This is a genomic window from Acinetobacter sp. ANC_7654, assembly GCF_056779855.1.
On record NZ_JBWYIR010000015.1, the window covers coordinates 1 to 55,215 of the forward strand.

The 55,215-nt window shown below is 39.8% G+C and carries 51 protein-coding genes and 4 tRNA genes; 25 read left to right on the plus strand and 30 right to left on the minus strand.

Annotated elements, in window-relative coordinates:
- Positions 1-412 precede the first annotated feature (412 nt).
- From yfiR to yfiB, 3 genes are read left to right on the plus strand one after another with little or no spacing between them, the layout of a single operon-like run.
- A complete protein-coding gene (gene yfiR, locus AC1M86_RS14000; RefSeq protein ID WP_481587979.1) occupies positions 413-916 on the plus strand; it encodes a regulatory sequestration protein YfiR in 504 nt (167 codons plus the stop codon).
- A gap of 5 nt (positions 917-921) precedes the next feature.
- Positions 922-2,139, plus strand: coding sequence for a diguanylate cyclase DgcN/YfiN (dgcN, locus tag AC1M86_RS14005; RefSeq protein ID WP_481608207.1), 1,218 nt, complete (start codon positions 922-924; stop codon positions 2,137-2,139).
- Positions 2,140-2,163: 24 nt separating this feature from the next.
- A complete protein-coding gene (gene yfiB / locus AC1M86_RS14010; protein WP_481608208.1) occupies positions 2,164-2,643 on the plus strand; it encodes an outer membrane lipoprotein YfiB in 480 nt (159 codons plus the stop codon).
- A 111-nt stretch (positions 2,644-2,754) separates the two neighbouring features.
- On the opposite strand, the gene AC1M86_RS14015 is transcribed toward yfiB, so the two are convergent.
- The 8 genes from AC1M86_RS14015 to secA all read right to left on the minus strand — a co-directional run bounded on the left by AC1M86_RS14015 (position 2,755) and on the right by secA (position 9,090).
- Positions 2,755-2,831: transfer RNA gene (locus AC1M86_RS14015), tRNA-Pro, on the minus strand.
- 17 nt (positions 2,832-2,848) lie between these two features.
- A tRNA-His gene (locus tag AC1M86_RS14020) sits at positions 2,849-2,924 on the minus strand.
- Between the two features lie 37 nt (positions 2,925-2,961).
- Positions 2,962-3,038: transfer RNA gene (locus AC1M86_RS14025), tRNA-Arg, on the minus strand.
- A gap of 47 nt (positions 3,039-3,085) precedes the next feature.
- A tRNA-Pro gene (locus AC1M86_RS14030) sits at positions 3,086-3,162 on the minus strand.
- 156 nt (positions 3,163-3,318) lie between these two features.
- The gene (gene nadA / locus AC1M86_RS14035) at positions 3,319-4,386 is read right to left on the minus strand and encodes a quinolinate synthase NadA (protein WP_481608226.1); all 1,068 of its coding nucleotides are present in this window, start codon (positions 4,384-4,386) and stop codon (positions 3,319-3,321) included.
- 114 nt (positions 4,387-4,500) lie between these two features.
- On the minus strand, positions 4,501-5,721 hold the full coding sequence (argJ, locus tag AC1M86_RS14040; protein WP_481608209.1) for a bifunctional glutamate N-acetyltransferase/amino-acid acetyltransferase ArgJ: 1,221 nt from the start codon (positions 5,719-5,721) through the stop codon (positions 4,501-4,503).
- A 169-nt stretch (positions 5,722-5,890) separates the two neighbouring features.
- Positions 5,891-6,241 carry a hypothetical protein gene (locus tag AC1M86_RS14045; protein ID WP_035267951.1) on the minus strand — a complete coding sequence of 117 codons (351 nt, stop codon included), beginning with the start codon at positions 6,239-6,241 and terminating at the stop codon, positions 5,891-5,893.
- A 134-nt stretch (positions 6,242-6,375) separates the two neighbouring features.
- A complete protein-coding gene (gene secA / locus AC1M86_RS14050) occupies positions 6,376-9,090 on the minus strand; it encodes a preprotein translocase subunit SecA (protein ID WP_092768537.1) in 2,715 nt (904 codons plus the stop codon).
- A 330-nt stretch (positions 9,091-9,420) separates the two neighbouring features.
- Here secA and AC1M86_RS14055 point away from each other — a divergent pair, with 330 nt between their 5' ends.
- Complete coding sequence (locus AC1M86_RS14055; RefSeq protein ID WP_092768535.1) at positions 9,421-10,062, plus strand: peroxiredoxin; 642 nt, start codon at positions 9,421-9,423, stop codon at positions 10,060-10,062.
- Positions 10,063-10,205: 143 nt separating this feature from the next.
- Here the strand turns inward: AC1M86_RS14055 and AC1M86_RS14060 are convergent, their stop codons facing one another.
- From AC1M86_RS14060 to trpA, 4 genes are read right to left on the minus strand one after another with little or no spacing between them, the layout of a single operon-like run.
- On the minus strand, positions 10,206-11,168 hold the full coding sequence (locus tag AC1M86_RS14060; RefSeq protein WP_481587984.1) for an SPOR domain-containing protein: 963 nt from the start codon (positions 11,166-11,168) through the stop codon (positions 10,206-10,208).
- On the minus strand, positions 11,155-12,444 hold the full coding sequence (gene folC, locus AC1M86_RS14065) for a bifunctional tetrahydrofolate synthase/dihydrofolate synthase (RefSeq protein ID WP_481608210.1): 1,290 nt from the start codon (positions 12,442-12,444) through the stop codon (positions 11,155-11,157). Before folC ends, AC1M86_RS14060 begins: the two co-directional genes overlap by 14 nt.
- Positions 12,441-13,337, minus strand: coding sequence for an acetyl-CoA carboxylase, carboxyltransferase subunit beta (gene accD / locus AC1M86_RS14070; protein WP_035267924.1), 897 nt, complete (start codon positions 13,335-13,337; stop codon positions 12,441-12,443). Before accD ends, folC begins: the two co-directional genes overlap by 4 nt.
- Entirely contained in the window at positions 13,334-14,137 is an 804-nt protein-coding gene (gene trpA, locus AC1M86_RS14075) for a tryptophan synthase subunit alpha (RefSeq protein ID WP_035267926.1), read from the minus strand. The genes accD and trpA overlap by 4 nt, the downstream gene beginning before the upstream one ends.
- Before the next feature lie 351 nt (positions 14,138-14,488).
- Here trpA and AC1M86_RS14080 point away from each other — a divergent pair, with 351 nt between their 5' ends.
- Positions 14,489-15,826, plus strand: a complete 1,338-nt coding sequence (locus AC1M86_RS14080; protein WP_035267927.1) for a Na+/H+ antiporter NhaC family protein — start codon at positions 14,489-14,491, stop codon at positions 15,824-15,826.
- A gap of 62 nt (positions 15,827-15,888) precedes the next feature.
- Here AC1M86_RS14080 and AC1M86_RS14085 read toward each other — a convergent pair whose 3' ends face one another.
- The gene (locus tag AC1M86_RS14085; protein WP_035267928.1) at positions 15,889-16,944 is read right to left on the minus strand and encodes an AraC family transcriptional regulator; all 1,056 of its coding nucleotides are present in this window, start codon (positions 16,942-16,944) and stop codon (positions 15,889-15,891) included.
- A 141-nt stretch (positions 16,945-17,085) separates the two neighbouring features.
- Here AC1M86_RS14085 and AC1M86_RS14090 point away from each other — a divergent pair, with 141 nt between their 5' ends.
- Both AC1M86_RS14090 and AC1M86_RS14095 read left to right on the plus strand, forming a co-directional pair.
- Positions 17,086-17,961: a metal-dependent hydrolase gene (locus AC1M86_RS14090; RefSeq protein ID WP_481608211.1), complete on the plus strand. Its 876-nt coding sequence runs from the start codon at positions 17,086-17,088 to the stop codon at positions 17,959-17,961.
- 157 nt (positions 17,962-18,118) lie between these two features.
- Positions 18,119-18,988, plus strand: a complete 870-nt coding sequence (locus AC1M86_RS14095; RefSeq protein ID WP_481608212.1) for a metal-dependent hydrolase — start codon at positions 18,119-18,121, stop codon at positions 18,986-18,988.
- A gap of 54 nt (positions 18,989-19,042) precedes the next feature.
- Here AC1M86_RS14095 and AC1M86_RS14100 read toward each other — a convergent pair whose 3' ends face one another.
- Positions 19,043-20,038, minus strand: a complete 996-nt coding sequence (locus tag AC1M86_RS14100; RefSeq protein ID WP_092768527.1) for a DUF2804 domain-containing protein — start codon at positions 20,036-20,038, stop codon at positions 19,043-19,045.
- Between the two features lie 131 nt (positions 20,039-20,169).
- On the minus strand, positions 20,170-21,288 hold the full coding sequence (locus AC1M86_RS14105) for a CaiB/BaiF CoA transferase family protein (protein WP_481608213.1): 1,119 nt from the start codon (positions 21,286-21,288) through the stop codon (positions 20,170-20,172).
- A 210-nt stretch (positions 21,289-21,498) separates the two neighbouring features.
- On the opposite strand from AC1M86_RS14105, the gene AC1M86_RS14110 reads away from it, so the two are divergent.
- The 5 genes from AC1M86_RS14110 (at position 21,499) to AC1M86_RS14130 (ending at position 27,051) form a co-directional block, all read left to right on the plus strand.
- Positions 21,499-22,509, plus strand: a complete 1,011-nt coding sequence (locus tag AC1M86_RS14110) for an AraC family transcriptional regulator (RefSeq protein ID WP_092768523.1) — start codon at positions 21,499-21,501, stop codon at positions 22,507-22,509.
- 125 nt (positions 22,510-22,634) lie between these two features.
- Positions 22,635-23,060: a hypothetical protein gene (locus tag AC1M86_RS14115; RefSeq protein ID WP_481608214.1), complete on the plus strand. Its 426-nt coding sequence runs from the start codon at positions 22,635-22,637 to the stop codon at positions 23,058-23,060.
- Between the two features lie 198 nt (positions 23,061-23,258).
- Positions 23,259-24,464 carry an acetyl-CoA C-acetyltransferase gene (locus tag AC1M86_RS14120; protein ID WP_481608215.1) on the plus strand — a complete coding sequence of 402 codons (1,206 nt, stop codon included), beginning with the start codon at positions 23,259-23,261 and terminating at the stop codon, positions 24,462-24,464.
- An 11-nt stretch (positions 24,465-24,475) separates the two neighbouring features.
- Positions 24,476-26,608, plus strand: coding sequence for a 3-hydroxyacyl-CoA dehydrogenase NAD-binding domain-containing protein (locus AC1M86_RS14125; protein WP_481608216.1), 2,133 nt, complete (start codon positions 24,476-24,478; stop codon positions 26,606-26,608).
- Between the two features lie 113 nt (positions 26,609-26,721).
- Positions 26,722-27,051: a hypothetical protein gene (locus AC1M86_RS14130; protein WP_481608217.1), complete on the plus strand. Its 330-nt coding sequence runs from the start codon at positions 26,722-26,724 to the stop codon at positions 27,049-27,051.
- Between the two features lie 38 nt (positions 27,052-27,089).
- On the opposite strand, the gene AC1M86_RS14135 is transcribed toward AC1M86_RS14130, so the two are convergent.
- Together AC1M86_RS14135 and AC1M86_RS14140 are read right to left on the minus strand one after the other, a co-directional pair.
- On the minus strand, positions 27,090-27,518 hold the full coding sequence (locus tag AC1M86_RS14135) for a GNAT family N-acetyltransferase (RefSeq protein WP_092768513.1): 429 nt from the start codon (positions 27,516-27,518) through the stop codon (positions 27,090-27,092).
- Positions 27,519-27,539: 21 nt separating this feature from the next.
- A complete protein-coding gene (locus tag AC1M86_RS14140) occupies positions 27,540-28,751 on the minus strand; it encodes a class I SAM-dependent methyltransferase (protein ID WP_481589547.1) in 1,212 nt (403 codons plus the stop codon).
- Positions 28,752-28,854: 103 nt separating this feature from the next.
- On the opposite strand from AC1M86_RS14140, the gene trhA reads away from it, so the two are divergent.
- On the plus strand, positions 28,855-29,493 hold the full coding sequence (gene trhA, locus AC1M86_RS14145; protein WP_481608218.1) for a PAQR family membrane homeostasis protein TrhA: 639 nt from the start codon (positions 28,855-28,857) through the stop codon (positions 29,491-29,493).
- A gap of 141 nt (positions 29,494-29,634) precedes the next feature.
- Positions 29,635-30,945, plus strand: coding sequence for an MFS transporter (locus AC1M86_RS14150; protein ID WP_035267948.1), 1,311 nt, complete (start codon positions 29,635-29,637; stop codon positions 30,943-30,945).
- Between the two features lie 43 nt (positions 30,946-30,988).
- Here AC1M86_RS14150 and AC1M86_RS14155 read toward each other — a convergent pair whose 3' ends face one another.
- Positions 30,989-31,999 (minus strand): metallophosphoesterase, encoded by a 1,011-nt coding sequence (locus AC1M86_RS14155; RefSeq protein WP_035270000.1) that lies wholly within the window; start codon positions 31,997-31,999, stop codon positions 30,989-30,991.
- A 171-nt stretch (positions 32,000-32,170) separates the two neighbouring features.
- Between AC1M86_RS14155 and AC1M86_RS14160 the strand changes: the two genes are divergently transcribed.
- Positions 32,171-33,733, plus strand: a complete 1,563-nt coding sequence (locus AC1M86_RS14160) for a phospholipase D family protein (RefSeq protein WP_481588015.1) — start codon at positions 32,171-32,173, stop codon at positions 33,731-33,733.
- A gap of 40 nt (positions 33,734-33,773) precedes the next feature.
- On the opposite strand, the gene AC1M86_RS14165 is transcribed toward AC1M86_RS14160, so the two are convergent.
- The gene (locus AC1M86_RS14165) at positions 33,774-34,568 is read right to left on the minus strand and encodes a lysophospholipid acyltransferase family protein (RefSeq protein ID WP_481587999.1); all 795 of its coding nucleotides are present in this window, start codon (positions 34,566-34,568) and stop codon (positions 33,774-33,776) included.
- A gap of 378 nt (positions 34,569-34,946) precedes the next feature.
- On the opposite strand from AC1M86_RS14165, the gene hflX reads away from it, so the two are divergent.
- The 3 genes from hflX to AC1M86_RS14180 are packed head-to-tail and all read left to right on the plus strand — an operon-like array spanning position 34,947 to position 37,379.
- Positions 34,947-36,278 carry a ribosome rescue GTPase HflX gene (gene hflX, locus AC1M86_RS14170; protein ID WP_481608219.1) on the plus strand — a complete coding sequence of 444 codons (1,332 nt, stop codon included), beginning with the start codon at positions 34,947-34,949 and terminating at the stop codon, positions 36,276-36,278.
- 42 nt (positions 36,279-36,320) lie between these two features.
- On the plus strand, positions 36,321-36,692 hold the full coding sequence (locus AC1M86_RS14175) for a hypothetical protein (protein WP_481608227.1): 372 nt from the start codon (positions 36,321-36,323) through the stop codon (positions 36,690-36,692).
- Between the two features lie 9 nt (positions 36,693-36,701).
- Positions 36,702-37,379 carry an LrgB family protein gene (locus AC1M86_RS14180; RefSeq protein ID WP_035270007.1) on the plus strand — a complete coding sequence of 226 codons (678 nt, stop codon included), beginning with the start codon at positions 36,702-36,704 and terminating at the stop codon, positions 37,377-37,379.
- A 75-nt stretch (positions 37,380-37,454) separates the two neighbouring features.
- On the opposite strand, the gene AC1M86_RS14185 is transcribed toward AC1M86_RS14180, so the two are convergent.
- The 4 genes from AC1M86_RS14185 to AC1M86_RS14200 form a co-directional block, all read right to left on the minus strand.
- On the minus strand, positions 37,455-38,306 hold the full coding sequence (locus AC1M86_RS14185) for a symmetrical bis(5'-nucleosyl)-tetraphosphatase (RefSeq protein WP_481592325.1): 852 nt from the start codon (positions 38,304-38,306) through the stop codon (positions 37,455-37,457).
- On the minus strand, positions 38,307-39,119 hold the full coding sequence (gene rsmA, locus AC1M86_RS14190; protein ID WP_035270009.1) for a 16S rRNA (adenine(1518)-N(6)/adenine(1519)-N(6))-dimethyltransferase RsmA: 813 nt from the start codon (positions 39,117-39,119) through the stop codon (positions 38,307-38,309).
- 30 nt (positions 39,120-39,149) lie between these two features.
- Positions 39,150-40,130, minus strand: coding sequence for a 4-hydroxythreonine-4-phosphate dehydrogenase PdxA (gene pdxA / locus AC1M86_RS14195; RefSeq protein WP_481608220.1), 981 nt, complete (start codon positions 40,128-40,130; stop codon positions 39,150-39,152).
- A gap of 106 nt (positions 40,131-40,236) precedes the next feature.
- Positions 40,237-40,509, minus strand: coding sequence for a hypothetical protein (locus AC1M86_RS14200; protein ID WP_481598026.1), 273 nt, complete (start codon positions 40,507-40,509; stop codon positions 40,237-40,239).
- A gap of 360 nt (positions 40,510-40,869) precedes the next feature.
- On the opposite strand from AC1M86_RS14200, the gene rplM reads away from it, so the two are divergent.
- From rplM to AC1M86_RS14230, 6 genes are all read left to right on the plus strand, one after another.
- Complete coding sequence (gene rplM, locus AC1M86_RS14205) at positions 40,870-41,298, plus strand: 50S ribosomal protein L13 (protein WP_035270016.1); 429 nt, start codon at positions 40,870-40,872, stop codon at positions 41,296-41,298.
- 12 nt (positions 41,299-41,310) lie between these two features.
- Positions 41,311-41,697 carry a 30S ribosomal protein S9 gene (rpsI, locus tag AC1M86_RS14210; RefSeq protein WP_035270019.1) on the plus strand — a complete coding sequence of 129 codons (387 nt, stop codon included), beginning with the start codon at positions 41,311-41,313 and terminating at the stop codon, positions 41,695-41,697.
- Positions 41,698-41,973: 276 nt separating this feature from the next.
- Positions 41,974-42,345: a hypothetical protein gene (locus tag AC1M86_RS14215; protein WP_092768494.1), complete on the plus strand. Its 372-nt coding sequence runs from the start codon at positions 41,974-41,976 to the stop codon at positions 42,343-42,345.
- Between the two features lie 222 nt (positions 42,346-42,567).
- Positions 42,568-43,221 (plus strand): glutathione S-transferase N-terminal domain-containing protein, encoded by a 654-nt coding sequence (locus AC1M86_RS14220; RefSeq protein ID WP_035269487.1) that lies wholly within the window; start codon positions 42,568-42,570, stop codon positions 43,219-43,221.
- Between the two features lie 21 nt (positions 43,222-43,242).
- Positions 43,243-43,677: a ClpXP protease specificity-enhancing factor gene (locus tag AC1M86_RS14225; protein WP_035269488.1), complete on the plus strand. Its 435-nt coding sequence runs from the start codon at positions 43,243-43,245 to the stop codon at positions 43,675-43,677.
- 21 nt (positions 43,678-43,698) lie between these two features.
- Positions 43,699-44,349 (plus strand): hypothetical protein, encoded by a 651-nt coding sequence (locus AC1M86_RS14230; RefSeq protein ID WP_481596612.1) that lies wholly within the window; start codon positions 43,699-43,701, stop codon positions 44,347-44,349.
- A 45-nt stretch (positions 44,350-44,394) separates the two neighbouring features.
- Here the strand turns inward: AC1M86_RS14230 and AC1M86_RS14235 are convergent, their stop codons facing one another.
- From AC1M86_RS14235 to AC1M86_RS14260, 6 genes are all read right to left on the minus strand, one after another.
- Positions 44,395-46,344, minus strand: coding sequence for an acetyl/propionyl/methylcrotonyl-CoA carboxylase subunit alpha (locus AC1M86_RS14235; RefSeq protein WP_481608221.1), 1,950 nt, complete (start codon positions 46,342-46,344; stop codon positions 44,395-44,397).
- 83 nt (positions 46,345-46,427) lie between these two features.
- Positions 46,428-47,258 carry an enoyl-CoA hydratase/isomerase family protein gene (locus AC1M86_RS14240; RefSeq protein ID WP_481588008.1) on the minus strand — a complete coding sequence of 277 codons (831 nt, stop codon included), beginning with the start codon at positions 47,256-47,258 and terminating at the stop codon, positions 46,428-46,430.
- A 14-nt stretch (positions 47,259-47,272) separates the two neighbouring features.
- A complete protein-coding gene (locus AC1M86_RS14245) occupies positions 47,273-48,430 on the minus strand; it encodes an acyl-CoA dehydrogenase family protein (protein WP_481592318.1) in 1,158 nt (385 codons plus the stop codon).
- A gap of 139 nt (positions 48,431-48,569) precedes the next feature.
- Complete coding sequence (locus AC1M86_RS14250; RefSeq protein ID WP_481608222.1) at positions 48,570-50,183, minus strand: acyl-CoA carboxylase subunit beta; 1,614 nt, start codon at positions 50,181-50,183, stop codon at positions 48,570-48,572.
- A 24-nt stretch (positions 50,184-50,207) separates the two neighbouring features.
- A complete protein-coding gene (locus AC1M86_RS14255; protein WP_481608223.1) occupies positions 50,208-51,089 on the minus strand; it encodes an SDR family oxidoreductase in 882 nt (293 codons plus the stop codon).
- Positions 51,090-51,161: 72 nt separating this feature from the next.
- Positions 51,162-52,961: an acyclic terpene utilization AtuA family protein gene (locus tag AC1M86_RS14260; RefSeq protein ID WP_481608224.1), complete on the minus strand. Its 1,800-nt coding sequence runs from the start codon at positions 52,959-52,961 to the stop codon at positions 51,162-51,164.
- 160 nt (positions 52,962-53,121) lie between these two features.
- Here AC1M86_RS14260 and AC1M86_RS14265 point away from each other — a divergent pair, with 160 nt between their 5' ends.
- Complete coding sequence (locus tag AC1M86_RS14265; protein WP_035269534.1) at positions 53,122-53,724, plus strand: TetR/AcrR family transcriptional regulator; 603 nt, start codon at positions 53,122-53,124, stop codon at positions 53,722-53,724.
- A gap of 52 nt (positions 53,725-53,776) precedes the next feature.
- Here the strand turns inward: AC1M86_RS14265 and AC1M86_RS14270 are convergent, their stop codons facing one another.
- Positions 53,777-54,940 (minus strand): acyl-CoA dehydrogenase family protein, encoded by a 1,164-nt coding sequence (locus tag AC1M86_RS14270; RefSeq protein WP_481608225.1) that lies wholly within the window; start codon positions 54,938-54,940, stop codon positions 53,777-53,779.
- Positions 54,941-55,215 lie beyond the last annotated feature (275 nt).

The window sequence follows — 55,215 nt, forward strand, 5'->3', positions numbered from 1 at the left end:
TCCACACAAGTTGTTCTTCATAATCTCTTAATGATCTTCTTAATGCTTCGTCAGCATCAAGCTAGGTCGGCTATATTACCCTTTCTTTTCAAAAAGTCAACTAGCAATGTTAATTTATTTTCTAACTCATTCTCAAAACCTAGATCCAACCTATTCAGCTAAATCCTTGTTTTTCAACAAGTTTTAATCAACATCACCGCCGATGGATGTGCATTCTACAGCATTCCTCCCCCAATGCAACTACTTTTTTTAATATTTTAGTATTTTTTAAAATTATGAGTATTGAGTGGGTATTTAATAATCAAATTCACATCATTCAGTATGATATTGATAAAAAATCGAACACTTTAACTTTATTAAAATTAGATTAGAATAGTCTCTATTATTTAACTGACTAGAACTATGTTACTAAATGGCTATATTTAAAATCAAAAAAGCCGTATTGATCTCCCTACTGCTTTTGATGTGCAGCTTTAGCCATGCCAATTCCAACCAGAACATTTATCAAATGACCCTATCTATTTTGAGCTATGCCAAAATTTCATCTCCACAACCAGATTTATGTCTAATTGATAACACTGTGGCATTAGCAGAGTTTAATCAAATAATTCTAAAGCAAAATTCAAAGATCAAAGCACAAAATATTCATGATTACGAATTAAACAAGACCAATTGTGATGTTATATTTTTCTCTAAATCTTCTCCAACAGTCGAACAAAAGCTCATCGGAGAATCCCTAAACAAATCAATTCTCTCATTTTCAACAAATAATGAAGATTGCGAGGTTGGAAGTGTTTTCTGTCTCTATAGCAATAAAGCAGGTATTACAAAATTTAAAGTCAATTTAGACAGTCTTGCAAAAACTAAAATCCACGTTGATCCTCGTGTATTACTTCTTGCACAGAACATGGAGTAATTCAGATGATTGATAAATTTTTTGGATTAACTTCACTCCAATCACTATTTAGAAGATCACAATTTTTAATTTTTGCGATTACTTTTTTGATCTGCACTTTAATTTTTACAACGATTTCAATTTTTACGGTGAAATCATACGCCAATCAAAACTTAACCTTAGTGAGTCGCACAATTGCGGAACGCATTCAACCTGCTCTTGTTTTCCAAGATAAATACACTTTAGACAATATTTTACACGAGTACACACAACAACATTCAATTCGCCTTATCCAAGTATTGGATAGCAGTAAAGTTAAAATAACTGAAAGCAGTAAACTGATAGATCGCCATTCAGAACTTCAAACTTGGTTTGATGGATTATTTTTTTCTAAGCCGATTCAAATTGAAGTTACTCACAATGGACAATTGGTCGGTGAGCTTCATCTATTCGGCAGTTCTCAAGATATCATTTTATTCATTATCAAGATTTGCTTAGCCTTGATTTTAGGTATGCTTTTTATGATTTTCGCCTTATGGTGGTCGGTTAATGCAACCTATCGTCATATTATGAATTCTATATCACCAATTATTCATACAGCACAATTAGTGAGTCAACAAAAAGCATACAATCTCCGCTTTCCAAAAAATGATATTCAAGAATTTCATCATCTAAACTCAGTATTTAATCAACTGTTAGAAGAAATTCAATCATGGCACAATCAGTTACAGTCTGAAAATACGCAGCTTAATTATCAAGTACAACATGATGAATTAACACAATTACCAAACCGACATTACTTTTATAAAGTTTTGTGTAACCTTTTCGATCAGCCTGATAAACTTGAAAATACTGTTCTGATATTTATAGATAACAATAAATTTAAGTCTATTAACGATCAATATGGTCATTTAGTGGGTGATGAAGTGTTGAAAGAAATGGCAAAACGATTAAAACAAAACACTCGTCAAAATGATTTTGTCGCAAGATTAAGCGGTGATGAATTTGCAATTATCCTAAGTCCTGTCAGTCAGGTGGATCACTTAATTTCGATCGCCGAAAATCTTATAAAATGTTCTGATGAGCCCTTAAAATATAACGGACAATCAATTCATTTTAGTTTTAGTCTTGGTATTGCTTTGGCTAAAGATGCTCATACCCCAGAGGACTTAATTTCTCAAGCAGACCAAGCGATGTACAAAGCGAAGAATCTAAAACATCATTGGCACATATTTCAACAATAGAATTTTTACTGAGGATTAATACCTATGCTCAACCGTAGTTTCAAACTTTTTATCATGAGCATTCTTTGTATAGGATTAAGTGCATGCTTGGGTATGGGATCTTTAAGCTATCAACAAGTAAAAATGTTAAAACAACAAGGTTTCGTTCTCACAGAGGAAGGTTGGAGTTTAGGACTACCCGAACGACTTCTTTTCGATTTCGATCAGGCTGAAATCTCTCAAAAAAATCGTGAACAGATTCAACATCTCGCAGCACAACTACAAAAATACAATTTAAAGAAAGTCCGTATCGTCGGTCATACCGATCTTATTGGCAATCCAGATTATAATTTTAAACTTTCTGAAAGCCGTGCTCGAAGCGTAAGCACTATTTTTATTGAAGAGGGTTTTAACCCCGATCATATCCAAACCATTGGTCGCGGTTCAACCCAACCTATTAATACTGCAAATACTGACGCTGCCCATGCAGAAAATAGACGCGTTGCTGTTATTATCGTGCCTTAAACATTCAACAAAAAAAGATCCTGATAGGATCTTTTTTTTAACAGCAAAAATCAGACATAAAAAAACCGCTTAACGCGGTATCTTTTATCTGACCATTTATATTGAAATAAATGGTCGGAGCAGTAGGATTCGAACCTACGACCCCCTGGTCCCAAACCAGGTGCACTACCAGGCTGTGCTATACTCCGATTACATCGGTTTGTGTTGGGGTGAATGACGGGATTCGAACCCGCGACAACCGGAATCACAATCCGGGGCTCTACCAACTGAGCTACATCCACCATCACAAAATTTGGTTCTATAAAATCAAGCGACCAATGGCGCGCCTGACAGGATTCGAACCTGTGACCATCCGCTTAGAAGGCGGATGCTCTATCCAACTGAGCTACAGGCGCATTACCCATGATTGCGAGATCATTGGAAAACCTTTGCCTTGAAGAATTGGTCGGAGCAGTAGGATTCGAACCTACGACCCCCTGGTCCCAAACCAGGTGCACTACCAGGCTGTGCTATACTCCGATTCATCTCAGCTTTTGTACCGTTCAACTTATCGTTTGATGTATCGTTCGGTACGGTGTGCATTCTAGGCGTGACGCTGGATAACGTCAACACCTATCTTCAAAAAAAATCAAAAAAACACTTCAAATGTATATTTATCAAGCATTTTGACTAATATTAACGCTTTAATGACGCACTAAAGTTTAACATTCGATCTAATGGTAATTTAGCGCGCTCTACTAAAGCGGGATCAACATGCACTTCCTGATCACCATGTCGTAAAACATGCAAAATGCCATCCAATTCATTCATTGCCATCCATGGACAGTGTGCACAAGAACGACAAGTCGCTCCCTCACCTGCCGTAGGAGCCTCAATCAAAGTTTTATTCGGCACCATTTGCTGCATCTTATAAAAAATACCGCGATCGGTCGCAACAATCATTGTTTCATGCGGTAGTTCTTTTGCAGCCTTAATCAATTGCGAAGTACTTCCTACTGCATCAGCAACATCAATAACTGATTCTGGTGATTCAGGATGGACTAAAACTGCAGCATCAGGATAGATTGCTTTCATCTGAGCGATGCCACGTGCTCTAAATTCTTCATGTACGATACAAGAACCATCCCAGAGCAACATATCCGCTCCAGTTTTCTTTTGAATGTAACGTCCTAAATGCTGATCAGGTGCCCAAATAATTTTTTCACCTAAACTATCTAAATGCTCAATAATTTCGACAGCACAACTTGATGTCACCACCCAATCTGCACGTGCTTTTACCGCAGCTGAGGTATTTGCATAAACCACAACAGTATGATCAGGATGAGCATCACAGAATTTGCTAAACTCATCTACAGGACAACCTAGATCGAGTGAACAAGTTGCCTCTAAAGTAGGCATTAAAATGGTTTTGTTAGGTGATAAAATTTTAGAAGTTTCACCCATAAACTTCACACCAGCCACAACGAGTGTTGTCGCATCATGGTCACGCCCAAAACGTGCCATTTCAAGTGAATCTGAAACACAACCACCAGTCAGCTCCGCAAGCTCCTGTACGACTGGATCACAATAATAATGAGCAACCAATACCGCATTACGCTTTTCCAATTCAGCTTGGATTTCAGCAAATTTTTGCTGCTTTAACTCTGGTGTTAAATCTTGATTGTTAGATTCACCAATCAGGTCTAAATGAGCTTGAACAATTGCTTTCGCATCATTTGCAATTATATTGGTTGCATCATTCATTATTTGCATCTCTATCCATAGCGCTTATCAATATAAGCAATTACACACCGATTGGATTTGACCAATCATTAAAATTTGATAAATAAAAAGCCTCAACAGGGAGGCTTAATTTATTTAAGAACGATAATCTGCGTTGATCTTGACATAATCATATGACAAATCACAGGTGTAAACCGTATCTTTGGCAGAACCACGGCCCAAATCAACGCGAATAGTAATTTCTGATTGATTCATCACTTTAGCACCAGCCTCTTCTGTGTAATCTGCCGCTGCACCACCATCTTTACAGATCTGGACATCATCTAACCATACTTGGATTTTGTCGACATTTAAATCTTGGACCCCAGCATAACCAATTGCAGCCAAGATACGCCCCCAGTTAGGGTCAGAAGCAAAGAACGCTGTTTTTACCAAAGGTGAATGTGCAATGCTGTAAGCGATATCACAACACTCTTGCGTATTTGCACCACCTTCAACTGAAACAGTTATAAATTTGGTTGCACCTTCACCATCTCGAACGATTAACTGAGCCAAGCGCTTCATGACACGTGTAAGTACATCTAAAACAACAGAGTAACGAGCATCTTCTTCAGATGTAATTTTAACCCCACCTGCTTGACCAGTTGCTGCAAAAATACAAGAGTCATTAGTAGATGTATCACCATCAATCGTGATGCGATTAAATGATTGTTCAACAGTGGTTTTTAATAGTTTTTGAACCAATTCACGAGCAATAGGCGCGTCTGTCGCTACGAAAGACAACATTGTTGCCATATTAGGACGGATCATTCCTGCACCTTTTGAAATCCCCGTCATTGTATAAACAACCCCGTCAATTTCAAATTGTTCAGAAGCACCCTTAGGTAAAGTATCCGTCGTCATAATACCTGATGCTGCCTGAGGCCATACATCATCTTCAAGACTCTCAAATGCTGGTTTTAACCCAGCAATCAAACGCTCCATGGGTAATTGTTCACCAATTACGCCTGTTGAGAATGGCAAAACTTCGTTCTCATTTACACCAGCAATTTTGGCAAATTCAGCACAAGTGTCCTTTGCATTTTTCAAACCTGTAGGACCAGTACCTGCATTCGCATTGCCTGTATTAATTACAAGGTAACGTGGATTTGTTTGAGACAAATGCAGTTTTGAAATATGTACTGGCGCTGCGCAAAAAGCATTTTGGGTAAATACACCTGCAACTTGAGTGCCTTGTGCAAATTCAAATACAACCAAGTCACGTCGATTTGGGTAACGTACATACGCTTCTGCTGAGCCAATTCTTACACCCTTTACCACATGCATTTGTGGCATTGATACGTCACCCACCGCCATTTTTGATTGTCCGAATTAAAAAAAATGATGGCTAAGCTTATTAGAAATTAGAAAAAAAATCGAGTGAATAAGGCATTAGGGTTGATTGAAATGAATGATTTGAAATAAATCTCGATCCCTAAAAACAATAAAGCCAGTCTAAGACTGGCTTATGTACGAAATTCTAAAATTAATTAGATACAGTTTGTTCTAATAAAGCTTGTTTTGCTTTTTCTTGACTTGAACTTGAAAGAGCTGGATTTGATGCAACAATACGATTTGCTGTAGCTGGAGTTGCTGGTGCTATTGCAGCTGTTTGAAGAATGATTGGTCGACCAGCTGTATTACCAAGTGTGTAACGAATACCAGTGCGTGGACTTATCACCGTTGTGGAGTCATTTTTAACTTCAGTTTGTGCTTGAGTAACACCCGCAGCTGCTTGAACTTTCGCTAGAGGTACAGTTTTCGTATCAGCATTGGCAAATGCAAAAGCTGGTAAAGCAAAAACTGCAAATAGAGCCGGTTTTAGTATTTTTTTCATTGTCGCTTCCATATATTCAATCATGCAAAATTAAATAGCATTAACTGAGAAAATTGGCAATGCTTATTCACATGAACTGACCAAGCACTATAATAAAATAAAAAAAGCAGAACCTAAGTTCTGCTTCATGAAATTTAGATTTTACCGTGACACTGCTTGTATTTTAAACCAGAACCACATGGACAAGGTGCATTACGGCTTTGAGGTGGCGTAATCTCAACTTCATTCTGATCCAATTCTTGAGTATTAACTGTTTGCTCACCTGTTAAACCATCAACTTCAGCATGAGAAAGTGAAAGTTGCATCGCTTCAGCTTGAGCTTGCTGCTGTGCTTCCATTTCTGCCAGCTCTTCAGGCGTTGGTAAACGTACTAATGAAAGATCTGTCACAACATCAGACTTAATGACAGCTAACATATTTACAAACAGATTGAATGCTTCTTTCTTATATTCCTGCTCAGGATTCTTTTGCGCATAACCGCGTAAATGAATACCTTGACGTAAATAATCCATCGCTGCTAAATGATCTTTCCAGTGGCGATCTAAAGAACTTAACATAAAGTTTCGTTCTAACACTGCTGCAGATTCAGCACCCATTTGTTCACGACGCGCACGATAGCGTTGTAAAACCTCATCAGTGATACGACGTGCTAATGCTTCTTCATCTAATCGACGATCTTGGTCCAACCATTGTTGTACAGGAAGATCAATATTAAAGTCTGAGCGTAATGCAGATTCAAGACCTGGGACATCCCACTGATCATGAATAGATTCAGGTGGGATATACGTTTCAATCACCCCTTTCATCACTTCTTCATGCATTGACTCGATGTATTCTTGCAATGTACTTTCTGCCAGAATTTCATCACGCTGTGAGTATATAATTTTACGTTGTTCGTTATTTACATCATCATACTTCAACAGGTTCTTACGAATATCGAAGTTACGTGCTTCAACCTTACGTTGGGCGTTTTCAATCGAACGAGACACCATTTTATGTTCAATAGCTTCATTTTCTTGCAGACCCATTGCACGCATCATTGCGACGACACGATCACCTGCAAAGATACGCATCAAATCATCTTCTAACGATAAGAAGAAACGCGAAACACCTGGATCACCTTGACGACCTGAACGACCACGTAATTGGTTATCAATACGACGAGATTCATGACGTTCAGAACCAATAATGTGTAAACCACCAGAATTCAGCACCAGTTGGTTATTTTGTTCCCATTCTGCTTTTAAACGTGCTTCATCTTCAGGAGTTGGATTTTCAATTTTCGCCAGTTTCGCTTTCCAGTTACCACCGAGCAAGATATCCGTACCACGCCCTGCCATGTTGGTCGCAATAGTCACGGCACGTGGAGAGCCAGCTTGTGCAATAATATCCGCTTCACGCTCATGCTGTTTGGCATTCAGCACTTCGTGTGCGATACCCGCTTCTTTCAGTTTATCCGATAAGATTTCAGAAGCTTCAATTGTTGCCGTACCAATCAAAATCGGTGCAACACCAGCTTCATGAATTTTCTTAATTTCTTCAATAATCGCATTGTATTTACCATTACGATTCAAATAAATTAAGTCATTCAGATCTTTACGAATCATTGGACGATGGGTTGGAATCAACACCACATCTAAGCCATAAATTTCTTTCATTTCAGCAGCTTCAGTATCTGCTGTACCTGTCATACCTGAAAGTTTACGGTATAAACGGAAATAGTTTTGGAATGTGGTCGTTGCAAGCGTTTGGTTTTCAGGTTGAATCTCTAAACCTTCTTTTGCTTCTACCGCTTGATGCAAACCTTCAGACCAACGACGACCAGGCATCGTACGACCTGTATTTTCATCGACAATAATCACTTCACCGTCATGGACGATATAATGCACGTTACGATGATACAAGTAATGTGCACGAATAGAAGCTGTGACATGATGAACAAGATTTAAGTTGGCTGCAGAATATAGACTTTCACCCTCTGCCAATAAACCCATCGCAATAAGTTCACTTTCAATGGCTTCAAAACCAGCTTCTGTAATTTCGACTGAACGTTGTTTTTCATCGATCCAGAAGTGTCCACCATCTGCAACTTTTTCTTCTTTTTGAGCATGTAACTTTGGCGGAATCGCATTCATTGCCGCGTAAAGTTGTGAGGAATCTTCGCTTTGACCCGAAATAATAAGTGGAGTACGTGCTTCGTCAATTAAGATTGAGTCAACCTCATCGATAATCGCATAGGCAAGACCACGTTGTTTTTTCTCGGCTAACGAGAACACCATATTGTCACGAAGATAGTCGAAACCAAATTCGTTGTTTGTACCGTAGGTAATGTCTGCTCGATAAGCTTCTGCTTTTTCGACAGGATTCTGCATGGAGTAAATCACCCCAACAGATAATCCCAAAAATTCATAAAGTGGACGGTTCAACTCAGCATCACGTTGCGCCAGATAATCATTGACAGTAATAACGTGAACACCTTGTTCACTAATTGCATTTAAATATACAGCCAAAGTACCCATTAGGGTTTTACCTTCACCTGTACGCATTTCTGCAATTTTACCTTCATGTAGGGTAATACCACCAATCAACTGTACGTCATAATGACGCATACCCATAATACGCTTACCAGCTTCACGACATACTGCGAAAGCTTCTGGTAACAAGCGATCAAGACTTTCGCCGTTTTTATAACGTTGTTTGAATTCTTCTGTTTTTGCAGATAAGTCTGCATCACTTAACACAGATATCGTCGGCTCGAGCGCATTGATCTTCTCGACAATTTTACGCATACGCTTCAATTCGCGCTCGTTTTTAGTACCGAAGATTCCTCCGATCAGACTTGCCAACATATAGACTCTCTAAAACTTACTTATCAAAATGATTTTTCTCAAACGTTATTATGGTGCTAGAAATTTGAAGTACAAGGGTTTTAAACAAATGCAATCAAAAAATTTCTGGATTATTTTCCATGACGCATGAGCAACGGCGAGTTAATGTAGCAAATTTGATCAGAAATATATATCGTTCAAATTCAAATTTATGAACGTTTATTCGCCTCCAGAGAGTGAAACAAATCTGTTTTTTTCATAACCAAATAAAAAAACACTATTTTTAATTATAAATAGTTTCCGCCATATTAATTTCAGCACATTAAGGTTTTGATAAGAATAGAGGTATATATGGCATTACGTTTAGGTGACACCACTCCAGACTTTGAACAGCAATCAAGTGAAGGAGTAATTAATTTTTATGATTTTCTAGGAGATCATTGGGGAGTTTTATTTTCACACCCTGCCGACTACACTCCCGTATGTACGACGGAATTAGGTTTTACAGCAAAACTAAAAGACGAGTTTGAAAAACGTAATGTTAAAGCGATTGCTCTCTCTGTAGATGATGTTGAATCACATCATGGTTGGATTAAAGATATCAATGAAACTCAATCTACCACGGTAAATTTCCCAATCATTGCTGATCAGGATCGTAAAGTTTCGACTTTATATGATTTCATCCATCCCAATGCCAGCGAGACCCTAACCGTCCGATCTCTTGTGATCATTGATCCAAATAAAAAAGTACGCTTGATTATTACGTATCCAGCGTCAACTGGTCGCAATTTCCATGAAATTTTACGTGTTATAGATTCATTACAGTTAACAGATAACTATAAAGTGGCAACCCCTGCAAACTGGCAGCATGGTGAAGATGTTGTGATTGTTCCCTCTATTAAAGACGAAAATGAAATTCAACAACGCTTCCCTAAAGGGTACAAGGCAGTGACACCTTATCTACGTTTAACACCTCAACCTGATCTTGATTAATTTTGACGAGCCATCAAGTTTCAGCGTTCAGCCTATCCTCAGATAGGCTTTTTTTTGATTATGGCTTATATTCTTTAACATATTAATTTAAAAAAGGATTCAAATTATAGTTTGAATCCTTTTTTCTAAAACAAAGCAAGAAACTATTGACGCTTATCCAGTGGTACCCAATCAATCACCCATGCTGATTTCATATTTAAACTTGCATCACTGTTAATTTTCTTACGTAACGCATCTGCCGAATCACGATCTTTAGATGGACCAACCATAATTCGAATACCTTTCGACGTTGGACTCTTCGTTACCTTATATCCTTTGGCACGAAGCTTAGCCGCAAGCGCATCTGCATTCGCCTCATTCGCAGCCAATGCCACTTGAACCATCCATTGACGATCTCCATTTTCCAGCAGATCACGAGCTTTTTCTGCCTCAGCTTTTTTCTTCGCTTCTTCAGCAGCTTTGCGTTTTTTCTCTTCTGCAGCTTTTTTATCAGCTTCAGCTTTCTTCTTCGCCTCTTCTGCTTTACGTTTTTCCTCAGCAGCTTTTTGCTCTGCTGCTTTCTTTTCAGCTGCACGTTTTTCTGCTTCGGCTTTACGCTTTTGTTCTTCTGAGGATTTCGCCTGTTGTTCTTTTTGCTCAGCTAAACGCTTCTGTTCAGCTATGCGTTTTTCTTCAGCCAAACGCTTTTGCTTTTCAGCTTCATCCTCAACCAATTCAGGAGGAATATTGTCTGAACTTTGCTGAGCAGCGTTTCGACGAGCATTCATTGCAGCATATTCTTCAGCAGCGCGACGTGCGGCTTCAGCTTCGGCCTCTTGTTGCATTCTTAAATATTCAGCAGCACGAGCCTCTTGCTCTGCCACAGCTTTCTCACGAGCACGTCGTTGCTCTTCAAGTAAACGCTTTTCAGTTTCCACATCAACTGTGAGAGGTTGAAGTTGTACTGCTTCAGGTTCATTCTTTTTTTGTTGAACAGCTTCAACCGGTTGTTCAACATTATTTTGGTGGATCTCTTCTTTGCCTTTTAGAAGTAATGCTGCCAATAAAACACCACCACCCAATAAAACAACACCACCCATCCAGCGTTGTTTGTTATTCATTGACATTCTCTAAATACTCCCAGACCGCTTCTAAGGTATGAAACGAACCACACACCAAAATCAGCTGATTATTTTTTGTTTCTTCAAGTGCTGATTTAAATGCGACCTGTACATTTGAATACTGTTGTACTGTCTCACCTTGAAGCGCTGACTCTAATTGTTGTAATGGTGCTGCACGAGGCACATCCATCGGCGCAATTTTCCACATAAATACCGTGTTTTTCAATAAATTAACGACTGATTCTATATCTTTATCCGCTAACATCGAAAACACAGCGATAACTTCTGTGTACTGTTTATTGTATTCTAAATAATTTCGCAATTGCTTTAACAAAAATTCTACACCATGCGGATTATGTCCCGCATCGAAAATCACTGTTTTTCCTGCGATTTCCCTTATTTCAAATCGACCTGGTAAATGTGCTTGAATAATGCCCTGCTCTAGTGCAGTTTGAGAAATTTTCAATCCACTGACCAATAATGCAGCCACGGCAGTAGAAACATTATCTAGGGCCAACTGACCACATGGTAATTTTAAGGTCAGTGCTGAACTTGAAAATGTCCAAGTTTTACCATCACCATTTGCTTGATAAAAATAATCCTGATTTAGACATGACAGCGTCGCATTACATGCGATGACTTTATCCTGAATTGATGTTGGAAGTATTTGTTGCCCACCAAAAATGACTGGAATATCTGGACGAATAATACCCGCTTTCTCAAAAGCAATTTTTTCAATGGTGTCACCCAGCCAATCTGTGTGATCCAATCCAATATTGGTAATGACCGCAACATTTGGATTAACGACATTCACAACATCCAAACGTCCCCCAAGTCCAACTTCCAATACCCAAACATCACATTTCTGTTGTTTGAAGATGACAAAAGCTGTAAGGGTTGTTGCTTCAAAAAAAGATAAACTTAAATCACATTCACGTCGTGCTTGATCAACTTGAACAAATGCTTCGATCAGAAGCTCATCTGAAACTTCCTGACCTGCGAGTTTTACACGCTCATTGAAACGATAGATATGCGGAGATTGATACAAACCGACTTGATATCCTTGAGCATTCAGAATAGAAGCTAAGGTTGTGGTTGTTGAACCCTTACCATTCGTACCAGCGACAGTAATGACTTTCGCTTGCGGGTGTGTAACGCCCAATTTTTCAGCCACAGGAATGACGCGTTCAAGCCCTAAATCAATTCCTGTAACGTGAACATGGCTCCAATAATCGAGCCATGTTTGTAAATTATCTGTACTGAGTGGAGCAGTGAGGTTCAAGGCAAATTCATCAATTTCGCTACGATACGATAAACTGTATCACGTAATGCGTGACGATGAACAATTTGATCGACTACACCATGATCAAGCAAGAATTCAGCACGTTGAAACGGCTCTTCTAACTTTTCGCGTACAGTCTGTTCAATGACACGTTTACCAGCGAAACCAATCATTGCTTTAGGCTCAGCGATATGCACATCACCCAACATGGCTAAAGATGCGGTCACACCACCATATACTGGATGAGTTAATACAACAATGTACGGAATACGAGCATCTTTCATTTTTTGAATCGCAGCTGATGTACGTGCCATTTGCATTAAAGATAACATTCCTTCTTGCATACGAGCACCACCAGAGGCAGCAAAACAAATCATTGGCTGTTTGGTTTCAATCGCACGCTCTGCTGCTTGTACAAATCGATCACCAACTACAGTACCCATCGAACCGCCCATGAAATCAAATTCAAATGCACAAGCGATTAAAGATAAACCTTTGATTTGTCCTTCCATCACCACGAGTGCTTCAGTTTCGCCAGTTTTCTCTTGTGCTTCTTTCATACGCACAGGATAAGCTTTGCTATCCACAAACTTGAGTGGGTCTTTTGCAACAAACTCTTGACCTAATTCTTTTGCGGTTTGATCAAAGAACCAATTTAAGCGGTCACGTGCTTTCATTTTTAAATGCTCATCACATTGAGGACAAACATAAGCATTGAAAGACATCGCCGTACGAGTCACCAGAGCATGACATTCTGGACATTCAATCGTAGGCTCAGTAAACGTCGCTTTTAACGATTGCTGTTGATCAGGGATTTGAATACCTGGTACTGAACGATCTGTCCAAGGTGTTGCAGGTGCTAAAGTTTTCCCTGATTTAACTTCTTGATTCATACTAACTCATCGAGCGCTGCTCGAAGCTCCTTGACTTTATTGACCGCCTGTTCAACTGCTTGATCAGGAGTTGTCTGTGCAAATGGTTTAACAAAAGCACTACCAACAATGACCGCATCCGCTGCGCTTCCGATTGCTTTTGCAGAGGCTGCATCACTAATACCAAAACCTACACCAACAGGTACATCCGTCATCGACTTAATTTTTTCGATGCGTTGAGCAGCTTCATTCACATCTAAAGTCGCTGCACCTGTTACACCCTTCAAAGACACGTAATAAATAAAACCACTCGCTTGATTAGCGACATGTTGAATACGTTGATCTGTAGATGTTGGCGCCAACAAGAAGATCTGATCCATATCAAACTTTTTCAAGACAACATCGAGCGCTTGTGCTTCTTCAGGTGGTAAGTCCACCAACAGAATACCGTCCACACCACAGTCATGAGCAGTTGATACAAATTTTTCATATCCAATGACTTCTACAGGATTCAAATAACCCATCAACACCACTGGTGTATCTGTGTCCTTTTCACGGAATTGCTTGACCATTTCCAATGCATCCAATGTATTTGTACCGGCTGCCAATGCACGCTCAGCCGCAAGTGCAATCACTGGACCATCGGCCATTGGATCTGAAAATGGTAAGCCAAGTTCAATTACATCCACACCTGCTTCCACCATTTGATGTAACAAAGGAACCGTTACGTGTGGATGAGGGTCACCTGCCATGACATAAGAAACTAGAGCCTTACGCTGTTGAGATTTAAGCTGTGCAAATCGTGTGGCTAAACGTGACATAGGGATGTACTTTCCTTGAATTGTATAGAATTGAGGAGTTGGTTTTGTAAAATACAAGACGGCCCATTGTAACGCTATTTTTTACTCATTGAACAGAGTGTGATGAAAAGCACCAAACACTCTTTTCAGTTAAGTATTCCAAGTGCATATTTATCAATGTTTTGATTTTTTTAACAATGATCAAAAAGCTCGATTTTTTCTGTTTTTTCTAAATCATGAATATTTATATGAACTTATGTTTATTGATTAAAAATGTTTAAAAACAAATAGCTTAGCACTTACATTTTAACTTTTCTGAATTAGCCAAAGCTGTTCTATACTATACATGCTTACTCTTTTATTTCTTATGTTATGACCACAATCTCCCCAGGCAAAGCTTCTCCGCGAGCGCTTGCCCTTCTACCGCTTATTGTGTTTTTAGCCATTTTTTTGGGCAGCGGTATTTATCACACTCTGATTGGCACTGAGTTTGCCTTCTACCAAATTAAAGCACCCATTGCTGCTATCCCTGCCCTCATTCTTGCGGTATTACTTTATCGTGGCAAATTAAACACAGGTATAGATGAGTTTCTCCGTGGGGCAAGCCATCCTAATCTTATTTTAATGTTTATGGTCTTTATGCTGGCAGGTGCTTTTGCCAGTATTAGTAGCGCCATTGGTAGTGTGGATGCAACAGTACAATTAGGTTTATCTCTCATTCCTTCGGATTTTGTCCTGCCAATGCTCTTTGTTATTTCAGCATTTATTGCTACCGCGATGGGAACCTCGATGGGTACTATCGCTGCTTGTGCGCCGATCGCATTTGGCTTCACTCAAGTCACCGATATAAATCCTGTTGTTGCGATTGGTGCTGTGGTTGGAGGAGCCATGTTTGGTGATAACTTGTCTATGATTTCAGATACCACTATCGCTGCAACTCGTAGCCAACGTGTAGAACTAAAGGATAAATTTAAAGTCAATGTATGGATTGCAGTACCAGCAGCGCTTTTCACGATTTTGATTTATTTTGTGATGAGTCGTGATACGCAACAAATTTCTTTCAATGACTATAATTTTTGGCTGATTTTGCCTTATTTAGCCGTATTTGCTTTGGCTTTTAGCCGATTACATGTGTTGGCTGTACTTATGCTGGGCATTGTTATGTCTGGACTCGTCGGTCTGATTCAAGCCCCTGACTTTAACCTACTTAAATTAAATAATGCGATTTACGATGGCTTTTTGGGCATGTTTGAAGTCGCATTGCTTTCAATGTTACTCGGTGGTATTTCTGCCCTTATGCGAAAAGAAGGTGGCTTAGAGTGGCTAATACAACGCATTTATCAACTTACGCGTTTATTCAAAGTGGGGACGCAAAGAGCTGGTGAAATCGGAATTTGCCTTCTGGTGATCTTGTCTAATTTCTTTGTGGCGAATAATACGGTTGCCATTATTCTATCTGGCGATATGGCACGTGAAATTGCTAAAGAATATGGTGTTGACCCAAAACGCTCGGCTGCTTTGTTGGATATTTTTTCTTGTGTTGTTCAAGGCTTAATTCCGTTTGGCGCACAATTATTATTGGCGTGTTCAATTGCAAAATTATCGCCAATGGAAATGATCCAAAACGTTTATTACTGCTGGATCTTAGCGGTGATTGCTATACTCTCCATTGCTTTTAGATATCCCAAAATACAGATGAATCAATTTTAGACTGGCATAAAAATGAAGTCTTTAAAGGTAAGCTACATGCTTACCTTTTTTATTTCCATAATCTAACTTAGATTATGGTGTTGAGTTGGTCGTTGTTTAAGTTGTTTTTTAAACTGCAACAGCGTTATTCCATTATACATTTTAAATGCTCTAGCAAGCGCAGACTGATCTGAGTAACCGAGTTGCACTGCGATATCAGTTAACTCTAGCCCCTGATTTAATAGGCGCTCACATTGTGACATCCGCTCTTGCTCAAGTATGCGTTTAAATGATGTTCCGCGATCTTTTAATTGTCGTTGCAAAGTCCTCACCGACAAACATAATTCTGTCGCAATATCTTCAATCTTTGGCGCTTCGTGACGAATACGCAAATACTCAGCAATAATTAAGTGGAGTTGCCGATCAAGACTCGATTGCACGGGTTTTGATGCAATCGCCTCTTCCGCTTGTTGAACCAACAATTGCATAAGTGAAGGATCTGCTTGTTGGGGTTTTAGCTGCAACCCCTGCGTGCGAATTTGAAACTGATATTCAACATGGCTGAACTCTACCTGACAACCATAGAACTTTTGATATTCATACAATGGTGCGATAGCTTCATGCGCCATGATCACTTTATACAGTGGAAAGGTATCATGCACTAATATTTGCTTTGCCAATGAAACCATCATGGCATTCGTCAGCTCATTGATAAAATTATAGTCATCACAAATAAACGGCCAGCTTAAAATCAGTATTTCACCGTTCTGGTGAATCTGCATGGGTGTAATCTCTTCACCATCAATCACCAAGCGGCTAAATCTTAAAATATAGTTCAGTGCTTCCGCCACCGTCTCACTTCGTGTCGCCATATATCCAAGCACACCAAAATGCTCAGGTTTCACATATTGAGCCATTTCAAAAATATAATTGGCGCGATTCAAATAAACCTGCGTGAGAGAGTTAAGTTTTAAGAAAAAAGAATAAGATGATTGCATGGCAATCGGTGCTACCAAAATCTTATTCAGCGTATCAACATCCTGATTTAATGCAGTCTTTATCTCTTTATCGAGCTGTTTCACTTGAATAAATGTTTGCCATAAATGGAAATATCCATTGGGTATTTGAATATCTTTCACGATGCACTATTCCTTTAGGCAAAATTGACTTTATTCATTTTCATTTGTCGTAAAATGTATAAAAAATGGCAAGTACTGTCAAAACAATCAGACCAATGCCATACATACTTAAACGATCTAAAGCGGATGAATGAAAATAAGATGAACGCATTGGTAAAATATCAAGTTGATCCTGTCGTACGCACGAATCTCAATTTCAAGCTCTCAGAAATTCCTCGTTTTTGGTTTGGTGGAGATCCATTCAAAACCCGTATGTTTGATGCATTGAGTCTAACTTTCCCAGACGGAGAGCGCTACTTCATTGAATCAGTTCGATTATTTAGAGATAAAATCAAAGACCCTGAATTACAAAAACGCGTCGCAGATTTTATTCGACAAGAAGCACAGCATGGAATTGCGCATGACAAGATGAATCAGGTCATGAAAGATCAAGGTATGCCTGTCGATCAATTTATTAAGGTTCTTAACAAAATTTTTAAATTCGAACTGACACGTCGTTCACCTCAATATAATATTGCCATGACTGCTGCAGCCGAACACTTAACTGCATTAATGGCTGATACTTTTTATAGTCAAAAAGCAACCCTTGAAGATGCTCACCCCTATGTGCGCGCGCTTTTAGCATGGCATGCTATCGAAGAGATGGAGCATCGTGATGTGGCTTTTGATGTCATGAAACAAGTCGGTGATGTTCCAGACCTTACTCGACAATTTGCTTTGGCATTTACAACTTTCATGATGCTTGGATTTACAACTTATCGTGCCAATATCATGTTGAAGTATGACGGATTTAGTCGTTTAGACCGTTTCAAAATGACCGTCAAAGGACTTCCATGGTTTATCGGTCGAAATGGCATGTTAACGAGAATGAAAGGTCCATACTTAGATTGGTTTAAAAAAGACTTTCATCCAAGCCAACATCCTGTGATTGCCCAATATGATGTCTGGGTAAAAACATTAGCCGAGACCAATGATCCAATTCAAGCTGGTGAAGCATTCTGGCAAGCAGCTCGATAATATTCCTATCGCCGGCTAAATCATTTTTATTCGGATGATTTAGCCGACATTACTTACAGTTTTAATCTCCTTCTCTCTTCTTTTGTCCTGTAGAGATAATGACCTCAATGTGATTTTTTTACATACTTGTTCTTTCTGCATAAGTGATAAAAATAAAATGAATGCAATTACCACATACCATCCAGTGATTCGTAAGCACCTTGATTTCCGACTTAACGAAGTACCACGATTTTGGTTTAACAACGATCCTTTTAAAACACGTGTATTTGATGCTTTGAGTTTGACATTTCCAGATGGAGAACGATATTTCATACAGTGTGTCCGACTATTTCAACCGCATATTCAAGATCCTGTCTTAGCCAAACGTGTGAAAGACTTTATTCAACAAGAAGCGCAACACGGTATTGCCCATGACAAAATGAATAAAATTTTAATTGAGCAAGGTATGCCAATTGAAAAATATATTCATCAAGTCAATCAACGTTTCAAACATGCGTTAAAAAGGTATCCTGATCGTTTTAATATTGCGATTACCGCTTCATGCGAACACTTAACCGCTTTAATGGCAACGACCTTTTTCAGTCATAAAAGTACGATGGCCCATGCACATCCTTTTGTCCGTGGTTTATTTGCATGGCATAGTATTGAAGAAATGGAACATCGCGATGTAGCGTATGATGTCATGACCGAGGTAGCGCAGACTTCAAACCTTACACGTTATACCGCCTTGGTTTTAGTTACGCTTATGATGTTTGGATTTACCATGCAAAGAACACATGGACTTCTCAAACAAGATGGCTTTACTCGAATTGAAAGGTTAAAAATGTTTGCTCAAGGCTTGAAATGGTTGCTTGGGAAAGATGGCATTTTAACGGCAAAAAAACGAGAATATTTAGACTGGTTTAAACCTGATTTCCACCCAAACCAACACCCTATTATTCATCAATACCAAGTTTGGGTTGATACGCTCGCTGAAACTCAAGATCCAATTCAAGCAGGTGAAGCTTTTTGGCAAGCTGCGATATAAAAAAGAATGTAAAAAAAGTCCGATCAATCGGACTTTTTTGTTGTTATGACGCCATTACCATTTAGCGTAATGTTGCTCTAATAGTCCATACTCTTGATTAAGCTCAATATGCTGACCATCATCTGAAATAATAAAACCCGTAATTTTAGATTGCCACTGACTGAACTGGCTGCCTACCATTCTAAGGTTAAGATTTTCATAACGGCGCCAGCCTGTTTCAATGGTCAATTGTAATTTGTCATCCATAGATCGTATGGTCCACATCTGATCATTTTGCATTTCAAAAAGAACATCCGTCAACGCATAAAGGCGCCCATTAATCCACAAACAGTTTTCATTGCCAAAGCTTTCATTCACGCCAGAGGCAAGATTCAAACCCACACGGTTTCCTTGCGCATCCCAAAAATTAGAAGATAGCCAAAACCAAGCCGTTTCAGGTCTTAGAAAACCGCAAGTATCATCAAGCGAAGCAAAAGTTCGTGAGTTAAATTCAATTTTTTCTTTTTGTTTATTAATGAAATACCCTTCAACGGCCAATGTAGTTAGTTTCTGAGTATAGGTCCAACCATTAATACCAGTAGGACTGCACATCGACAAAGGATCTGTTCCAGCACAAAAGATTCGTGCAGACAGTTTTTCTTCACCATGTTTGATCACTTTGATATAACGAACACCATTGGCATGTTGGATATCTAGTTGGATTTTTCCATGTTGAAAATGGCTATGATTAAATAGTGGCTGTTCATCTAGAACCGTACTGTGTGCCAATACATTAATCGCATTCCACTCGACGACTTGTCCGGTGTTATGGTCATAGATATAGATGAAACCATGTCCCGCCCAAGCGATATCGACGATAGCCATCCCAATGCTGTATTGCTCATGTTGGATACTACAAAACTTAAATTTCTTATATTTAAGTTTTTTTCTCCACCCTTTGAGCACTTTGCCATATGGCGTTTTATAAATATATTTTGAAACAGAAATTGCGCTTGGCAATTCTGTAAAACGCCCATAGCGCGGTTGACCATTTACTTGAATTAAATCCATTGGGACTCAGCCTAATTTCATTCCATGACAATTATAGACTTTAGTCTAAAGTATTTCATTTACTGTGTGACAGCATAGACTAAAGAACCGATACAGATCGCCTCTTTTTTCTCATATATTCAATACCTTGACTACCAGTTCCCTTCACCCAGTGTTTGGCCGATATAATGATACTGTGCCTTGGATCTTGAAAATTTAATTGGGCAAGCCAACTGTTTTTCTACCTCATTTGCATCTTTCCTTAGAGGTACATCTACTGTCCAAGCACGTTGTTGAGCCAAATCTGACGTCAGAGCTTCGTCTAGATTTAACACAGGTTCTACACATACGTCTAATTCAGAAAATGTTTTACGCCATACATCAAAACTTTTTTCCTTGATTTTATCAGCGATGGCAGTCTTGACTGCTTTTCGATCTTCAAGATCAAATGAAGTTCCTTTTTCCAATAAGATAGGCAGTTCTAATACAGTTGCCAAACCTGTCATAAATTGAGGTTCTAAACTTCCAATTGAGATATAGCGCCCGTCTTGCGTTTGATAATAGTCATAAAATGTTCCCCCGTTCAGATGTTCATTTTCAGGGTACTGATTCTGCCCACCTGCAAGTACAGCTGCCGCGGCCATATTGTTTAAGGTCACCGCACAATCCGTCATGGAGATATCAATATATTGACCTAAACCGCTTCGTTGCCTTTCAATCACGGCTGTTAAAATGCCGATCACTGCGTGTAAAGAACCGCCTGCGACATCAGCAATTTGAATCCCCATCGGTGGTGGTCCACTTTCCTGCCGACCTGAATGCCCAGCAATCCCTGAGAGCGATATATAATTAATGTCATGTCCCGCTTTATCTTTATAAGGACCTGTTTGCCCATATCCTGTTATTGAACAATAAATCAAACGAGGGTTTATTTCAGATAAAGTTTGATAGTCGAGTCCTAAGCGTCGCATCACTTCAGGACGGAACTGCTCAATGACGATATCGTATTCTGAAATTTTTGATTTAATGAGTTCAATACTCTGACTATCTTTTAAATCTAGGGCAATCGACTGCTTGTTGCGATTCAAATAACTGTGCGCTGTGGCTTGACCATTTGCATAAGGTGGCAACAATCTGACAAGGTCTGGTCGATTTGGTGACTCAATATGGACCACCTCTGCCCCTAGATCTGCTAAGTACAAAGTCGCAAAAGGTCCGGGTAATAATGTGGAAAAATCTAAAACTTTCAATCCCTTTAATGCAGCTGTCATTGTTATTTTCACCAAGAATATGTTGATTTTTCACCCATAATAGAAATATAAAACAAGATTAACAATGTCATGTTCAGCCATTTACCTTGATCATTTCGGCAATTTATGATGTAAAAGAGCAATTACTCTAGTGATAATTGCCAATTAAATTATTTTTTGTGTCATTTAGGTCAAGTAGCAGTGAACATCAAAGAGACTGAAGGATTTAACATGAGTCGCGATACGATAAGTATCCATTTTGTGAATGCAGCCCTGACTGGGGTAAAACGTCTAGGGATGGATGTTGACACTTTACTTTCACATGTCGGCATTGAAGCTGAACTACTCCGCCAACCTAAAGCACGTATTTCTCCTGAGCAGTACACACGCTTTGTTAAAATGCTGTGGATGGTTACCCAAGATGAACACGTTGGTTTTGATATCCAGCCACGTCGCTTAGGGACCTTTGCGATCATGTGTCAATTGATCATACATGCCAAAACTTTAGGTGATGCGCTTGAGTTATCATCACAGTTCTACAAGTTATTTGGTGATGAGTGGTCTGTGACTTTAGAGCGCGATAAGCATGAAGCACGCTTAGTTCCACTCATTCCAAAAACAATGGATCCTGACCATTTCATTACTGAAAGTATGCTCATGATCTGGCATGGTTTGGCATCGTGGCTCATTGAGCGTCGTATCCCGTTAGAGCGTGTACATTTTTCATATCCACGCCCACAACATGCAGATGAATATGATGCGTTATTTTTTGCACCAGTAATCCAATTTGATTCAGCTCGTACTGAAATCACATTTGCTGCAGACTACTTAGATCTTCCAATTCGCCAAGATGAAAACACCTTGGAAGAGTTTCTAAAAGGTGCTCCAGCGAAACTGTTGGTGAAATTCAAAAATACCAATTCGCTCACATCACGTATTCGTGAAGTATTGAAGAGCCAAATTGGTGAAGAAATGCCAACATTAAATGATGTTGCAGCCATGCTTTATTTATCACCACAGACGCTTCGCCGTCGCTTAGCTGCTGAAGGTAAGAGCTATCAAGGTGTAAAAGATGCCTTACGTCGAGACGCTGCAATTCACTTACTGTTAAACCCATCTTTAACTTTAGAAGATGTGGCACAACAAGTCGGCTTTAGTGAAACCAGTACCTTCCACCGAGCATTTAAAAAGTGGACAGGGGTAACACCAGGACTGTATCGTCAATTACATGGTTATCATTAATTTATTCAAACATAAAAAAGTCTGACATTGTTCAGGCTTTTTTTTACATATGGATTTAAGTGCTTATTTAACAAAAATATTCAAGTTGAAATTAAAATATTCGTAATATTTAAAGGAATAATAAGATGACACTTACTGCAATCTTAATCTCAATTTTGATTGGAATAGCAATTTATTTTTACAGTGTAAAATCGCACAGCTCTCGACCTCAAGCTGATATACGGTACACTTATAATATTGTCGGAGAAAATGCATATCAAAAAAATTTACTTAAAATAGCTGGTCAAAAAAAATCTGTATCTAAATTTCATGAATGTACTGCTCATGTTCTATCAGAACCATTTAACCAATACGATCCAAATGCGATCAAAGTTGAAATCAACGGATTAACAGTTGGCTATTTAAGTAAATTAGAAGCTGAAAAACTGAAAGGGCAGATTATCAATAAAAAAGTGCCCGCTGTAATTAACGGTGGTTGGTATGTTGATGAAGATGATGAAGGTTCTTATGTTGTAAAGCTTGCCATATCAAACGCCAAAGATTTGATATAGCAAAATTATAATCAAAGTATTCACAATACAAATTTGTTTTTTAATTCGTCAAAAACTTTCATTTCACAATCTAAAACATTTAATTTTTCAGTGACCAAAAATATCAAACGACTCATCCGTTCTCGTCATTGCACAATCACATAGATCATCTACACTCAAAACACCATAACAATTTCAACCTATAAAAAAGGAACTATTATGAGCGAGGCTTACATCATTGATGCCATTCGCACACCACGCGGAAAAGGAAAAAAAGATGGTTCTTTACATGAAGTAAAACCAATCACATTACTCACAACGCTGTTAAATGAACTTCAAACTCGCCATCAACTCGATACTTCTAAAGTCGATGACATCGTACTGGGTTGTGTAACTCCAATTGGTGATCAAGGCGGTGATATCGCTAAAACTGCTGCAATTGCAGCAGGCTGGAATGATGATGTAGCAGGCGTTCAAATCAACCGTTTTTGTGCTTCAGGACTAGAAGCTGTCAATCTTGCTGCACAGAAAGTTCGTTCAGGCTGGGAAGATGTTGTCGTTGCAGGTGGTGTAGAGTCAATGTCGCGTATTCCAATGGGCTCCGATGGTGGACCATGGGCACTCGATCCAGAAACAAACCTGAAATCTACCTTTGTTCCACAAGGAATTGGTGCTGATTTAATCGCAACTTTAGATGGCTACTCTCGTGCTGATGTAGATGCTTTTGCTGCAGATTCACAAAAGAAAGCAGCAGCGGCTCAAGCGAATGGTTACTTCAATAAATCAATTGTACCAGTAAAAGATAAAGCTGGCGTTGTCGTTTTAGATAAAGACGAGTTCATCAAACCAACGACTACCGTTGAAGGCTTAGCCAAATTAAATCCAAGCTTTGAAATGATGGGTGGTATGGGATTTGATGCACTCGCATTACAAAAATATCCAGAAGCTCAGAAGATTAATCACGTTCACCATGCAGGAAACTCTTCAGGCATTGTAGACGGCGCTGCTGTTGTTCTACTTGCATCTGAAAAAGCGGTTCAAGAACAAGGCTTAAAACCACGTGCCAAAGTATTAGCAACTGCGCTTGTCGGAACTGATCCAACAATCATGTTAACTGGTCCAGCACCTGCGGCACGCAAAGCTTTGGAAAAAGCTGGCTTAACCATTGATGATATCGATTTATTTGAAGTGAACGAGGCGTTTGCGGCTGTAGTAATGCGCTTTATTAATGAACTCAATGTCGATCCTGCAAAAGTCAATGTAAATGGTGGTGCAATTGCAATGGGTCATCCACTCGGTGCGACAGGTGCCATGATTTTAGGTACGTTGCTCGATGAACTTGAGCGTCAAGGTAAAAAACGTGGCTTGGCTACACTGTGTGTAGGTGGTGGTATGGGTATCGCAACGATCATTGAATTGGTATAAGGAGAAGAATAATGAGTGCAATTCAATTTGAAAAAAATGCTGATGGCATTGTTATTCTCACCTTAGACTCACCTAATCAGTCTGCCAATACCATGAATGCAGATTTCCGAGTTGCTTTGGAAGAGACGGTAACAAAACTGAAAGCCGAATCTGGCATTACAGGTATCATTTTTAAATCTGCAAAGAAAACCTTTTTTGCAGGCGGTGATTTGGATGAGTTGATTCAAGCTCAACCAGAACACGCCACTGAATTCTTTGGCATGATCCAAAAAATGAAAGCGGAATTCCGCTATATTGAAACCTTGGGTGTACCTGTTGTCGCTGCATTAAATGGAACAGCTCTCGGTGGCGGTTGGGAAATCGCATTAGGCTGTCATGCTCGTATTGCATTAAATGATCCTAAAGCGAAATTTGGTCTACCTGAAGTTACCTTAGGATTGTTACCAGGTGGCGGTGGTATCGTGCGTATGGTACGACTGCTCGGCTTGCAGAATGCTTTTCCTTTCTTGATGGAAGGTAAACAATTTGGTGTAGAAAAAGCAAAATCTCTAGGCTTAATTCAAGATACGGCTGATTCTGAACAAGAGCTCATGGATAAAGCGATTGCTTGGGTTAAAGCAAATCCAAAATCTCAACAACCATTCGATGTTAAAGGATACAAAATTCCAGGTGGTACGCCATCATCACCTCAAGTGGCTCAAGTCCTTGCGATTGCACCAGCGATGCTGCGTGATAAAACAAAAGGTTGCTATCCAGCCCCTGAAGCCATTATGGCTGCTGCCGTTGAAGGTGCTCAGGTAGATGTTGATACTGCATTAACCATTGAATCTCGCTATTTTACGTATTTGGCAACTGGTCAAGTTGCGAAAAACATGATTGGTACTTTCTGGCATGGACTGAATGCAATCAAATCAGGTGAAAGCCGCCCTAAAGAGCCTGCAAAATGGCAAGCGACGAAAGTAGGTGTTTTAGGCGCTGGAATGATGGGCGCTGGCATTGCCTACTCGACAGCGATTAAGGGGATTCAAGTCGTCCTTAAAGATGTATCGATTGAAAATGCAGAAAAAGGTAAGGCATATAGTCAAAAACTGTTAGATAAACGTGTTTCACAAGGTCGAATGACTGCTGAAAAGCGCGAACAAATTTTATCTCTCATTACCCCTACAGCAAATGCATCCGATCTACAAGGCTGTGATTTAATCATTGAAGCTGTATTCGAAAATCAAGAACTCAAAGCCAAAGTAACTCAAGAAGCTGAGCAATATTTGGTTGACGGCGGTGTGATGGCTTCTAATACATCCACCTTACCGATCACAGGTCTTGCAACAGCAAGCAAAGATGCGAAAAACTTTATTGGACTGCATTTCTTTAGCCCTGTTGATAAAATGCAGTTGGTTGAAATTATTAAAGGTAAAGAGACTTCAGCTGAGACACTAGCTAAAGCCTATGATTATGTTCAACAAATTGGAAAAACACCTATCGTTGTGAATGATAGTCGTGGTTTCTTCACCAGCCGCGTATTTGGTACTTTTGTCAACGAAGGTTTGCGTTTACTGGCTGAGGGAGTACATCCAGCCAAAATTGAAATGGCTGCTTTAAAAGCAGGTATGCCAGTCGGTCCATTAGCAATCCAAGATGAAGTCGCATTAACCTTGTCTGAGCATGTGACCAACGAAACGCGTAAAGCGCTTCAGGCTGAAGGCAAAGATTTACCACACTCCCCTGCTGAAGATGTTTTAAAGCAAATGATCCATGAGTTTGGGCGTAAAGGGAAAGCTGCTGGTGCTGGTTTTTATGAATATCCTGAAAGTGGTAAAAAATACCTTTGGGATGGTTTAAACCATTGGACGAAAGAAACAGATATTTCTGAACAAGAAATGATTGATCGCTTCCTATTTGTTCAATCCTTGGATACGCTGCGCTGTTTGGAAGAAGGCGTTTTAGAGTCTGTCATTGATGGAAATATCGGTTCTATTTTTGGCATAGGATTCGCCCCTTGGACTGGCGGCGCTTTACAGTTCCTCAATCAATATGGACTCGCACAAGCGCTTGAGCGCGCGAATCAGCTTGAAGCGAAGTATGGTGAGCGTTTTAAAGCACCTCAACTCCTCAAGGACAAAGTTCAGTCTGGTCAATCAATCTGATTGATATAAATTAAAAACCTCTCTTCGAAGAGGTTTTTTTCGGTCTTGTCGATAAATATGTGTTATAAAGTAACATATTCTCAGATTCATTTTACCCAACTTGGTATAGCATTATGACTGATCACTCTTCACCAGAAAAATCTCCTTGGGGTTGGAAAGCGCTAATTATCGCGATCATTTTAAGTATTATATTTATGGTGATTTTCTATGTAGCCATTGAAAATGAACCTGACTATATGCCAAGTAAACAACGAACAGAAACCAGTGAACATCATGCATTCAAAGCATCACCTGTGATGTCTGAAGAAGCAGCAGCAAAAATAGAAGCCAACAAAGCTGCTCAAGCTAGTGCAACTGAACACAATATGACTGAAGATGAACACGCAGCAATGGGCGAACACAGTCATACACATGATGGTGAATCAGGTTCACATAGTCATTGATATTTGTGATGAAAAAACGGAGCATTGGCTCCGTTTTTTTATTCAAGCTGCATCGTCATATAAACATGAGGAATACCACAATCTAAGTATTCCTTACCTTGGGGCTCAAACCCTAAACGTTGATAAAATGGTAATGCATGAACTTGAGCAGAAAGATTCAAGGTTGGTCGCTTTTCCCTTTGAGCAAACTCAATTATAAATTTCATGAGCTCAAACCCAACACCTTTTCCTCGATAAGCCTTTATGACTGCTACCCTTCCAATACTATGGTTTTGAAGTAGTCGAGCCGTGGCGATTGCCTCACCTTCATGGAAAACAACGAAATGAATCGATGTCTCATCTTCCATATCCCATTCGTCTTCAGGTGAAATTTGTTGTTCCAGAATAAATACTTGCTCTCGTATCTGCATCGCGTAGCACTTTAATTGCGACCATGAACCTACTTGAACATCGAAGACATTACTCATGTGTTAATTCCCAAAGGGGTGTTAGCACTTTTCACCAATATTTTGTTGCTCCCACTCTCCTTTTAGAAGCAACTCTAATGAGTGCTTTTGAATACCATACATATTTTTTAATGCAATTATTTGATCTAACACTTGCTGATCTGGTGCGTTCAAATCTTTGCGCTTGGTGGCTAAAATCATTTTATTTTTGCTGGTATGTTCCAAAGCCACAAATTCAAAAACTTTAGTCTCGTAACCATAGGCTTTTAACAATAGCGCTCGAATTGTATCTGTCAGCATTTCAGCTTGTTGCCCCTCATGAATACCAAACTGCAACATTGGTTTTAATACAGAGGGACTTTGCATTTGAGGTCTCAACTCTTTGTGGCAGCACGGCGCGCACATAATCATTTGCGCATTCAATCGAATACCGGTATGAATCGCAAAATCAGTTGCTACATCACAGGCATGCAACGCAATCATGACATCGAGTTTTTCAGGCGAGTAAGTTCGTACATCTCCTTGGAAAAAATCTAAATGCTTAAAATCTGATTTACGGGCAACATCTTGACAGAATTGAACCATTTTCTCGTTCAGTTCCACACCTGTAACATAAGGATTATAATCATTTTTTTGTAAGTAGTCATACAGTGCAAAGGTGAGATAACCTTTACCTGAGCCAAAATCGACAACGTTGAGCTGCTGATCAACTTGAATTTGGTTTAATGCGCCTGAGCAAATCTCAACAAATTTATTAATCTGTTTCCACTTACGCGCCATGCTTGGAATAATTTGTTCTTTTTGATCCGTAATACCCAACGGTTGAAGAAAATAACTTTCTTGCTCAACAAAACGGTGTTTTTGACGGTCGTGTGATTTTTCAATGATCTTGGAGACTGAAGCCTTTTTACTTTGAGTTAAGATCGCTTTTTTCTTATTTTTCTTGAGCTGTAACTCGCTGTCCAATGTAAAAAGATTGGCTTGTTTGCATTCACTGACCAATTTACTCACCAACGGATCAGCTTCATCAATTGGAAAATTTTTGGTCACATCTTGAGTTTTAAAGCGATACAGAACATTCAGCATCCATTCATCTTGTAATCGAATCATGCGTAAAGTCATCTTCTCTAAAGCTTCTATCTCGCCCTGATATTGACTCAGAATCATACGATCAAAACGCTGAGAAGCTAATGCTTGATGAAATGCTTCAAGAAATTGTTGCTCTTGCGGGGTGGAAGATGCCGAAACGGTCATAAACAGTGCCAAAAAAAGAAATGCTATTAAATTTTAATGCGTCTTACGCGAAAAGCAAAATTCAATTACGATACAGATGTATAATTAAATGTGTAAGTGAACAATGAAAGCATCTCCTGCTTCGTATGATCCATTAGAAGAAAAAATTAATTTCATCAGTCATGCCATTGGTGCTGTCTTGGCCGTCATCGGTGCCATTTTATTGATTATAAAAGGTGCTGCTTATCCTTTGGCACAATGTATCGGGCTATGGGTCTATGGACTTAGTTTAGTTCTACTCTTTACGGCGTCTAGTCTTTATCATTTTGCGGAAACACCTGAGCGTCGGGGTTGGTTTAAAAAATTGGACCACACGGCTATTTATTATCTCATCGCAGGAACATACACGCCTTTTCTATCTATAGCTTTACCAACGCAAAAAGCTCACTATTTATTAATTGCGCTTTGGGTAATTGCGGCGATTGGCACTTTATTCAAATTGGTGTTTATTCACCATTTTCAAAAAATATCGCTTTTTGCCTATCTCGCAATGGGATGGTTAGCATTACTTGTGATTGATGATATGCGCACATATTTATCTGATCAAAGTTTAACCTTCCTTATTGTTGGTGGCCTTGCGTACACCATAGGCGCATTGTTTTATGCTTTAAAAAAGGTAAGATACACTCACGCTATCTGGCATATTTTTGTATTGATAGGTGCAGGATCACATTTCCTGTCTATTTATCTTTACGTGCTATAACCACTTTAACTACATCGTCTAGCAACCCTAACACCGTAGAGCAAGCTGGTATTTCGTATTTTTTTAAGAAATTACGCCTTTTTTAAAAAGATTACGCTATTAAATCTAAGTTTTTTATTTTTAGTAAGTGTAAGGTCTCTCATGGCGTCTAATACAGCATCACAACAAGCTCAACCCGCAAACTCTAAAACTCGGGTATTAACTGCAAGTCTCGTTGGTACAACCATCGAGTTCTTCGATTTTTATATTTACGCAACAGCTGCAGTCATTATTTTCCCCTACTTGTTCTTTCCAACAAGCACAGATCCTATGACAGCAACGATTCAATCATTAGCAACTTTTGCAATCGCATTCATCGCACGTCCTATCGGCGCCGCACTATTCGGTCATTTGGGAGATCGAATCGGTCGTAAAGCAACCTTAGTGGCAGCCTTGCTAACCATGGGACTTTCTACCGTTGCGATTGGTTTACTTCCAACCTATGCGCAAATTGGCATTGTGGCACCCTTACTTTTAGCTTTGTGCCGATTAGGTCAGGGCTTAGGTTTAGGTGGCGAATGGTCAGGTGCAGTTCTACTCGCAACTGAAAATGCGCCAGAAGGCAAACGTGCTTGGTACGGTATGTTCCCTCAACTTGGTGCACCAATCGGCTTCATCCTTGCCACAGGCTCTTTCCTTACGCTTGGGGCATTCATGAGTGAAGAAGCATTCATGTCATGGGGATGGCGTATTCCATTTATTTCAAGTGCCTTATTGGTGATTGTAGGCTTGTGGATTCGCTTAAAGTTGCATGAAACGCCAGCATTCCAAAACGTGCTTGATAAACAAAAAGAAGTGAATGTTCCTTTTGTACAAGTTTTTAAAAAGCATTCAAAAATGCTTGTACTCGGAACGATTGCAGCCATTTGTACTTTCGTAGTTTTTTACTTAACCACTGTATTTGCTTTGCAATGGGGTACAAAACAATTAGGTTACTCTCGTGAAGAGTTCCTACAACTTCAGTTGGTTGCAACGCTTTGTTTTGCAGCATTTATTCCCCTTTCTGCAATTTTTGCGGAAAAGTTCGGTCGTAAAACCACTTCGATCGCGGTATGTGTAATTTCTGCTATTTTTGGTATTTTCTTTGCGGACATGTTGGAGTCAGGAAGTACACTGATTGTGTTCTTATTCTTATGTATTGGTCTTGCGATTATGGGCTTAACCTATGGTCCAATCGGTACGGTACTTTCAGAAATCTTCCCGACATCGGTGCGTTATACTGGTTCGGCGTTAACATTTAACCTTGCTGGTATTTTTGGTGCATCTTTCGCACCTTTGATTGCAACGAAATTGGCAACTGAATATGGTTTGTCTGCAGTAGGCTATTATTTGACGGCTGCATCAATCCTTTCGCTGATTGCTTTCCTCATGATTCGCGAAACGAAACATGATGATGTGAATAATCAAATTTGATGCTTTCAGCTAATAAAAAAACCGGCTTAAGCCGGTTTTTTTATTAGCTGAGCTCAATGATATCAATCATCGGTGGTACTCTGAATCTGAATGGGACACCTACCATGCCAGTACCTACGGACACATAAACATTGGCATGTTCATGCTTATATAAACCACGTTTATGACCCAAGATAGACACTTTTTTCATGATGTAATCTGTCAACCACGGAAGCTCCACTTGTCCCCCATGAGTATGCCCTGACAACATCAACGGATGAGTTGGCAATTTTGGCACCATATCCACCGTATCCGGATTATGTGACAGAATTAACCACGGCTTATCTTGTGGTAAATCAGGCATATCCCGCATGTCAGCCTTACCTGCCCACAAATCCCCCACACCAATCAATCTAAACTCATCAAACTCAACAATCTTACCTTCAATATCCATCACCTGATTTGAAGCTAGCGCATCTTTTAATAATGCCTGAATCGGTGGACCTGGATATTGCTCATCATGATTACCATTCACAGAATAGACAGGCGCTTGAATTTCTCTTAATACTCGGAGCTCTTCTGCCAGCTTATTTTCTGGTTCATAGGTCCAATCACCTGCCACAACCACTAAATCTGGTTGAGCTTGATTAATCTTATTCACGATAATTTTCAGTTGTCTTTCATGCCCAGAAAACAATCCAATATGTAAGTCTGCAATTAATGCCACTTTAATCGGATGTTTAAAGGGTTGCGCCGAACTTAACTTGTAACTCAGGTTATTCACTACTACACGATGTGGCTCAATGAAACGTGCATAAATCAATACACTGCTCAACAAGAAAATAAACACACCTTCATGCAATGAAAATATACCTTGCCAAGTAGCAAAAATACTAAAAAACCACAACGGAACAAGTAAATAAGAAAGATAAAATGCCAAGAGATGAACAAAGGCTTTAAATGGATGTATGGTTTCAGTTCGAGATTGGCTCATCCATGCTTGCGTGACTCCCCAAATAGCGAAGAGCGAGAAAATAATATAGAACGCAGCAAGGATGTTATTTGTTGTCCACATATTCAATCTCTTTCATTAAATCAGACGAATAATCTGAGTGGTTCATTTATCTTTTAAATGGTGCTCTTTATACTTTAGCACATTGAGTTCAAAGAATAGATTATGCAAGCAAATCACATGGAAAAGAATCAATCTCAACAATTGAATCGCCAAAAGAAAACATCTTTTAAAATGCGCTTCATCATGAGTTCATGTTTGATTCTTGCTTTACCCGCATGCTCAACTTTACCCACTCAACAAGCTATTGCACCTCAATATGCGTACGACATCGACACTCATGGCACTTCATTGGCGCAAATTGTCGAACCTTTGAAAATTAAGAATCCTGAATTAACAGGTTTTCATGTTTTATATGATCCAATCGAAGCGATAGCTGCACGTTTTCAATTAATTGAGAAAGCTGAGAAAACACTCGACCTTCAATATTACATTTGGGATAACGACCGTGTAGGTGCATTGGCTCTTTATAAAATCATTCAAGCTGCTGATCGTGGTGTAAAAGTCAGATTGTTAATGGATGACAACAACGCTAAGACGATGGAAAGTATTTATCTCGCGCTGGATCAACATCAAAACATTGACGTAAAGTTATTCAATCCTTATAAATTCCGACGCCTTAGACCCGTTGATATGATTTTGGATCTGAAACGTATCAATCGACGGATGCACAACAAAACGTTTACAGCTGACAATCAAATTACCCTGATTGGCGGCCGAAATATGAGTAATCAATACTACAATGTCAGTGACCGATATCAATTTTCAGATGTTGATGTCATGCTTGTCGGTCATGCAGTAAGTGATATTACACACTCGTTTGATGAGTACTGGAATCATGAATATGCCTATCCAGTTAAAAATATTGTCAATCATCAACAATATACATTGCGCTATGAAGGTTTAAAACAGCAACTGCAAGAGCACTTTGATGATGGTGCTGTACGTAGTTATGTTGAAATTACTCGTGAATCTCATGATTTTGATCGTTGGCTCAATCAAGAAATTAAGCTGGATTGGGTGAAAGCAGAAGTCATCAAAGATTCTCCTGAAAAAATCAAAGCGAAAGCTAAGAAAGAAGAACATCTCAACTTTCAACTGGTTGAACGCTTAGAGAAACCAGAAAAAAGTGTCGATATCATTTCCGCTTACTTCGTTCCTGAACGCAAGGGTGAGCAACGCTTAAGTGCGATCGCACAAGATGGCGTTAAAGTTCGCGTACTGACCAACTCTTTTAAAGCCAATGATGTTGCGCTTGTACATGCATTTTATGCGAAATATCGTCAGGATTTACTGCAAAACGGCGTAGAGTTATATGAGTTCCTCCCTGCTTTGCCAGAAGAATTCCAAAATAAAAATAATATTGAAATTTCTAAGCAGTCCAAAGTGAGCCTTAAAGGGCTGAGTCGCTCAAGCCTGCATGCAAAAATGATGGCTTTGGATGATAAGCAAGTATTTATCGGATCATTTAATTTTGATCCACGTTCAGCCAATTTAAATACTGAAATTGGCGTCATTTTAAACAGCCAGCCCCTAGCGCAAGCTGTGCATAAAACCATGGATCAGAACCTAAAAAAATATGCCTATAAATTAGTTCTAGATTCACAAAATAATATTAATTGGAAACAAGCGACACCTGAAGGTATTAAAATCTATACCAAAGAACCAAAAATGAAATGGTGGCAAAAAGCAAGCTTGAAAGTTATCTCGTGGTTGCCAATAGAAGGATTCATGTAAAAAGCAGGGATCATCATGATCCCTGCTTTGCTTCTACTGATTAAGCTTTGAGCACTTTTTGATGTAATACTTCCAATCCTTCCTGCATTCTGAGTTGCACTTCTCTCGTTAAGCTTTCAACTGTATGTCCAGTAACATCAATCGTGGGCAAAGCTGTTAAATGTGCAACGACTTGAGGCATTTCCAATACTGCTTTGAGATGCGCTGTAAATCCAATATTTCCAATAAAGGGAGCAACCTGATCTAACTCCCCCTCTTGATTGACATAACAGATTAAACAAACTTGCACTGGTTTTTGAGCCTCGATAGCTGCAGCTAAAAGTCTTCCATGCACTTTTTTGACTTTAGTTCCATCAGTCGTGGTTGCTTCTGGAAAAAATAAGACAGGAATATTTTGCTTCAAAAATTCTGTGATTTGCTCTTTAATACGGACCGAATCTCCTGAACCTCGTTTAATGAACAGTGTTCCACCACCCTTGGCAAGCTTCCCAAAAATCGGCCAATTTTCAATTTCTGCTTTTGCTAAGAAAAATACACGCGCACTCGAACCTAATACAGGAATATCTAACCAAGAGATATGATTGCTCACCCATAATGCGGGTTCACGAGGAATGTTGCCATGTACTTGTAAATCGATATTAAAAACTTTGCATAAGCGACGGCAAAAATGTTGTACATAGCGAGTATTGTTTGGATTATTCGGATTTTTATACATTTGATGCCTAAAAATTAAATAAAACCCTTCAGTGACAGCAGCAGTACCTGAGATGATTTTTTGGCTATATAGCGCTGTTTTTGAAAATAAATTGAGTTTTTTAGGCGTTAATTTTGTCATAAATTATTTCACTAAATAATAACAGGCGTTATCCACTATAGCTCCATTCTATACTGAGCTCACCAGAGATGCATTGATTATAAAAACCGTATACACATATTTGAAAATTCAATTTCAATTCAAATACCCAATAAAATATAATTTTTAAATCGAATTTATAGATTTAAAAATTATGCAAACTACAACTCAATCACCATCAAATCAAGTCATTCCCATCTGGTCGGCACTCTTCTCATTGGCATCAATTGTCGGTGGCGTCTTTTTATTTATGCTGGCGTTTATACTTATGTTCAAAACTGCTTTAGGTTAATTTAAATCTATTTCCCTCAATTGTTCAATTTCCTCTACACTAGAGTTTTGATGTGGAGTATTAGCTGAGTGGAAGTTACTGGACAAAATCAAGCAAATGAACGTGCGGTCTTGGTGAGTGTTAATGTCCAAATATTAGAAGATCTTGATCAAGAAGAATTTCGTTTATTGGCCAAATCTGCTGGTGCAGAGATTCTTGAACATATACAAGCTCAACGTATTAAACCTGACCCTAAATTTTTTATTGGTTCGGGTAAAGCTGAAGAAATCGCCGAATTTGTTGCAGCGGTAGAAGCTGATATTGTCATTTTCGATCATTCCCTCACACCATCTCAAGAACGTAATCTCGAGCGTGTTATTCAATGTCGTGTCATCGATCGTACTCGCCTTATCTTAGATATTTTTGCACAACGCGCACGAACACATGAAGGTAAACTACAAGTTGAATTGGCTCAGTTAGACCATCTCGCTTCACGTTTAGTGGGTGGTCGCATGGGCTTAGATGGCCAAAAAGGGGGTATTGGTTTACGTGGTCCAGGTGAAACACAATTAGAAACAGACCGTCGTTTACTCCGCCTCCGCATAAACCAGCTTAAAGACAAACTTGAAAAAGTCCGCCAGACACGAATCCAAGGTCGTGCAGCGCGTCAAAAAGCGTCTATTCCAACAGTGTCTCTAGTCGGTTATACCAACGCAGGAAAATCCACCCTATTTAATATTCTTGCTGAAAGTGATGTGTATGCAGCAGATCAATTGTTCGCAACTCTTGACCCAACTTTAAGAAGATTAAATTGGGATGGCATTGGAACATTGGTCTTGGCTGACACAGTGGGATTCGTTCGCAATCTTGCACACTCCTTAGTAGAGTCATTCAAAGCAACCCTTGAAGAAACACTTGAGGCGACTTTGCTTTTACATGTTATCGATTCAAATAGTCCAGAAAAGCTTGAGCAAATTGATGCTGTTGAAAAAGTCCTAAAAGAAATTGGGGCTCAAGTGCCAATACTACGCGTATACAACAAAATTGATCAAACGGGTGAAGAACCTAAAATCATTTATGCTTCTCCCAATTTGCCTGATCGAGTCTATGTTTCAGCACACTCAAGTCAAGGTTTAGATTTACTGCGACAAGCCGTTCAAGAGTGTTTAATGGGGCAAATACAACAATTTGAACTCACACTCAGACCTGAATATGGCAAATTACGCAATCAACTGTATGAATTAAATGTGATTCAGTCTGAACATTATGATGATCTAGGTCATTTGATTTTAAATATTCAAATTGCGCCACATAAATTAGAGCAACTTATAAAACAAGCACATTTACCAATTGATCAAATTCTTGGTGATAAGGCGCAACAATTTAAAAGACCTTTAGAAGAGTTTGAAATCAAATCATAAATCAGTTAAAACGTGATAAATAATGTTAAAAGTATAATCATGATGCAGTGGATGAAAAAGATAGATTGGCCAGCATGGATTGGCACTATAGTGCTTATTATTGGCTTCCGAGAAGGTTCAGTTTGGCTTATGACTCAATTGAATCATCCCGAACTGGGCAATCTTGTCGGGTTGCTTTCCTTACTACTTGTACTGTTTGCTTGGCGTAGATTTGGCACTCTTCCAACCAGAGTTGTCGATGTAAATAATAAAATCATGAAAGAAAGTGCTTTTGCATTTTTACCGATTAGTGCTGGGGCATTGGTTATGTTGGTTCATATGGGTAAAGAAATTCCTCTTTTTTTACTCGTACTCACGTTAAGTACACTTATTCCACTTTGGGTTTACGCCAAAATGGCAAAACGCTGGTTATAGGAGAGAAATATGCTCGCAATTTTAATCGGCTTTGCTATTACGTTATTCGCCTATCTAATTTCAAAACCCTGTAACCGTGTCGTACCACAGATTCCTGTCATTGTATTCGGGATGTTCTTTGTGATCGTCATCTTACTGATTATTGGTATTCCTTATGATCACTACATGAAAGATGTCAATCCGATTTTTGATCATTTATTAGGATACGTCACAGTGGCTCTCGCGATCCCTCTTGCAGCGATGCGTTATGACGATTTACCACTAAAAGGCATTTTAGGAATATTAGTGTTTGCTAGTGTCAGTGCAGTCGCATTGCCTATGGGCTTAGCCTATTTACTGCATATGGCGGATTCGACCATTATGGCTTTCGCTACACGTGCAGTGACGACACCAATCGCAATTAATATTGCGACCTTACTCCATGCACCAATTAGCTTAGCCATTTTAATCGTCATTTTATCTGGTGTGATTGGCGCAGCTTTTTCACCACTCATACTACGTCATATTAATGATGAGCGTGCCTCAGGCTTAGCACTCGGCTTAGCAGCTCATGCGATTGGGACAGCTCAAGCTTGGCAACGAGGCAGTGTAGCTGGTCGTTATGCTGCATTTGGTATGGCGGTAAATGCAACGTTTACAGCCGTTTGGCTCCCTACTTTTATTCACTTTTTAAAAGCGACCTCTTGATTTACCCACGATTGAAAATAAAAAAGCCACTGATGAGTGGCTTTTTTATTAGACGAAAACGACCTAAAGTAGATTCTATGCAAACATAGGATTATCTACAGCAAACATTTGCTGATCTTCAAGACGATACGCCATTAATTGATTGCCCCAGACACAACCACCGTCAACATTCTGAATATGCGCAGATATTGTTCTGCCCTGTAAGGCAGCCCAATGTCCAAAAATGACTTGATGAGTTTGAGCAGCTTTTGACTCATATTCAAACCATGGCTGATAGCCAGCTGGCATCGGCTCATCTAAAGCATCTTTAAAACTAAATTCGAGTCGTCCCTCTGGATCAGTCAAACGCATACGGGTTAGATAATTAACAATACATCGTAAGCGCTCATGTCCTGTTAAATCATCTGACCATAATGTAGGTTCTTTACCATACATTTCTTTCAAAAATGCATCCAGAACATCAAAATCATCATGCGCAATAACCGCTTCAACCTCTTGAGCAAACTGTTTCACTTGCTCTACTGTCCAAATATGTGGAATACCCGCATGTGTAATGACAATATTTTCATTTGGACATAAACATAAGGGTTGTTTGCGTAACCAGTCGATTAAATCATCACTGTCAATCGCATCAATCACATCACGAGTATTGTCTTTCTCTTTAATCTCTTTAATGCCCCTTGCGCCCGCTAACAAGGTCAAATCATGATTACCCAAGACTGTCGCAGCAACGCCTCGATCGACCAGTTTCTTGATAAAACGTAAAGCGCCAATCGAGTTTTCACCACGTGCGACTAAATCACCCGCAAACCATAAAAAATCCTGATCAGGATCAAATTTGATTTCCTTGAGTAACATTTTCAAAGCTTCAAAACAGCCCTGAACATCACCAATCACGTAATTATATCGAATGTTTTCACCAGCCATTTATGCATCTACCATTTGATCTGCAAGTGCAACAAATTGAGCAAGTGTTAATGTTTCTGGACGCGCCATTGGATCAACACCAGCTTTTTCAAATCCTTCCTCTTGCAACATGCCTTTTAAACTGTTGCGAAGTGTCTTACGGCGTTGTGTAAATACATGGGAGACTAAACGTGCCAAGGCTTTTTCATTCTTCGCCACTATTGGTTTTACATCATACGGCTCTAAGCGAAATACCGCAGAAGTTACTTTGGGTGGTGGGTTGAACGAACCAGGTGGCACTTCAAACAAGAATGTTGGTTTACAGTAATACTGAATCATGACTGATAAACGACCATATTCTTTGGTATTTGGTGATGCCGTAATACGATCGACCACTTCTTTTTGCAACATGAAGTGCATGTCTTTGACCTTGTCACCAAACTCTAAGAGATGAAATAACAAAGGCGTAGAAATGTTATAAGGTAAGTTACCGACAACACGCAACGGACGACCATCAAACAATTCAGTGAAGTCGTAGCGTAAAGCATCAGTTTCCACAATAGTTAAACGTTCAGGATGCGGTACACGACCCGGTAATCCAGCTGCTAAATCACGGTCTAATTCAATGACAGTCAAAGCATCACATTCACCAATTAAAGGCGATGTTAAAGCAGCAAGACCTGGACCAATTTCAACAATATTGTCACCAGTACGCGGGTTCACCGAACGCACAATTTTGGCAATGACACGTTGGTCATGTAAGAAGTTTTGACCAAAACGCTTACGCGTGTGATGCCCTTCATCTTTCGGGTTTAAGGCATTAATCTGATACATAAGGATTTCCAACGTGTAATTAAGACAAGATCACTGACGCGCTAAATCGAGCGCTAAGTCCACAGCCACATGTAAGCTCGAGCTTTTCGCAAGTCCAGTACCTGCGAGGGAGAGTGCTGTGCCATGATCGACAGAGGTGCGAATAAACGGCAAGCCCAAAGTAATATTAATGGCTTCACCAAATCCTTGTGATTTTAACACAGGTAATCCCTGATCGTGATACATGGCTAAAACTGCATCGGCATCTTTTAAATTTTCTGGTGTAAATAAGGTATCTGCAGGCAGACATAAACTCATGTCTATCCCTTGCGCACGATAGCGTTCAAGTACAGGATTAATCACTTCGATCTCCTCCACTCCTAAATAACCATCTTCACCTGCATGAGGATTTAAACCGCACACCAAAATTTTGGGAGATTCGATTTTAAATTTTGATTTTAAATCATGAATTAGAATGTCGATGACCTGATGCAAGCGCTCAGCTGTAATCGCATCCGCAACCGCACGAAGGGGTAAGTGCGTGGTTGCAAGTGCAACACGTAAGGTTTTGGTTGCCAGCATCATGACCACGCGTAATACACCAGCAAACTCTTGGTAAAACTCAGTGTGACCACTGAAATGAATACCTGCCTCATTGATCACTGACTTTTGTACAGGTGCTGTCGCCACGCCAACGCTTTTACCTGACATCGCATAGTCTGCAGAACGGCGGAGTTGCTCTAAGACATAACTCGCATTTTGAACATTTAACTCACCCAGTACTACACTTTCATTTAAAGGAATATGTTCCACATAAAGCTGACCCACTTTTGACGATGTTTGTTGCCCTTGATACTCAATCACTTCAACTTCAAGATGAAGTTTTTCTGCACGTTGCTTGAGCATTTGTATATCAGCAAGCACGACGAGTGGACGCTCATCCAAACGTTGCGCAAGGCTTAAACAGATATCAGGACCAATTCCAGCAGGCTCACCGCTGGTGACATACAAAGGAAGCATAACGATCATCATTCAAGGATTTTTATTATTTTAATACAGATCGAATGTACGATGTTCAACAATACCAAAATGGTAAAATCTTAGCCCTCTGATTTTTTTAATCGTTCTTTTGAGTCTTTTAGCGCCAATCCATACGAAATCTTGCATCTAATAGACCAAAAGCATGAGCGACTTCGGATACACATACAATCACGATGACGAAGAACAAACCCAACAAAAGAATGCGTCCAATCGTTGAACGCGCTGAATAAAATGCTGAATCTTTAATGCACAAGAAACCAAAGCCACCGATTAAATAGATGATCCAAGGGAAAATCATAAAATGTGCATACATTGAATATATAAGAATGACACTTAAAACATCGATTCCATAAATAGCGCCAAACACCATGCTAACACTAAATATATTCCGAGAAAAATGAATAAAAATCCGGTCAAAAATTTCGTCACCTTGCTCAATTTGATTTGATCATGGCGTGAAGATAAATCTGAATGACGAACAGGAGGAGAGAAACGATCATTATTATTTTGTGAACTCATCAAAACTCCGAGCTATTATTATGATTATTTCCTCATTACAAACGAAATTGATTAAATAAACCGCTATACTTTTCAATCTAAATTAAATAGAATATGCCCCTCGAAATCTTAATATTTTGATTGTGGTTCTAGTGTTTTTCCGCTAGAATTCGCTCTCCTTTTTGTTTGGACAGATTCCACCGTCCAAACCAACTATAATAGGTAGTGGTTAATGAAAACTCTCAGCGCTAAGCCAGCTGAAGTTCAACACGACTGGTACGTTGTTGATGCTTCTGGCAAAACTTTAGGTCGTCTTGCGACTGAAATCGCACGTCGTTTACGCGGTAAGCACAAAACTTCTTATACTCCTCACGTTGACACTGGTGATTACATCGTAATTATCAATGCTGAGCAAGTTCAAGTAACTGGTAATAAGTCACTTGATAAGAAATACTATCGCCACACTGGTTTCCCTGGTGGTATCCGTGAAACTAACTTTGAAAAATTAGTTGCTCACAAGCCAGAAGAAATCTTCCAACGCGCTGTAAAAGGCATGTTGCCAAAAGGTCCTCTTGGTTATGCTATGATCAAGAAAATGAAAGTGTATGCTGGTGCTGAGCATCCTCACACAGCTCAACAGCCACAAGTTTTGGACATCTAAGGGATACAGCACATGGCTACTAACTATGGTACAGGTCGCCGTAAGACCGCAACTGCACGTGTTTTCCTATCTGCTGGTACTGGTAAACTCGTTATTAACAACCGTTCTTTAGAACAATACTTCGGTCGTGAAACTGCTCGTATGGTTGTACGTCAACCACTAGAGCTTTTAGATGCTACTGAGAAATATGACCTTTACATCACTGTTGCTGGTGGTGGTATCGGTGGTCAAGCTGGCGCAATCCGTCACGGTATTACTCGTGCATTGATCGCTGCTGACGAAACTTTAAAACCTGCTCTTCGTCAAGCTGGTTTCGTTACTCGTGATGCTCGTGAAGTTGAACGTAAGAAACTTGGTTTACGTAAAGCTCGTAAACGTCCACAATTCTCTAAACGTTAATTCGTTTTCCGAATTCGGACAAAAAAACCTTGGCTTATGCCAAGGTTTTTTTTCATCTTTATATTTTCCCTTACTCATGAAAATCAGTCGTACACGATACTTTAAAATGAATATTAAACGCTGATATCAATAAAAAGACGCTAGTTTTTATTGCTCTATTTTGACTGACTTAAACAAATATATGCTTAATCATCTATCCCAATTTGAGGATTGTTAACTTTTTACAACTTTATTAAAAAATACTTTCATGCAGTTTTTTAAATTAAAGGGATAAAAATGTTAAATAGGGAAATATGTTTATCATTCGCCGTAGCCGCTACAATATTAGGTACATCCAATATTGCACAAGCAAATAACTCACAATCGATAGATGCTTTAGCCGTGTGTTGGCAATCCAATACGGGTAAGCATGTTTGTGATGGACCCATACAAAGATTAATGTCTTCATATGAAAACATAAATAAAGCATTAGAGTTAGTTGGATGCTCAGATGGATATCCTGTACAAAATAACAGTCTGGTACATCGATCTTTAGGTCAAAAATTCTCAATGGTTTACAAGTGTGGCTATAAACTTAGACCTGGCGACACAAGTGCATTAACTAACAATCGCGACGTCCGTCAATGGTGGAGTGGAATCATACATTAGTGCACAAGGCCGATTTAAAGATCGGCTTTTTATATCGCTTTGGATAAAAAGCTAAAGATTAAATTTCAACAATACAAGGATAGAAATTTAAAAAACCACGTTACAGACATAAATACGATTCAATATGAAATTCAAGTGTTTTAATAGGCATCGCTCATTAAACGATGATTTTAGCGTGCATTTTTAGTATCCTTATCTATTCATTAATACTTTGATTGGAATATGTCAGTCGAAACCACCCCCTTACAAGGCATCACCGTTTATAGTCATGCAGATGACTTTCGATCGCATTGGATTCGCTTCTTACTGGCAGAAAAACAAATTAAACATAATTTATTTATTGTCGACGAAGACAACGAGGATCTTGCGAGTTTAAATCCATACAATCGACTCCCGATGATGATTGAAAATGAGTTAAAACTTTTCAATACATCCATCATTTCTGAATATTTAGATGATCGCTATCGTCAGAATAAGTTATATGCAGATGCTCCTGCTCCACGTGCAGAACAACGCCAATATATATGGCGTTTTGAAAATGACTGGTTAAAACTTGCAGATGATATGTTGCGCCACCCAGACACACTTGATGTTGACGCACAAAAGGCAGCCCAAAAAAAGTTAAAAGATACGCTTATCTCGCTGACACCTTTGTTTCAGCACTATCCTTATTTCATGTCTGAACAATTTACAATTTTAGATTGCATGTTGGCACCGATTTTTATACGGTTAAGAACGATGGGTATTGAGCTTCCAAAGCAACAATGCCGCCCGTTTTATTTATATTGCCAGCGTGTTTTCAGTCGTCCAGCCTTCATTAAGTCCATGACGGTTCAGGAAAAAAATCGTTATAGTCCTGAATTAAAATCCGCTTAAAAAAGCAAAAGAGTGAGTCACATGTCTGATCAAGAAATCAAATTAAGTCCAACTCGCCCGTATTTAGCACGTGCGATTTATGAATGGATTTGCGATAACAATCTCACCCCATATCTACTGGTAGATGCCACACAGCCTTATACCGATGTACCTACACAGTTCGTTCAAGACGGTCAGATTGTTTTAAATATCGTGCCACATGCTGTACATCAACTACACATGAGCAATGAAGCGATTACCTTTTCCGCACGATTTGGTGGTGTTTCCAAAGATATTTATGTGCCAATCAATGCTGTACTCGGGTTATATGCAAAAGAAAATGGTCAAGGATTATTCTTTGATCCTGATGAATATGCCAATGCACAAACGGATGAAAATCCGATAGAATCTAAACAGCAACAAAATCAAGAAAATGAAGCACCAAAGAAAAAACCGAGTTTAAGAATTTTGGATTGAAAAAACTTACAGGAGAGTTGAATGGCTTTTGATTTAGTACAATATTTTGCTGAGCAGACCAAAATTCAAAAGCCTCAGCTGTTGAAACAGTATCCAGCTGAACAACGGCATGAATATCTCAATGAATTAAATATCTTAGCTTTAGGTAAACTCATCAGCCTATGGCGTAAAGACGAAAAAAAAATATACCAAGAAATTCATGCCGCTGACCAACTTTATATTCAAGAAGTCGCACGGCATTTGACGACATCTCAACATAATCAGTCTACGCTGTCTCATCAAGAACTTGAAACTGCGACATCAGAGATTTTGACCTTACAGCTTAATGAACTTAAACAACTTGATGTAACAGGTCATTATCAACTACAAGGCATGAATGAATTACTTCAGGGTCAAGTTGAACATCTCTCTGGTAAAGCAAAAGATTGGGTTTGGCTAACAAATAACCTAAATGAGTTGATTGGTTCTCAACCTGTCATTCAAGAAGAGATATCATTAGACCAAACGATGAAGGAGTTTCATGATATGGTCAATCAAGTTCAACATGATCACCACGATGTTGCTGAGCCAGAAGTAGTGGCTACACCAACTTGGGCAAAAGTTTTAGAACCTGTAGTTGCGATTGCAATTCTTTGGGTGCTTTACTGTGCCGTACAAACAGTATTTGCATAAATCCGGTCATAAAAAAAGCCATCGTTAGATGGCTTTTTTTATTGCTTATTCAGCATCAACCTCAATATTCATCAAGATTTGACGTTTTTTCACTTGCTGACCAACTTGTCCTACGATTTCACCCACAACACCGTCGACATCTGACTTAATTTGCTGTTGGATTTTCATCGCTTCAAGAATCAATAATGTTTGCCCTTTAGTTACACGCTCTCCAGGTTGAGCAATGACATTTATAATTGCACCATCCATTGGGGCACGAATTTTACCATCCCCTGCCACATCGGCAGTCTCAGGTGGTAAATAGGTAATATTTTCCACCATGACGTTGCCATTCGCGCGATCTAAATAAACAAAATTACCATCAAGAACATAGTCGATTCGACGTCGAATTCCATTAATGCTATAAATCAATTGCTGTGTATTTTGCGCTACAACCTCAATCGACTGGCTTTCACCACAGGTTTCAACACTCACTGAACGACCATCACGATGCACAATGAGATCTAACTTTTGATCATCATATCGAAGTTTCAGTGGTAATGCTGAAGAAACTCCTGTGTTCCAATCTGTTTGCGCAGATGCATTTATCAACAACGCTGCAATCAATGCTAAGCTTTCTAAATTTAGACTCTGTTTATTCAAACTCACATCACTTTGGAAATGCTGTTGAATAAAACCAGTGTTCACATCACCCTCCACCACAAGTGGATGACGTAATAAGTTAACTAAAAACTCCTTATTACTGTTTACACCTAACAGTACAGAATCATTTACAGCACGTGCAAGTAAACGAATCGCATCGGTACGTGTTTTGCCATGTACGATGATTTTAGCCACCATTGGATCGTAGAATGGGCTAACTTCATCAGTTGGCATCATACCGTGATCGATACGTACGCCTTCTAAATCCGAAGGTTGCCAACGCAATACTTTGCCTGTTTGTGGTAAGAAGTCTTGGCGTGGGTCTTCTGCATATAAACGCACTTCAATGGCATGACCATTCATAGTCAATTCTTCTTGCTTGAGCGGTAATGTTTCACCGTTTGCCACACGAAGCTGCCATTCCACAAGATCAAGACCTGTAATCATCTCTGTTACAGGATGCTCTACTTGCAAACGTGTGTTCATTTCTAAGAAATAAAACTCACCTGATTGATCTAGTAAGAATTCAACCGTACCTGCACCCACATAGTTACAAGCTTTGGCTGCGGCAACTGCGGCATCACCCATGGCTTGACGTGTTTCTTGTGTCAATACTGGACATGGTGCTTCTTCAACCACTTTTTGGTGACGACGTTGAATCGAGCAATCACGTTCAAATAAATACACGTAGTTGCCATGTGTATCACCAAAGACTTGGATTTCTACATGGCGAGGCGCAATCACTGCTTTCTCGATAATCAGCTCACCCGAACCGAACGCATTTTCTGCTTCAGAACGGGCAGTTTTTAACGCTTCAAGCAAATCAGCTTCTTGATGTACAAGACGCATACCACGTCCACCACCACCTGCTGATGCTTTCACCATCAATGGGAAACCTACTTTTTTCGCTTGATCTGCTAAAAAGTCGATGTCTTGTTGGTCGCCTTCATAACCCGGTACACAGGGTACGCCTGCTTCAATCATGGCGATTTTAGACAAACGCTTGCTACCCATTAACTCAATCGCACCTGCTGGTGGACCAATAAAGGTAATGCCATTTTCTGCACATGCTGCAGCAAAATCAGTATTTTCTGATAAGAAACCATAGCCCGGATGCACGGCATCTGCGCCAGTTTTCTTACATGCTTCGATGATATTTGGAATCGATAAATAAGATTCTGATACTTTAGAAGGACCAATATAAACCGCTTCATCAGCCACTTGTACATGACGCGCATTTTTGTCGGCATCAGAGTACACAGCAACGGTTTCGTAACCTAAGGCTTTTGCTGTACGCATCACACGAGCAGCAATTTCACCACGGTTTGCAACTAATACTTTTGTAAACGCCATAGTTCCACCAATTTTTTTGGCTCCTCTTGTTTTGAGGAGCGTATCCTTTTTAATTCACATTCATACAGGCGTTGGAATGTGGTTTATTCTGCCCAGCTTGGTTGGCGTTTTTGAATAAACGCCATTGTGCCTTCCATCCCTTCTGCGCTTGCCACAGCATCTGCAAATTGACGTGCTGCATCATCAAGTAACGGCCCCAATTCTTCTTTGGTGGTACGATGTAATAATGCTTTTGTTGCACGCGATGCCAATGGCGCACAGCGTTTAATTTGGGTAATGGTTTCTTCAAGTGCTGATGCAAGTTCAACTTCATCTTCAACCACTTGATGCACAATCCCCACCTCTAAAGCGGTTTGACCTTTAAAACGCATACCTAAAAGTGCTAAACGACGTGCTTGAGTTAAGCCCACACGTGTCACTACAAATGGTGCGATTTGTGCAGGTAAAATCCCTAAGCCAGTTTCAGGTAAGCCAAATTGTGCTTCTGCATGCGCAATTGCTACATCAGAGACACATGCCAAACCAAAACCACCACCAAGTACAGCACCTTCAAGTACAGCCACAACAGTTTGTGGCGCTTGATCCACTTGCTCAATCAGTGCACCAAACGTACGGTTAAAATCGGTATATGGTGTGTTATTACCCACTTCCATTGCTTTAGCACGGATCGCTGCCATATCTTTGATGTTACCACCTGCACAGAAATGACCGCCTTTACCACGCAAAATCACAGCACGTACAGATACATCATCTTTGATTGCAGCGAATACTGCTTGCATCGATTGCACCATTTTTAGGCTCATCGCATTACGGCTTTCAGGATGGTTTAACCATAAAGTTAAAATACCACCGTCTTGCTCTAGGATGATGCTGCCATCAACTTCTAAATTGGCAATTGAACTTGATAATGTCATATCAGATCTCCTGCTTATTTTTTCTTACCAGGAAGGATGTCCATCATCTTACAGATAATGCCAAGCATGATTTCATCCGCACCACCGCCAATCGAAACTAAACGACCATCACGGTAGAATTGTGCTGCTGGGTTGTCTGCCATAAAGCCATTACCACCCCAGAATTGTAAGCAGCTATCTGCAACTTCACGTGTTAAACGACCTGCTTTCAGTTTTGCCATAGACGCCATTTGCGTTACGTTTTCGCCTTCGATATGTAATTGGCAAGCACGATAGGTTAATGCTTTCAGCGCTTCAATTTCAGTCATGAGTTCTGCAAAACGGAAATGGATATATTGGTTATCAATTAATGGCTGACCAAATGTCGTACGCTCTTTAGTGTACTGAATTGTTTTTTCGATACATTGCAACATACCACCCATGGCGTTAGCAGCACCCCACATACGCTCTTCTTGGAACTGAAGCATTTGCATCATAAAGCCCATGCCTTCTTGACCCACTAAGTTACGCTGTGGCACACGTACGTTGTCAAAGAACACCTGTGCAGTGGTACTTGAACGCATACCTAACTTGTCTAATGGCTCAGAGAATGTAATACCCGGTGTATTTGCAGGAACCACAATCATTGATTTGTTAAAGTGTGGCTTACCATCAGAGGTATTCGCTAATAAACAGAAGAAGTCTGCTTGTAGAGAGTTTGTAATCCACATTTTGTGACCATTGATGATGTAATCATCACCATCTTTAGTTGCTGTGGTTTTTAGTGCTGCAACGTCAGAACCTGCTTGAACCTCAGATACTGCAATCGCTGCAACTTTTTCACCTGCAACTGCTGGCGTTAAAAACTCATCACGTAACTCTTTAGAACCAAAACGTGCAATCGCAGGCGTTGCCATATCGGTTTGTACACCCATCGCAAGTGCAACACCACCAACATTGATACGACCTAATTCTTCTGCAACCACCAAGTTATAAGAATAATCGAGTGCCAAACCGCCGTTTTCTTCAGGTTTACAGATACCCAATAAACCCAAATCACCCATTTTTTTGAATACTTCGTGGATTGGGAAACGACCTGCTTTTTCCCATTCTGCTGTAAATGGGTTGATTTCGTTTTCTACAAATTGACGTGTTGTACGGCGTAGCGCTTCATGTTCTTCAGTAAATTTCATTTTTGTCTTCCTTAAAATTTCAATATTTTTTTTTAATCTTTAATCTCCCTTGCGAAGCCATGCTTCTCACCACTTTAAAAAGAGGGGGAATTCCTCACTTTTCACAGGGATGAGGAATATATTCCGCAAGAGGGATTTATTAGAATCTTGGTACACCAAAACGTGTTGGGTTCAGTTCACGTGCTTGTGATTCGTTAATCGTTTGCAACAAGAAAATCAACAGTTTACGTGTATCACGTGGGTCGATAATGCCATCATCATGCAACATCGCTGTGTTGAATAATGCGGTCGATTGCGACTCCAATTTCATTGCTGTCGATTGTTCTAAGAAATCTAACATTTGCTCATTTGGCTCCATGCCAGATTCACGTTGTTTCGCTTCCGCAACAATACGAAGTACCTTACCTGCTTGCGCACCACCCATCACCGCAACACGAGAGTTCGGCCATGAGAAAATAAATTGTGGGCCAAGTGGACGACCACACATCGCATAGTTACCTGCACCATATGAACCATGGGCAATGATCGAGATCTTCGGCACTGTACAGTTGGCAACAGCTTGGATCAGTTTAGAACCATGTTTGATGATGCCGTTTTGTTCTGCATCTGTACCCACCATAAAGCCTGTGGTGTTATGCAAGAATAAAATTGGGCGACGTGTTTGTTCACATAACTGAATAAACTGCGCTGCTTTTGCTGCACCTTGTGGGGTAATTGGGCCATTATTGGTGATGATACCTAAATGCATACCACCAATTTGCGACCAACCACATACCGTATGTGAGTCATACTCATTTTTAAATTCGAAGAAATCAGAATCATCAACAATACGAGCAATGATTTCTTTCATATCCAAAGGTTGTTTTGGATCTGATGGAATGATGCCAAGCAATTCTTCTGCTGAGTAACGTGGCTCTTTATATTCTGGAATATCAAGCTTAACTTGTTCTTTCCAGTTTAAATGTTTAAAGATTTCACGTGCGATACGGATACCATCAGCATCATTTTCTGCCAAGTATTCTGCTGTACCTGCCACTTGTGCATGCATTTCTGCACCACCCAATTCTTCAGCAGTTGCGACTTCACCTGTTGCAGCCAATAATAATGGCGGCCCTGCAAGCAACATTTCAGTTTGCTTACGTACCGTAATTACGTAATCAGATAAACCTGGTTGGTATGCTCCACCTGCTGTTGCGTTACCATGTACTACAGAGATTTGTGGAATCCCTTTCGCAGATAAACGTGCTTGGTTGGCAAATGTTGTACCACCGGCAGTAAATACTTCTGCTGCGTAGTTTAAGTTTGCACCACCACTTTCTGCCAAAGTAATGATTGGTAATTTTTGCTCTAAAGCAATTTGGTGTAAACGTAAGCTTTTGTGTACGCCCATTGGTGCAATTGTACCGCCTTTGATCGCGCTGTTATTCGCAGCCACCATACAACGTGTACCGTTTACAAAACCAATCCCTGCAATGATCCCACCACCTGCTTCTGAACCATCTTTATCATCATGCATCTTGTAACCCACAAGACCACATAACTCTACAAATGGAGAATCTGCATCTAACAATAAACGTACACGTTCATGCGGTAAGATTTTGCCTTTTTTATCAAACTTTGGCTTTGCTTTATATGAGCGATCTAATGCGCTTTGTTGAATAGCACGAATTTCTGCGAGTTGCTCAAGTAGTTTGGCTTTATTCTGTTCAAATACTTCACTTCCTACTGCAACTTCGGACTGAATCACCGCCATACAGTTTCCTCCTTGTAATCTGAATTACTTTTTGTCTTCTTTTTTCTTTAATACTTCTGGAATAAATGCACGGTGGAAGCCATTATACGACTCACTATTATTCGCAGATGATAATGGGAATACGCGTGTCCCTTGTGATGCAGCACCGTCAATGCGTACCGTCATACCTGAAACAAAGTTGGCTGCTTCAGAGAGTAAATACACAATCGCTGAAGAGACTTCCGATTCTGTTCCCATACGTTGTAAAGGCACATTGCTTGAAAGATTAGGGATAATAAATTCCGCCACAGGGCCAGAATACGTATCCATGCCTGATGAGATAATCCAACCCGGTGCCACACAGTTTACGCGTACACCTGATTTACCCCATTCTACCGCAGCCGTTTTGGTCAAGTTATCAACACCTGAACGTGCTGCACCCGAATGACCCATGCCCGGCATACCGCCCCACATATCTGCTGCCATATTCACAATAGCGCCACCATTTTTTGCCATCCACTGGTTATAGGCTTCACGCATTAAAAAGAATGTTGCGTGTAAGTTATTACGGATGACCGCATCAAAACCATTGGCAGAAATACTTTCTAAAGTCGATGGGAACTGACCACCTGCATTGTTCACTAAACCATCGATGCGACCAAATTTTTCGATCACCTCGCTAATCATATTCTTCACTTGTTCTTCTTCGCGGTTATCACACACGATGCCATGTGCACGTCCGCCATCTTCAGTGATCTCAGCAATCACTTTTTCAAGTTTTTCGATCTTACGACCTGTAATCACCACTTGCGCACCAAGTGATGCAAGCTCATGTGCCGTACAACGACCAATGCCCGAGCCACCACCTGTCACAATCACGACTTTGCCAGCGAATGCATCATTTCTAAAAATTGATTGATAACCCATTGCGCATACTTCCATTTTTAATTGATGTAAATTATTTTGAATTGGGCACCGTCTCGATGCCCAAATCTGTGCTTACAGTAAATCTGCAGGCACTTTCACTGGCATATCTAACAATTGCTGTGCAAAGGCTTTACCTTGTGGGTCAATACGTAAGCTCGCTACACCACCACCGCCAAGTGCATCAATTAACAAGAAGTTAAGTGCATTTAAACCCGGCAATTCATAGCGACGAACTTCGCCACCTTCACCGCCTTCAAATACATGCTTCATATATTCAGCAACATTGGCTTCCGTTAAAGATGCACGAATCCAAGGTAAGAATTCTGGTTTACGTGCAAGCACACCGATGTTGCTGTAATTACCTTTGTCACCACTACGTGCATGTGCCACTTCAACCAATGGCACTTCAATTTCGTTACCTGTTAAAGTTGCGACTTCACCTGCAGGGATTGTTGGAATTTCTGCAAGTGGCTCACCATGTGGTACATCAACTTTATGACGCTCACCATTGATATCTACTTCAACATTTAGTTGAGATTTTTCTACCAAGAACGAGAATAATTTAATCACTGGAGATGGTTTTGGACGACCACCCACAATACCTGTTAATGCAGGTGCCATACCTGTGGATGCTTGTGCAATCTCAGAAGCAAAGAACATACATGCTTCTTTAAACATATGTTTAACGGCAATTTTCACCACAACTTCACGTGGTTTTTGTACACGGCGGTTTGCACCATACGTTGTTTCTGTACCTAAAATCTCAATTGATTTTTCAGTAAATGGGGGAATCGAACGAAGTGCCATCACACGTTCAACTTTATTTAAAATCGCGTTTGATACGGCATAGGCTTTTTCTTCTGCATCTTGTCCTGCAAGTAAGAAACTCACCAACACACGGTTACCATCAGGATATGTCGTGCTTACTTTATAGTGCTGTGTTGGCGCTGTACCTTTTGCACCTGTTACCAATACACGATGCTCGCCTACTTGCTCAAGTTTGACTTGGCTAAAATCAGCAGTCACATCAGGCAATAAATAAGCTTGTGGGTGACCGATTTCATACACAATTTGCTCGCCCACTGTACCTGTAGACACTAAACCACCTGTACCATTTGGCTTGGTGACGATAAATGATGAATCTGCTTTTACCTCAACAATTGGGAAGCCCATGTTGTCAAAGCCTTCAACCAAACGCCAATCTGTGAAGTTACCGCCAGTACACTGTGCACCACACTCAATCACGTGACCTGCAAGCGCCGCTTGTGCCAATTTGTCGTAATCTGCTAAATCCCATTTATATTCGTGCAATAAAGGCCCAATCACCACAGCCGAATCCACCACTCGACCTGTAATCACAATATCTGCACCTAAATCTAAAGCATCACGAATCGCCACAGCACCTAGGTAAGCATTGCTACTTGCAACATGCGCAGGCAAAGGCTCGCCCGTAAACATTTCTTTGGTGCCTTGCTTTTGCAATTCACTTTGCTTATCCATTAAATCATCGCCTAAAACGACTGCAACTTTTAAATCTAAACCAGCATTTACAATCACTTGTTGTAAGGCATCACGACACGCCAATGGATTAACACCACCTGCATTGCTCACCACTTTAATTTTTTTATCGGCAATTTTTTTGATGAGCGGTGTCATAACACGACTAACAAAGTCCAATGCATATCCATGAGAAGGATCTTTCATTTTGGCTTTTGCCATGATAGACATGGTGATTTCTGAAAGATAATCAAATACTAAATAGTTAATATCCGACATGTGTACCAATTGAAATGCAGCTGTGTTGGTATCTCCCCAGAAACCTGAAGCACAGCCAATTTTTACAATTTTTTGTTCGTCCTGAATATTTGTCATAACCATCTCATTATTCTGTTTAGAATTTGAGCTTAATCTACCAAGCAAGCGCTTGGTTTGTAAAGTGCAAAATGTTATTATTATTTGCAAATCTGCTTATTGCGCTAAAATTTGCATGGAAGCAACGCGTTTAGAAAACAAAATAGGATAAAATAACAAGATGATCGCGACCTCTATTGACCAAATTCAACCAATAGCCTGCTTTGACGATACACCACGTGGTCGTTTACTTTTGGGGGCAGCTTATTTATTCCATAAACAAGGTTATGCCAAAACCACTGTTCGTGAACTCGCACAGTTTATTGGCATCCAATCTGGAAGTTTATTTCATCATTTCAAAACCAAAGACGATATTTTGGCGCATGTGATGGAACAAACCATCATTTACAATCACGCTTGCCTTGAAAGTGCCATATCCACTTCAGACCATCCAGAGCAACAACTCAAGGCTCTGATTAAAGCTGAACTCGATGCGATCTCTGGGGATACAGGTTCCGCTATGGCTGTATTGGTCTATGAATGGTTTTCACTTTCTGAGGAAAATCAGAAGAAACTATTAAAATTAAGAAATGATTATGAAGGGATATGGCTGAGTGTCATCAAGGTATTACATGACAAAGGCAAAATTAAGCACGATCCTTTTATCTGGCGAAGACTGATTGGTGGTTCAATCGCTTGGACCGTAACTTGGTACAATCCAGAAGGGAAAATGTCACTTGATGAGTTAACCAATATCGTCTGGGATATGGCAATGAATGCTTAACTTTATATCTGATCAATTAAAAAAGGTGGCTTAATCCACCTTTTTATTTCTTTTAGAAGCCCAGCTGTCGGCTTGCCAAATCTTTCATAATTTCCTCAGCTCCACCGCCTATCATATTCACTTTAACTTCGCGATATATACGTTCAGATTTCATGCCACGCATAAAGCCCATGCCACCTAGTGTTTGAACGGCTGCATCAGCACAGAATTGCATAGTTTGCGTTGCTACGTTTTTGAGCATACAAATTTGTGCAATCATTTCATTCCCTTGAAGTTCAGGACGACCCATTTTATATGCCGTATCTTCAAGTAAAGCACGAGTCGTTTGTAAACGTGTTGCCATATCTACCAATTTATGACGAACAACTTGATGATCTACCAAGCGTTTACCAAAAGTACGTCGCTGTTGAGCCCAATCTAGAGCTTCTTCATAACAAACTTTTGCATAACCATAACTACTCGCAGCCAAGAAAAAACGTTCCATATTGAAGTTATTCATGATAACAAAGAAACCCATATTCTCAGGACCAATCAAATTTCTTGCAGGCACTTTAACTTCATCGAAGTGTAGATGAGCGGTATCAGAAGCCCACCATCCCATTTTATCTAACTTCGTTTTTGTAATACCTGGTGTATGGGCATCAATCAGTAGCATTGAGATACCATTGGGTCCTTTTCCTTCAGGATCAGTTCGAACGGCAACGGTATAGTAATCAGCGCGAATACCAGAAGTAATAAAGGTTTTTTCGCCACTGACTACATAGTAATCACCTTCTTTTACTGCTTTTGTTTTAAGTGCTGCAACATCAGACCCCCCTCCCGGTTCTGTTATTGCTAATGCCGAAATCTTCTCACCTGATAAGATTTGTGGCAAAACCTCTGCTTTCACCTCTTCACTTGCAAAGCTATTGATTGGCGGTGCACCGATCATATGTGAAAGTAATGAAGCGATTAACCCTCCTGATGCAGCCTTTGCCAACTCCACACACCCCAATAAAGTATAGAATGCATCTGTATCAGGGATACCACCGTATTTTTCATCAAAACCTGATGCCATCAATCCAACTTCTGCAGCTTTTTTGTAGAGTTCTCGTGGAAAAGATTCGGCTTCATCCCACTCATTTACATAGGGAATAATTTCTTTTTCTACAAATTTTTTTACTGCATCTGCAAATGCAAAGTGTTCATCTGTGTAATAGATCGGATTGTATTGCATCAACTATGTCCCTGAAATTATTTAAATCCTCATAGGCATACTGACATTTATTGTTGTTTTTTTAATTGCAAGAATCATCAATCTTTTGGCATAAATTAACTGAATGGAGCTTCTTATTTAAGTTAAAAGGATTTAATTATTTTCAAATTCATTCTTTACTGCATAAAAAAACACCCCCTTCGAATGAAGGGGGTGTTTAGAATAATGAGCTGGCGATGACTTACTCTCACATGGGTAACCCCACACTACCATCAGCGCTAAGAGGTTTCACTTCT

Coding starts and splice junctions, on each gene's coding strand:
- yfiR (WP_481587979.1), top strand. CDS start 413: ATGGCTATATTTAAAATCAAAAAAGCCGTATTGATCTCCCTACTGCTT.
- dgcN (WP_481608207.1), top strand. CDS start 922: ATGATTGATAAATTTTTTGGATTAACTTCACTCCAATCACTATTTAGA.
- yfiB (WP_481608208.1), top strand. CDS start 2,164: ATGCTCAACCGTAGTTTCAAACTTTTTATCATGAGCATTCTTTGTATA.
- nadA (WP_481608226.1), bottom strand. CDS start 4,386: ATGAATGATGCAACCAATATAATTGCAAATGATGCGAAAGCAATTGTT.
- argJ (WP_481608209.1), bottom strand. CDS start 5,721: ATGGCGGTGGGTGACGTATCAATGCCACAAATGCATGTGGTAAAGGGT.
- AC1M86_RS14045 (WP_035267951.1), bottom strand. CDS start 6,241: ATGAAAAAAATACTAAAACCGGCTCTATTTGCAGTTTTTGCTTTACCA.
- secA (WP_092768537.1), bottom strand. CDS start 9,090: ATGTTGGCAAGTCTGATCGGAGGAATCTTCGGTACTAAAAACGAGCGC.
- AC1M86_RS14055 (WP_092768535.1), top strand. CDS start 9,421: ATGGCATTACGTTTAGGTGACACCACTCCAGACTTTGAACAGCAATCA.
- AC1M86_RS14060 (WP_481587984.1), bottom strand. CDS start 11,168: ATGTCAATGAATAACAAACAACGCTGGATGGGTGGTGTTGTTTTATTG.
- accD (WP_035267924.1), bottom strand. CDS start 13,337: ATGAATCAAGAAGTTAAATCAGGGAAAACTTTAGCACCTGCAACACCT.
- trpA (WP_035267926.1), bottom strand. CDS start 14,137: ATGTCACGTTTAGCCACACGATTTGCACAGCTTAAATCTCAACAGCGT.
- AC1M86_RS14080 (WP_035267927.1), top strand. CDS start 14,489: ATGACCACAATCTCCCCAGGCAAAGCTTCTCCGCGAGCGCTTGCCCTT.
- AC1M86_RS14090 (WP_481608211.1), top strand. CDS start 17,086: ATGAACGCATTGGTAAAATATCAAGTTGATCCTGTCGTACGCACGAAT.
- AC1M86_RS14095 (WP_481608212.1), top strand. CDS start 18,119: ATGAATGCAATTACCACATACCATCCAGTGATTCGTAAGCACCTTGAT.
- AC1M86_RS14100 (WP_092768527.1), bottom strand. CDS start 20,038: ATGGATTTAATTCAAGTAAATGGTCAACCGCGCTATGGGCGTTTTACA.
- AC1M86_RS14105 (WP_481608213.1), bottom strand. CDS start 21,288: ATGACAGCTGCATTAAAGGGATTGAAAGTTTTAGATTTTTCCACATTA.
- AC1M86_RS14110 (WP_092768523.1), top strand. CDS start 21,499: ATGAGTCGCGATACGATAAGTATCCATTTTGTGAATGCAGCCCTGACT.
- AC1M86_RS14115 (WP_481608214.1), top strand. CDS start 22,635: ATGACACTTACTGCAATCTTAATCTCAATTTTGATTGGAATAGCAATT.
- AC1M86_RS14120 (WP_481608215.1), top strand. CDS start 23,259: ATGAGCGAGGCTTACATCATTGATGCCATTCGCACACCACGCGGAAAA.
- AC1M86_RS14125 (WP_481608216.1), top strand. CDS start 24,476: ATGAGTGCAATTCAATTTGAAAAAAATGCTGATGGCATTGTTATTCTC.
- AC1M86_RS14130 (WP_481608217.1), top strand. CDS start 26,722: ATGACTGATCACTCTTCACCAGAAAAATCTCCTTGGGGTTGGAAAGCG.
- AC1M86_RS14135 (WP_092768513.1), bottom strand. CDS start 27,518: ATGAGTAATGTCTTCGATGTTCAAGTAGGTTCATGGTCGCAATTAAAG.
- AC1M86_RS14140 (WP_481589547.1), bottom strand. CDS start 28,751: ATGACCGTTTCGGCATCTTCCACCCCGCAAGAGCAACAATTTCTTGAA.
- trhA (WP_481608218.1), top strand. CDS start 28,855: ATGAAAGCATCTCCTGCTTCGTATGATCCATTAGAAGAAAAAATTAAT.
- AC1M86_RS14150 (WP_035267948.1), top strand. CDS start 29,635: ATGGCGTCTAATACAGCATCACAACAAGCTCAACCCGCAAACTCTAAA.
- AC1M86_RS14155 (WP_035270000.1), bottom strand. CDS start 31,999: ATGTGGACAACAAATAACATCCTTGCTGCGTTCTATATTATTTTCTCG.
- AC1M86_RS14160 (WP_481588015.1), top strand. CDS start 32,171: ATGCGCTTCATCATGAGTTCATGTTTGATTCTTGCTTTACCCGCATGC.
- AC1M86_RS14165 (WP_481587999.1), bottom strand. CDS start 34,568: ATGACAAAATTAACGCCTAAAAAACTCAATTTATTTTCAAAAACAGCG.
- AC1M86_RS14175 (WP_481608227.1), top strand. CDS start 36,321: ATGCAGTGGATGAAAAAGATAGATTGGCCAGCATGGATTGGCACTATA.
- AC1M86_RS14180 (WP_035270007.1), top strand. CDS start 36,702: ATGCTCGCAATTTTAATCGGCTTTGCTATTACGTTATTCGCCTATCTA.
- AC1M86_RS14185 (WP_481592325.1), bottom strand. CDS start 38,306: ATGGCTGGTGAAAACATTCGATATAATTACGTGATTGGTGATGTTCAG.
- rsmA (WP_035270009.1), bottom strand. CDS start 39,119: ATGTATCAGATTAATGCCTTAAACCCGAAAGATGAAGGGCATCACACG.
- pdxA (WP_481608220.1), bottom strand. CDS start 40,130: ATGATGATCGTTATGCTTCCTTTGTATGTCACCAGCGGTGAGCCTGCT.
- AC1M86_RS14200 (WP_481598026.1), bottom strand. CDS start 40,509: ATGGTGTTTGGCGCTATTTATGGAATCGATGTTTTAAGTGTCATTCTT.
- rplM (WP_035270016.1), top strand. CDS start 40,870: ATGAAAACTCTCAGCGCTAAGCCAGCTGAAGTTCAACACGACTGGTAC.
- rpsI (WP_035270019.1), top strand. CDS start 41,311: ATGGCTACTAACTATGGTACAGGTCGCCGTAAGACCGCAACTGCACGT.
- AC1M86_RS14215 (WP_092768494.1), top strand. CDS start 41,974: ATGTTAAATAGGGAAATATGTTTATCATTCGCCGTAGCCGCTACAATA.
- AC1M86_RS14220 (WP_035269487.1), top strand. CDS start 42,568: ATGTCAGTCGAAACCACCCCCTTACAAGGCATCACCGTTTATAGTCAT.
- AC1M86_RS14225 (WP_035269488.1), top strand. CDS start 43,243: ATGTCTGATCAAGAAATCAAATTAAGTCCAACTCGCCCGTATTTAGCA.
- AC1M86_RS14230 (WP_481596612.1), top strand. CDS start 43,699: ATGGCTTTTGATTTAGTACAATATTTTGCTGAGCAGACCAAAATTCAA.
- AC1M86_RS14235 (WP_481608221.1), bottom strand. CDS start 46,344: ATGGCGTTTACAAAAGTATTAGTTGCAAACCGTGGTGAAATTGCTGCT.
- AC1M86_RS14240 (WP_481588008.1), bottom strand. CDS start 47,258: ATGACATTATCAAGTTCAATTGCCAATTTAGAAGTTGATGGCAGCATC.
- AC1M86_RS14245 (WP_481592318.1), bottom strand. CDS start 48,430: ATGAAATTTACTGAAGAACATGAAGCGCTACGCCGTACAACACGTCAA.
- AC1M86_RS14250 (WP_481608222.1), bottom strand. CDS start 50,183: ATGGCGGTGATTCAGTCCGAAGTTGCAGTAGGAAGTGAAGTATTTGAA.
- AC1M86_RS14255 (WP_481608223.1), bottom strand. CDS start 51,089: ATGGGTTATCAATCAATTTTTAGAAATGATGCATTCGCTGGCAAAGTC.
- AC1M86_RS14260 (WP_481608224.1), bottom strand. CDS start 52,961: ATGACAAATATTCAGGACGAACAAAAAATTGTAAAAATTGGCTGTGCT.
- AC1M86_RS14265 (WP_035269534.1), top strand. CDS start 53,122: ATGATCGCGACCTCTATTGACCAAATTCAACCAATAGCCTGCTTTGAC.
- AC1M86_RS14270 (WP_481608225.1), bottom strand. CDS start 54,940: ATGCAATACAATCCGATCTATTACACAGATGAACACTTTGCATTTGCA.